Below are 44293 nucleotides of genomic sequence, written 5' to 3' on the forward strand. Positions count from 1 at the left end.
CAGGTTGCGCGGGAAGCCGTCCAGCAGGAACCCGTCGGCCGCGTCCGCCTCCTGGAGACGGTTGGTCGCCATGCCGATGGTGACCGAGTCCGGTACCAGCTGGCCCGCGTCGATGTAGTCCTGCGCCTGCCGGCCCAGCTCCGTGCCCTGGCTGATGTTCGCCCGGAACAGGTCCCCGGTGGAGACGTGCGGGATCGACAGGTTCTTCGCCAGGTATTGGGCCTGGGTGCCCTTCCCAGCGCCAGGCGGCCCGACGAGGACGATTCGCATCAGCGGAGGAACCCTTCGTAGTTGCGCTGCTGGAGCTGGCTCTCGATCTGCTTCACGGTCTCCAGGCCGACACCCACGATGATGAGGATGCTCGTGCCGCCGAACGGGAAGTTCTGGCTGCCGTTGAACAGCGCGATGGCCACCGTGGGCACGAGGGCGATCAGCCCCAGGTAGAGCGACCCGGGCCAGGTGATGCGGTTCAGGACGTAGCCCAGGTACTCAGCCGTGGGTCGGCCGGCCCGGATGCCCGGGATGAACCCACCATACTTCTTCATGTTGTCTGCAACTTCTTCGGGGTTGAACGAGATCGCCACGTAGAAGAACGCGAAGAAGACGATGAGCAGGAAGTACAGGGTGAGGTACATCGGGTGATCGCCCTTGGTCAGGTTGGTACTGATCCACTGGGCCCACCCGGCCGTCGTGTTGCCGCTGAACTGGACCACGAGAGCGGGGATGTACAGCAGCGACGAGGCGAAGATGACCGGGATGACACCGGCCTGGTTCACCTTGAGCGGGATGTACGTCGACGTACCGCCGTAGGACCGGCGGCCGATCATGCGCTTGGCGTACTGCACCGGTACCCGGCGTTGCGCCTGTTCGACGAAGACCACCAGGCAGACCATCGCCAGACCGACCAGGATCACGAGCGAGAACTCGCCCCAGCCGTCCAGGATCTTGCCGGCCTGCTTGATGCCCCACAGCGAGCCGGGGAAGCCGGCCGCGATGGAGGTGAACATCAGGATCGACATGCCGTTGCCGATGCCGCGATCGGTGATCAGCTCACCCAGCCACATGATCATCACGGTGCCGGACGTCATGGTGATGACCATGACCGCGGTCCGGAAGATCGAGGTGTCCGGCACGATCTGGTTGCCGACCTGGCAGGTGCGGAACAGCGTGCCGCTCTGCGCGGTGGCCACCAGGCCGGTGCCCTGGAGCACGGCCAGCGCCAGCGTCAGGTACCGGGTGTACTGGGTGATCTTCGCCGTGCCGGACTGGCCCTCCTTCTTGAGGGCCTCCAGGCGCGGGATCACCACCGTCAGCAGCTGGAGGATGATGCTCGCCGTGATGTACGGCATGATCCCCAGGGCGAAGATGGTCAACTGCAGCAGCGCGCCGCCGCTGAACATGTTGATCATGCCGAAGAGACCGCCGTTGCCGCCGGCCTCCTTGATGCACTGGTTGACGTTCGTGTAGTCCACCCCGGGAACCGGGATGGTCGCACCGAGCCGGAACAGTACGAGGATGCCCAGTGTGAACAGCAACTTTTTGCGCAGGTCGGGCGTTTTGAACGCGCGGGCGAATCCGGTGAGCACGCTGCCTCCTGCGCCCTCCGCGGGCGCGGAAGGTGACGGTCGTGAGGTCGACGAATACGGGTAGCTGCCGAAGGCCGGGGGCTACGCATGCGTAACCCGCCGGAATCCGGCAGTCCTCGCCACCATACCGGCGAGAAGGCCCCCCGAGGAATGACCAACCGGGGATGCCCCATGAATTGGGGCACCCCCGGTGGTCGATCAGTCGCGTCGGTGAGCGGTCAGAGCAGCTCGGTGACGCTGCCGCCGGCAGCGGCGATCTTCTCCTTGGCGGAGCCGGAGACGGCGTCGACCGTCACCTGGAGCGCCACGGAGACCTCGCCGGCGCCGAGCACCTTGACGAGTTCGTTCTTGCGCACGGCACCCTTGGCGACCAGGTCGGCCACCGTCACCTCGCCACCCGACGGGTACAGCTCGGTGAGCTTGTCCAGGTTGACGACCTGGAACTGCTTGTGGGCGGGGTTCTTGAAGCCCTTGAGCTTCGGGAGACGCATGTGGAGGGGCATCTGCCCGCCCTCGAAGCGCTCCGGAACCTGGTAACGGGCCTTGGTGCCCTTGGTACCACGACCGGCCGTCTTGCCCTTGGAGCCTTCACCACGACCGACACGGGTCTTGGCGGTCTTGGCGCCGGGGGCCGGACGGAGGTTGTGCAGCTTGAGCGGCTTCTCTTCCGCCATCTCAGTCCACCTCCTCGACCGTGACGAGGTGACGCACGGTGCGCGCCATGCCGCGGATCTCCGGGCGGTCCTCCTTGACGACGACGTCGTGCAGGCGCTTCAGCCCGAGCGAACGCAGCGTCTCACGGTGGTTCTGCTTGCTACCGATGTAGGACTTGGTCTGCGTGATCTTGAGACGGGCCATGTCAGACTCCCGCCCCAGCACGCGCCCGCAGCAGAGCCGCGGGGGCCACGTCCTCCAGCGGCAGGCCACGACGGGCCGCGATCTCCTCGGGCCGCTGAAGGCCCTGGAGCGCCGCCACCGTGGCGTGCACGATGTTGATCGGGTTCGACGAGCCGAGCGACTTGCTGAGCACGTCGTGGATGCCGGCGCACTCGAGAACGGCGCGCACCGGGCCACCGGCGATCACACCGGTACCGGGGGAGGCCGGCTTCAGCAGCACGACACCCGCGGCCTTCTCACCCTGGATGGGGTGCGGGATGGTGCCCTGGATACGGGGGACGCGGAAGAAGTGCTTCTTGGCCTCCTCAACACCCTTGGCGATGGCGGCCGGCACCTCCTTCGCCTTGCCGTAGCCGACACCGACCTGACCGTCACCGTCGCCCACCACGACCAGCGCGGTGAAGCTGAAACGACGACCACCCTTGACAACCTTGGCGACTCGGTTGATCGCGACAACGCGCTCGACGTACGCGGTCTTCTCAGCCGCGGCGCCGCCGTCGCGCCGGTCCTTCCGGTCCCGCCGCTCGCCGCCACCGGCGCCGCCACCGCGGCGCTGGGGTCCAGCCATTGGAATTACCTCTCTTCGTTGCTTCCGCTAGCTACGCTGCGACCTTTAGTCGCTCGCGACGGGCGGCTCAGAACTTGAGCCCAGCTTCGCGGGCGGCGTCCGCCAGGGCGGCGATGCGCCCGGCGTACCGGTTACCGCCACGGTCGAACACGACGGACTCGACACCCGCGGCCTTGGCACGCTCCGCGAGGAGTGCGCCAACCTGCTTGGCCTTGGCGCTCTTGTCGCCATCGACCCCGCGGATGGAGGAGTCCAACGTCGACGCGGAGGCCAGCGTGTGGCCCACGTTGTCGTCGATGACCTGTGCGGTGATGCCCCGGTTGGACCGGGTCACGACCAGACGGGGACGTTCCGCCGAACCGGACACGCGCTTGCGCACCCGGATGTGGCGGCGCTTGCGAGCGGCGCCCTTGTACGCGTCGCCCTTGGCAATCTTTACACCGTACGCCATGGCTTACTTACCACTCTTTCCGACCTTGCGGCGGATGACCTCGCCCGCGTACTTCACGCCCTTGGCCTTGTAGGGGTCGGGCTTGCGCAGCTTGCGGATGTTCGCGGCGACCTCGCCGACCTTCTGCTTGTCGATGCCCTCGACGCTGAGCTTCGTGGGCGACTCGACCTTGAAGGCGATGCCCTCGGGGGCTTCGACGGTGATCGGGTGGCTGTAGCCCAGCTGGAACTCCAGGTTGGAGCCCTTCGCCTGGACGCGGTAACCGACACCGCTGATTTCGAGAGCCTTGCTGTAACCCTGGGTCACGCCGGTGATCATGTTCGCCACCAGCGTGCGCGACAGGCCGTGCAGGGCCTTCGACTGACGCTCATCATTCGGGCGGGTCACCGCGAGGGTGCCGTCCTCGCCCTTGGCGATCTCGATGGGCGCGGCGACGGTGTGGGAGAGGGCGCCCTTGGGGCCCTTCACCTGGACCGTACGGCCATCGATGGTGACGTCCACGCCGGCGGGAACCGTGATGGGCAGCCGTCCAATACGCGACATGGCTATACCTCCGTTTCCCGAACTACCAGACGTAGGCGAGGACTTCCCCACCCACGCCCTTCTTGGCGGCCTGCTGGCCGGTGAGGAGGCCCTGAGACGTGGAGATGATCGCCACGCCCAGGCCGCCGAGCACCTTCGGCAGGTTGGTGGACTTTGCGTAGACCCGCAGACCCGGCTTGCTGATCCGCTTGATGCCGGCGATCGAGCGCTCGCGGTTCGGTCCGAACTTCAGGTCGAGGATGAGGTTCTTGCCAACCTCGGCGTCCTCGACCTTCCAGCCGGTGATGTAGCCCTCCTGCTGGAGGATCTCCGCGATGTGCGACTTGATCTTGCTGAACGGCATCACGACGTCGTCGTGGTAGGCCGAGTTCGCATTCCGCAGACGCGTGAGCATGTCTGCGATGGGGTCGGTCATGGTCATGATGGCCTGAGGCCTCTCTCGCCGCGGTTTCCTGTCTGCGCGTCCCTCTCCCCCAACTGACGTGGGGGCGGGTGGGCGCGGGGACCTTCGGCGTAGTAAGACGATTATGAGCGGCGGGCGCCCAACCCCTCTACCTTACGGTACGAGGGGGTGGGCTCCCGCCGACCACCTGCTTACCGAGAGCCCTGGATACCCGAAAGGGTATTTACCAGGAGCTCTTGGTCACGCCCGGCAGCTCACCGCGGTGGGCCATCTCACGAAGGCACACGCGGCACAGGCCGAACTTGCGGTAGACGGAGTGCGGACGGCCGCAGCGCTGGCAGCGGGTGTACGCGCGCACACCGAACTTGGGCTTGCGGGCGGCCTTCGCGATCAGGGACTTCTTCGCCACGGTCAGTTCTCCTTGAAGGGGAAGCCGAGGTGACGAAGCAGGGCGCGGCCCTCGTCGTCCGTGGTCGCCGTGGTGACCACGGTGATGTCCATGCCCCGGACCCGGTCGATCTTGTCCTGGTCGATCTCGTGGAACATGACCTGCTCCGTGAGACCGAAGGTGTAGTTGCCCCGGCCGTCGAACTGCTTGGCCGACAGGCCGCGGAAGTCGCGGATACGCGGCAGCGCGAGCGACAGCAGGCGGTCCAGGAACTCCCACATGCGGTCACCGCGCAGGGTGACGTGGGCACCGATCGGCTGGCCCTCACGCAGCTTGAACTGCGCGATGGACTTGCGGGCCTTGGTGACGGCGGGCTTCTGGCCGGTGATCGTGGCGAGGTCGCGGATGGCGCCCTCGATCAGCTTGGAGTCGCGGGCGGCGTCGCCCACACCCATGTTGACCACGATCTTGGTCAGGCCGGGGATCTGCATGACGTTCGCGTAGCTGAACTCTTCACGCAGCTTGCCGGCGATCTCCTCGCGGTAGCGAGTCTTCAGACGCGGCGTAGTGGTGGTGGCAGTCATCAGATGTCCTCACCGGTCCGCTTGGCAACGCGGATCTTGTTGCCCTCGTCGTCGAAGCGGTAGCCGACGCGGGTGACGACCTTCTTGCCGTCCTTCTCCACGACGAGCTGCACGTTGCTGACGTGCACCGAGGCCTCGGTGGTGACGATGCCGCCGGTCTTCGACCCACGAGCGGTCTGGCCGACCTTCGTGTGCTTCTTGACCCGGTTGACACCCTCGACCAGGACACGGTTGTCGGCCGGGATGGCCTGAATGACCTTGCCCTGCTTGCCCTTGTCCTTGCCGGTGATGACCTGGACCAGGTCACCCTTCTTGATCTTCATCGGTTACAGCACCTCCGGCGCGAGAGAAACGATCTTCATGAACCGCTTCTCACGCAGCTCGCGGCCGACCGGGCCGAAGATGCGGGTGCCGCGGGGGTCACCGTCGTTCTTGAGGATGACCGCGGCGTTCTCGTCGAACCGGATGTACGAGCCGTCGGGACGGCGCCGCTCCTTGACGGTGCGGACGACGACCGCCTTGACGACCTCGCCCTTCTTCACGTTGCCACCGGGGATCGCGTCCTTGACGGTGGCGACGATGACGTCACCGATTCCCGCGTAGCGGCGACCGGAGCCACCGAGAACACGGATGCAAAGGATCTCCTTGGCACCAGTGTTGTCGGCGACACGCAGTCGCGACTCCTGCTGGATCACGTCTATCTCCTGATTGTCGCGTCGGTTCCCGGTGCGGGGGCCGTGGACCAGTGGTCACGGCCCCCGCTCCGAGCCTGACGGAACGGTCCTGAGGGGCCCCCAAATATTTCTGGGGCCTCAGGGATTACTTGGCCTTTTCGAGGATCTCGACGACGCGCCACCGCTTGGTGGCGGAGGCCGGCCGGGTCTCCATGAGCAGCACGCGGTCGCCGATGCCGGCGGCGTTCTGCTCGTCGTGCGCCTTGAGCTTGTTGGTACGACGGATGACCTTGCCGTAGAGCGCGTGCTTGACGCGGTCCTCGACGGCGACGACGACGGTCTTGTCCATCTTGTCGCTGACGACCAGGCCCTCACGGACCTTGCGGAAGCCGCGCTCGCTCTTGTTCGTGTCAGTCACAGTCTTCTCGCTCATCAGGCGCTCGCCACCGTCTCGATGCCCAGCTCACGCTCACGCATGAGGGTGTAGATCCGAGCGATGTCCTTCTTGACAACCTTGAGCCGGTTGTTGTTCTCGAGCTGCCCGGTGGCCGCCTGGAAACGGAGGTTGAACAGCTCCTCCTTGGCCTCACGGAGCTTTCCGAGGAGATCCTCGCTGTTCAGCTCGCGCAGCTCTGACGCCTGGGTACCGGCCGCCATCACGACTCACCTGCCTCGCGCCGGACGATCCGGCACTTCATCGGAAGCTTGTGGGCGGCGCGGGTCAGCGCCTCCTTGGCAACCTTCTCGTTCGGGAAGGACAGCTCGAACATCACCCGACCGGGCTTGACGTTCGCGACCCACCACTCGGGAGAACCCTTACCGGAACCCATGCGGGTTTCGGCCGGCTTCTTGGTGAGCGGGCGGTCCGGGTAGATGTTGATCCACACCTTGCCGCCACGGCGGATGTGACGGGTGATGGCGATACGAGCGGACTCGATCTGCCGGTTCGTCACGTACGCCGGGGTGACGGCCTGGATGCCGTACTCGCCGAAGGCCAGCTCGTTGCCGCCCTTGGACATGCCGTCACGGTTCGGGTGGTGCTGCTTGCGGTGCTTGACCCGACGGGGGATCAGCATGAGGGTCAGGCCTCCGTTCCGGTGCTCTCGGCCGCCGGGGCGGCTTCGGCAGCGGCGGGAGCCTCGGCCTTGGCCTGGGTCTCCCCGCCCTGCTGCGGACGACGGCCACCGCGGCCGCCACGCTCGCCGCCACCACGACGCTGCGGACGGTCGCCGCCCGGGCCACCGGGGCCACGGGACGGACGGTTGCCGGCGCGGGCGGCGGCGTTGTCGGCGCGGACCTCGGCGATGTTCTTCACGTCGCCCTTGTAGATCCACACCTTGACGCCGATGCGGCCGAAGGTGGTCTTGGCCTCGAAGAAGCCGTAGTCCACGTTGGCGCGCAGCGTGTGCAGCGGGACGCGACCCTCGCGGTAGAACTCCGAGCGGGACATCTCGGCGCCGCCGAGACGGCCGCCGCACTGGATCTTGATGCCCTTGGCGCCGGCCTTCATGGTGCCCTGCATCGACTTGCGCATGGCACGGCGGAAGGACACGCGGGAGGCGAGCTGCTCGGCGACGGCCTGGGCCACCAGCTGAGCGTCGGTCTCCGGGTTCTTGACCTCGAGGATGTTCAGCTGCACCTGCTTGCCGGTGAGCTTCTCCAGGTCACCGCGGATGCGGTCGGCCTCCGCGCCGCGACGGCCGATGACGATGCCCGGCCGGGCGGTGTGGATGTCGACGCGGACGCGGTCGCGGGTGCGCTCGATCTCCACCTTGGAGATGCCGGCCCGCTCCATGCCCTGCGTCATCATCCGGCGGATGGCGACGTCTTCCTTGACGTAGTCCTTGTACAGCTTGTCGGCGTACCACCGGGACTTGAAGTCCGTGGTGATGCCGAGCCGGAACCCGTACGGGTTAACCTTCTGGCCCATTACCGGGTCCCTTCCTTGCTGGCGAGGACCACGGTGATGTGGCTGGTCCGCTTGCGGATCCGGTACGCGCGGCCCTGGGCACGCGGCCGGAACCGCTTCAGGGTCGGGCCCTCGTCGACGTAGGCCTCGCTGATGAACAGCGAGCCCGCGTCGGTGTGGTCGTAGTTGTGCGCGGCGTTGGCGATGGCGCTGTCGAGCACCTTGCCCACCGGCAAGCTCGCGGCCTGCGGGGCGAATCGCAGGACCGCCTGAGCCTCCGTGGCATTCATGCCACGGATGAGGTCCACCACTCGGCGGGCCTTCATGGGCGTGACGCGGATGTACCGCGCCTGGGCCCTGGCTTCCATGGTCGTCCCTTCGGTGTCTGTCTGGAGCTTCCCCGCACGCGCGGGGAGGCCGGCCTTCAGTTCTCGCAACTCCGTCGAATCAGCGACGCTTCGACTTGCGGTCGTCCTTGACGTGGCCGCGGAAGGTGCGGGTCGGCGAGAACTCGCCGAGCTTGTGGCCGACCATGGACTCGGTGACGAACACCGGGACGTGGATCTTGCCGTTGTGCACCGCGATCGTGTGGCCCAGCATCGCCGGGATGATCATCGAGCGCCGGGACCAGGTCTTGATGACGTTGTGGGTGCCTGCTTCGTTCTGTACGTCCACCTTCTTGATCAGGTGGTCGTCGACGAAGGGCCCCTTCTTGAGACTGCGCGGCATCTAAACCTGCTCCTAGCGCTTCTTGTTCGTCTTGCGGCGGCGGACGATGTACTTGTTGCTGGCCTTCTTCGGCGAGCGAGTACGGCCCTCCTTCTGGCCCCACGGCGAAACCGGGTGGCGACCACCGGAGGTCTTACCCTCACCACCACCGTGCGGGTGGTCGACAGGGTTCATCGCGACACCGCGGACGGTCGGGCGAACGCCCTTCCAGCGCATGCGGCCGGCCTTGCCCCAGTTGATGTTCGACTGCTCGGCGTTGCCGACCTCGCCGACGGTGGCGCGGCAGCGCGCGTCGACCATGCGGACTTCACCGGAGGGCATGCGGAGGGTCGCCATGGCGCCCTCCTTCGCCAGCAGCTGCACCGAGGTACCGGCGGAGCGCGCCATCTTCGCGCCGCCACCGGGGCGGAGCTCGATGGCGTGCACCGTGGTACCGACCGGGATGTTGCGCAGCGGCAGGTTGTTGCCGGGCTTGATGTCGGCGCCGGCGCCGTTCTCGACGCGGTCGCCCTGCACCAGCTTGGCCGGGGCCAGGATGTAGCGCTTCTCGCCGTCCGCGTAGTGCAGCAGCGCGATGCGGGCGGTGCGGTTGGGGTCGTACTCGATGTGCGCGACCTTGGCCGGCACGCCGTCCTTGTCGTGACGACGGAAGTCGATCACGCGGTAGGCGCGCTTGTGGCCACCACCCTGGTGACGGACGGTCACACGACCGGCGTTGTTACGGCCGCCCTTGCTGTGCAGGGGACGGACCAGCGACTTCTCCGGCGTGGACCGCGTGATCTCGACGAAGTCGGCGACGCTGGAGCCACGACGGCCCGGGGTCGTCGGCTTGTACTTGCGGATACCCATTTCTCAGTCCTCGGAATATTCCGGACTTCTGAACGCTCCGGTCCCCGTTAGGAGACCGGACCGCCGAAGATGTCGATGCGGTCGCCTTCGGCAAGGGTCACGATGGCGCGCTTGGTGTCCTTGCGCTTGCCGAAACCGGTGCGGGTGCGCTTGCGCTTGCCCTGCCGGTTGATCGTGTTGACCCCGGTGACCTTGACCGAGAAGACCGACTCGACGGCCTGCTTGATCTGGGTCTTGTTGGCACGCGTGTCCACGAGGAACGTGTACTTGTTCTCGTCGAGCAGTGCGTAGCTCTTCTCGGACACCACGGGCTTGAGCAGGATGTCACGGGGGTCCGTGTACGTCTTGCTGGTGGCAATCGCGGTTGCGGTGTCGCTCATCAGGCGTCGCTCCCTTCGGTCTCGGCGGCGCCGTTACCGGTGAAGCGGTCGAAGGCGTCCTTGGTGAAGACGACGTCGTCCGAGATCAGCACGTCGTACGTGTTCAGCTGACCGGCCTCCAGGATGTGCACCTGGGGCAGGTTGCGAGCCGACAGCCAGGCGGCCTCGTCGGCGCGCTCGACGACCAGCAGCACGTTCTTGCGGTCGCTGATCTTGCCGAGCAGCACCCGGGCGGCCTTCGTCGACGGGGCGGAGCCCTCGAGGACGGCGGACACGACGTGGATGCGGTTGTGACGCGCGCGGTCGGTCAGGGCGCCGCGCAGGGCGGCCTTGACCATCTTCTTCGGGGTCCGCTGCGAGTAGTCGCGCGGCTGCGGGCCGTGCACGACGCCACCGCCGGCGAACTGCGGCGCACGGGTCGAACCCTGACGGGCGCGGCCGGTGCCCTTCTGGCGGTACGGCTTCTTGCCGCCGCCTCGGACCTCGCCGCGGGTCTTGGTCTTGTGCGTGCCCTGACGGGCAGCGGCCTGCTGGGCGACGACGACCTGGTGGATCAGCGGGATGCTGACCGTGACGTCGAAGATCTCCGCGGGGAGATCGACGCTACCGGCCTTCTCGCCAGCGGGCGAAAGGATGTCAATGGTGCTCATCGGTTACCTCAGGCCCCCTTGGCCGCGGTACGGACCAGGACGAGGCCGCCGTTCGGACCAGGAACCGCGCCCTTGATGAGCAGCAGGCCCTTCTCCGCGTCAACGGCGTGGACGGTCAGGTTCTGGGTGGTCACGCGCTCGTTGCCCATGCGGCCGGCCATGCGCAGGCCCTTGAACACGCGGCCCGGGGTGGCGCAACCACCGATGGAGCCGGGCGAGCGGTGCTTGCGCTGGGTGCCGTGTCCGGCGCCGAGGCCCTTGAAGTTGTGACGCTTCATGACACCGGCGAAGCCCTTGCCCTTGCTCTTGCCGGTCACGTCGACCTTCACGCCGGCCTCGAAGGCCTCAGCGGTGATCTCCTGGCCGAGCGTGTACTCGCTGGCGTCGGAGGTCCGCAGTTCCACCAGGTGGCGGCGGGGGGTGACGTCGGCCTTGGCGAAGTGGCCCTTGAGGGGCTTGTTCACCTTGCGCGGGTCGATCTCGCCGAAGGCGATCTGGACGGCCTCGTAGCCGTCGTTGTCGCTGCTGCGGACCTGGGTGACGACGCAGGGCCCGGCCTTGACGACGGTCACCGGAACGATCCGGTTGTTCTCGTCCCAGACCTGGGTCATGCCGAGCTTCTCGCCCAGGACGCCCTTAATCTGCTTTGCCATCTCGCGCGTCACCTCAGAGCTTGATCTCGATGTCGACGCCGGCCGGCAGGTCGAGGCGCATGAGCGAGTCAACCGTCTTCGGCGTGGGGTCGAGGATGTCAATGAGGCGCTTGTGCGTGCGCATCTCGAAGTGCTCCCGCGCGTCCTTGTACTTGTGCGGGGACTTGATGACGCAGTACACGTTCTTCTCAGTGGGCAGCGGCACCGGGCCTGCGACCTGCGCACCAGTGCGGGTCACCGTCTCGACGATCTTCTTCGCCGAGCTGTCGATGACCTCGTGGTCGTAGGCCTTGAGCCGGATGCGGATCTTCTGTCCCGCCATGGCTACTCCGTAGTCCTGTCTCTCGTAACGCTCTGGGACCTGATGTCCCCATGCGACCACCGACCCACGCGGTCGGGCGTGTCGCGTTCCTTGCGAACAAATCTCCCCAGGGGGGATCACTCTCAAGGACCGGGGTGTGGAATCCACCAGGCACCTGGCGAGCCCCGCGCTGAGCTTCCCGGAAGATTCCCGTACGTCCGCCCCTGCGCCGAAGACGCATTTCATGGGACGACGAGTACTGTGGGACTCGCTTCCGGCCCTCCCGACGGGAGGCGCGCAGCATCGGCACTCAACCGAGCAACCTGGACAGTGTGCCACACGGGCTCCGCCGGTTGCGAATCGGGGCGGGGAGCATACCCCTCCGCAACCCCCTCCCAATCCACAACCCGCCCCCGGACCGCGAGTTGACCGCATCGCGGGGGACCGAACGGGACGGGTTCGTCCCCTTGTGTCCCGCGATCGGCACGCTGCGTCCGATGACCGGCGAGCTGTGTCCGGTGATCGGCGGGGGTGTTCGACGTCACGCCGGGGAGGCCGCGCCGCCGCTCGGGCCGCTCGGGCCGCTCGGGCCGCTCGGGCCGCTCGGGCCGCGGACGTTCTCACGCGGTCCCGGCGGCAGCGGGGCCGGCGGGTCGGCGGGGTGGGCGCTGAGGGATTGCAGGAGCAGGGCGACGAGCCGGCGGGAGGCGGCCGGCGCGGTGGCCGGGGACCCGGCGCCGAGCCCCCCGTTGGCCATGATCAGCAGCTTCACGTCGCCCGGCTCGAAGTCGGCGCGCAACCGGCCGGCGGCCTTGGCACGCCGGGTGAGTTCGGCGAACCCCCGCGCGTTGCGGGCGATCAGCCGGCCGTAGCCGACGTCGTCGGGGAACGCGGCCAGGAACGCCGCGGTGAATCCCCGGTCCACGGCCTGCATCGCGCAGACCTTCTCGATGACCGCGCGGAACCCGCGCCAGGGGTCGGGGTCGGTGAGCGCGGCGTCCAACGCTGCCACGCAGGCGTCGAGTTGTTCCGCGAACGCCTCGGCGATCAACGACTCCTTCGTGGGGAACCGGCGGTAGAGCGTGGCGATCCCCACCCCGGCCCGCCGAGCGATCTCGCGCATCGTCACGTCGAGCCCGCGCTCGGCGAAGGCCGCACGGGCGGCGTCGATGACGCGGTGACGGTTGTGCCGGGCGTCGGCGCGCAGCGCCTGCGGGGGCGGGGGCGGGGGCGGCGTCGGCGTCTTCTGTGTCTCCGGGGGCGTCCTCTGCGTCTTCCGTGGCTGCGGGGGCGTCTGCGGCGGCGGCATCGGCGACATCGGGGGCAGAATCTGCGTCTGCATCCTCGGCGTCTGCGGCGTCTGCGGCAGCACCGGCGGCACCGGCGTCTGCACTGGCGGCACCGGCCTCGTCTGCGTCTTCTGTGGCTGCGAGGGCGTCGGCGTCTGCGGCGGCGGCGTCTGCGGCGGCGTCATCGGCGTCGTCGGCGCCTGCGCTGGCGGCATCGCCCTCGGCGTCGGCGTCTGCATCGGCGTCGTCTGCTGCGGCGTCTGCGTCTGCACTGCCGGCACCGGCCTCGTCTGCGTCTTCTGTGGCTGCGAGGGCGTCGGCGTCTGCGGCGGCGTCATCGGCGTCGTCGGCGCCTGCGCTGGCGGCATCGCCCTCGGCGTCGGCGTCTGCATCGGCGTCGTCTGCTGCGGCGTCTGCGTCTGCACTGGCGGCATCGGCATCGGCGTCTTCGTCTGCTGCTGCTGCTGCGGCTGCGGCTGCGGCTGCGGCTGCGGCTGCGGGAGCAGGGTCGGCGCCTCGGCCGGGGGCCGCATCCGAGGCACTTTCGCGGTCATGCGTCTCACTTTAGGTCAAGTGGACGCTGCGCTCCGGTTCGCTCGTTAGCGTCGGAAGGGCCATCGGAGGGCGCGTTCGCTCACCCCGGTCGCCGTCGTCCGTCTGTCGCCCGACCGGAGAGGCATCAGCATGTTCGCCTTGCAGTACTCGCAGTTCGGCCCGCCCGGGGTGCTCGGCGTCGGGGAGGCCGAGGCGCCGCACGCCGGGCCCGGCGAGGTCCGGATCGCCGTGCGGGCGTCCGGCGTCACCCCGTCGGACGGGAAGCTGCGGGCCGGCGCGCTGGGCGACCGGGCGCTGAAGTGGCCGCACATCCCCGGGATGGACGCGGCGGGTGTGGTCGACGAGGTCGGCGCGGGCGTCACCGGCACCGCGCTCGGCGACGCCGTCTTCGGGCTCGTCGACATCGCCCGGCTGGGCGGCGCGGCGGCCGAGTTCGCGGTCCTCACGGCATGGGCGGCCAAGCCGGACGCGTTCAGCTGGGAGCAGGCCGGCGCCGCGGCGAGCGGTATCGAGACCTCGACCCGCGTGCTGGACGCGCTAAGAGTCACCGCGGGGACGACGCTGCTGATCGACGGCGCCGCCGGGGGCGTCGGCTCGGCCGCGGTGCAACTGGCGGCGGCTCGCGGCGCGACCGTCATCGGCACGGCGAGCCAGGCCAACCACGCCTTCCTCGCCGGCCTCGGCGCGACGCCCACCGTCTATGGGCCCGGCCTGGCCGAACGGGTCGCGGCGCTGGCGCCCGGCGGGGTCGACGCGGTGCTGGACGCGGCGGGCGCCGGTTCACTGCCCGACCTCGTCGCCATCGCCGGCGACGCGGACCGGGTCGTCACGATCGCCGACATGCACGCCCACGACCACGGCGTCCGCCTGTCGCACACCGCCCCCGGCAGCACCGCCACCCCTGGCTACGCCGGTCTTCCGCTGGCCGCCTCGCTCGCCGCGCAGGGCCGTTTCACCGTCCCGCTGTACGCGGTCTTCGCCCTCGTCGACGCGGCCAGGGCCCACGAGTTGAGCGCCACCGGCCACGCCCGCGGCAAGATCGTGCTGACCGTACCGTAGCCACGGCGGCGTGGCGGGGTGGGGGCGGCGGTGTCCCTCGCGGGATTCGTTGACTGGTCGTTGACAGAAACAACGGATACTCGGCGCAGCACCGACCCCGCACCGACCACGGACCACCTGCCGCCGACCCCGCCACCGCGTACGACCACCAGCCGCCAACAGCGCTGCGAGCAAAGCCCGTTGATCCATCGGCGCGGGAGCAGGCACACACCGCCACACCCGCCACCACGCCCCTGAGCAGCCAGTCGGGCGACACCCCGCACAGCCCCCAAGTCACGGCTACGCGACGCCGACCTCGCAGACCGGGCCAGAACCGCAGCGGCGCGTCGAGGCTGGAGCGGCGGTGTCCCTTCCGGGATTCGTTGACTGGTCGTTGACTAAAACAACGGTTACCCGACGGAGCACCGCCCCCGCACCGCCCCCGCACTACCCGCCACCGACCCCGCCACCGCGTACAACCGCCAGCCGCCAGCAGCCCAGCCGACAACGACCGTTGATCACTCCGCGCAAGGCCCCGGGCAGCCGATCGGTCGACGCCCCGCAGAAGCACGTGCTCCCGCCGACGTTCGACGTACAGCCGTTGACCGGCTCCCACCCGCTCCGGGCACGCCACGCCGACGGGGCCGGTCCGACCGCGGACTACCTCCGCCCCGCCGCAGCACGCGTCACGCAGCACACGTCACGCAGCACACGTCACGCAGCACGCGTCACGCAGCACACGTCACGCCACCGACCGGCGGAACGGGTCCGTCGGGTCGATCGCCTCGGCACCGAAACGTTCCTCCAGCGCCTCGTGGGAGGTGGCGCGGCGGAAGGCGATCTCGGCGCCGGTGACGGGGAGGAGCCACAGGAGGCGGGCGGTGCGGGCGGCGGGGAGGGGGCAGTGTTCGAGGGCGGGGCCGTACGGGTGGGGGGAGGGTGACGAGCAGGTGGTCGCACGACGCGCCCGGCACGAGGGGCCGGCCGAGCGGCACGCTGTGGGCCAGGTCGAGGGCGTAGGAGGCGTGGTAGTGGGCGACCCTGGCCGCCAGGTCGACGAACCGCTGGTCGCGGACGGCCGCCGTCAGCAGGAATTCCGTACCGGCACCGGCGCGCGTCCACAGCGCCCAGCAGCCGGCGGTGACGTACGTCCAGCGGCTGCCGCGCGGGCCGGGCCCGACCACCAGCACGCGCAGACCGGGAACGGCGTCGCGCCGCCCCTCCCCCAGGTCGTACTCGACCGCCTCGACCTCGTGCCCGGCGAAGAACCCCCGCACGTGCGCCTCGACGCCATCGATCACGGTACGCCGCGTCCCGTCGTCCATGCCGCGATCCTCGCAGACGCCGCGCCGGCACCCTGGGCGCCGGAACGGTTGTCCGACGAACGCCGACGCCGCTCCTCCGACCGGCCGAAGGCGGTGACGGTGGGAACAGGCGGGGGCGATGGCGTTGATCGGATGAACGTATGGGACGTCGTTGCCCGCGGACGTTCGTCGAGGGACGTTGGCCACCCGTTCGGACACTTTCGATGTCCGGCCAGCAGAAAGGTCATTCCGTCAGCAGGAAGATCCAAGGATCAGCCGAAGAAGAAGCGTGCGGCGGCTTCGGTGGGCGTGACCCCTTGCCGGCGGCCGGGGACGTCGTGGACGGCTGCTGCGCCTTCGGAACGCAACTGGTCGGCACCGGCGTCCCGCCGCATGATCGCGGCGTAGGCGCGAACGTCCGCGGCGGTGCCGTCCGGGCGGCCCCGCTCGGCGTGCTGTCGCAGGAGATCGCTGACCTCCTGGGGGAATCGCAACATAGTCACCGGGGGTGGTGAAGCGCCCGGCGAGGGCGAGGAGGCGTGCTCGGGCCCGCGGGGTGACGTTCGTCGACCCGGCGACCGCGTTTCGTCCCGCGGCGAGCCGGGCGGCGATCCGGCGGTCGCGTTCCGCGCAGACGGCCGCGTCCACGGCGTCGGAGTCCGTCAGGAAGGGCGGATCGCCGAAAAGCTCCGCACGGATCTCGTCGCTGGACACCACGGCTTCCGAATCGATCCGTCGAAGGGCGATCAGCGCCCGGACGAAGCCGGTCTTGCCCGACGCCGGCGCTCCGACGAGGACGACACGTCCTGCCGGCACCCGGATCAGCCCGCCACCGGCCGGTGCGGGAGCGTCGGTCACGGTGCGGGCTTCGTCGAGGCGAAGCATGCCTGAACGCCGGTGAGTTGAGGCCGACGCACCTGGGCGTACGTGCGACGCACCTGGGCGTACGTGCCCGGACGCCGACGTGAGTGGTGCGGCATGGACTCGGGCGGCTTCTTCGGCACAGGCCCGTCCTGGAGGGTCGCTCCCCCGACACACCGTGCTCACCGCCCTCGAAGGCCGTGGGGAGGAGGGCGAGGGGACGGCGGAGGTGGTCGCGGTGGGGGTGGACGACGCGGTCGCGGTGCAGGTGAACGCGAGCCGGACAAACGAGCACGGCTGTGGCGCCGTGGGTGCTGCTGGAGGCGGGGGCCGGACCGACCGTCACCGCAACTGCCGATGGTCGACGGCGGTAGACGTTCGACCGCGGTGGACGGCGGCCCGACACGGCCGGCCGCCTTGCTTCACACGTGCGCCCCGGGGCCGGGGGCCGGGGTGGGGAAGAAAATGGGCTCGGCCGTCGTTTGGTCGTTCATGGGTGGATTCGACATATTGAATGATCTTTTCACGCCGGGCTCTCGTCACACCGAGGACGAACGCAACCGCCTGGAGTGGACCCGCGACGAAGAGGGCGAGGGCGACCCGCACCACGGCCCGATAGACCTCAGCAGCGGGAAGGTCGTCATGCAGGCACCGCAGAAGCGCGAGCCGTAGGACGTCCTCCTCCGCCAACTGGAGCAAGGGGGTGCGGGGCCGCCGCGTGCCGGACGCGCGCCGCGCCCCCGGTCAGCTCACGCCCGTCTCCACCACCGCGGCCACCGACCGGCGCTCCAGCGCGGTGGCGATGAACCGCATCTCGACCAGCGTGCCGGTCAGGCCCGTCTCCCGCAGTTCGCCCGCCAGCGCGCGGGCCCGGACCAGCGGGAGCCCCTGTGTCTCGGCCAGCACCCGCACGACCGCGATGATGTTCGCCTCGGGACCGGCGAGACGAAGGCGGGCCGGACCGGACTCGGCGAGCAGCGCCCGCCGGATCTCCTCCGGAACCGGACCGCCGGGGTTCCGCTCGCGCCAGGCGTTCGGGCAGGTCGCACAGGTGCCCTCGCTGCTCCAGCACAGCAGGTCGCCCTCGACGTACTGACTGGCGTCGCAGATGAGCAGGCCCCCGCAGCCGTCGCAGCGTGTCGCGATCTTCACGCCCTGAGTGATCACCGAGTTCCCAACGCCGCCGGATGCCGATCGGTCGATCATCCAGCACACCGGCCTGCGGGTCGACCGGACACGGGCCAGCGCGTTCTGCGCCTTACGGCGACTTGCCGTTCCGTACGTGTTGCGGGGCGCGTGCGGCGTGCCGGCCTGCGGCGCCCGGTCTACGGCCTCCCCCTGACGCCGCGCTGCGGGCTCGCCACGTCGCCTGATCCGGGCAGGAGGTGGAGCACGGCCCTGCGTTCCGACCCGAACGACGACCTGGACGCCTTCCGGGCCACTGCCGCTCCCGCTCTCGCCCACTTCCGCGATGCGGCCCGACGCTCCCAACGGCTGCGCGTGGGCGACACCCCCGTCGGCTGCGCCGGTCCCTGGCGACCGCAGGGCGAGCGTCGTCGGCAGCAGACCCTGGCCGGGCGGCCCGCGACGGTCCGGCGCAACCGGAATCCCCGGGTACGTTACTCTGCGTACAGGATCGAGTACTGGTCAGTGGGCGGGCGGGCCGTCACGCTGGGCGGTGTGAACGCAGAAACCACACCGCCGGGGGCCTCCGCCCTGACGTTCCAGTTCGCCGCGCTGCTGTCCGCGACCCCGCGCGGCGCGCGCCTGGCACGGCTGCTCGGGACGGAACAGCTGAGGTCGTGGGGGCTGGTGTCGGACGTGGCGCCGCTGCTCATCGCCGAGTTGGCGACCAACGCGGCCGTCCACGGCCACGTCCGCGGCCAGGACTTCCGGCTCTCCCTCACGGTCGAGGTCCCCGGCGACGCCGACGGCACGGCGACGCTCCGTATCGCCGTCACCGACACCCGCCACGAAGCCGTCCCGGTGGTCCGCTCCCCCTCGCCCGACGGCCGTACGAACGGCCACGGCATGCTGCTGATCGACGCGCTCGCCGACGCGTGGGGCATCGAGCCGGGCCCGTTCCCCTGCAAGACGGTGTGGGCGGACATCGGCCTGCTGGGCCCGTGAGCACTTGACGCCGACGGCATCGGAGGCGTGGGGACGGCGGCGGCGGGGACGGCGGCCGTCTCACGTGCTCAACGCCGCGTGATCAGCAGCGCGTACCGGGCGCCCGGCGGCGCGTCGACCTCGGTGCCGAGCGGCGTCGTGCGGTCCGGCGTCAGGGTGACGCGCTGCGCCGAGCCGTCGCACGGCAGGCGGACGCGGTACACCGGCGCCTCCCCGGACGGGCCCCCTGCGGAGGAGCCGCCCCCGGACGCGGCAGCCGCCCCCTCCGCCCGGGACGCCCCCCGTCTGGAACACCTCCGCCGAGACCGTCTTCGCCGGTGCTCCCGCGCACGCCAGGCGCAGGGTCAGCGTCCGCGACGGCAGCGTTGCCGAACGGTCGGCGTGCGGGCCGCCGCCGTCGACCTGCCGCACAACGACCGTGCCGGGCGCGGCCGTTGGGAACGCCGGAAGCGCCGCGGCGGACGGGCGGGCCGACGGCGCCGGCGACGCGTCCGCGGTCGTATGCCGGGCCGGCGAACCCGTGCAGCCGGTCACCGCGACGCCGACCACCAGACCGGCGATGACCCCAACTGCCTTCACACCCAACGCCTTTCACCCCCGCCGCGCCCGTCGCCCCGGCCCCGCTCCCGGGCCCTGATCCCGCTCCCTGAGCCAACTCCCCCTGCTCCGCTCCCCGTTCCGCATCCGAACGCAGGCGATGAACGGCCGACGGTAGCCCGCCGGGCGTTGCGCCGCCCGCCAGACGTGGCCGCCAGGGCGACGGATCGGTCAGCTCGACGGGTCCGGGGAGCCGGGGCGGGTGAGGCGGGTGAGGCGGAGGATGACCTCGTCGACGATGGCCGCGGTCTCGGCGGCGGGGACGGCGCCGGTGTGGATGTGCTCGGCGATGACGAGGCGGGGCCCGAGGGCGGCGACGCGCGCGGTGACGGCGGCGGGGTCGGCCTCGCCGCGGTCGGCGGCGGCCCGCAGGACGTGCAGGATGAGCTGCTGGCGGGGCTCGACCACCCGGCGGAACACCTCGTCGTAGAGGCGGGGGTGCCGGCCGCGTTGGGTCATCAGCGGGCGCAGGGCGCGGCCGTGCGGCTGGTCGAGGGCGCGGGCGAAGCCGTTCAGCAGCGTCAGCAGGTCCTCGCGCAGCGATCCGGTGGCCGGGTCGGGGGTGGCGGCGAACCCGCAGTCGGAGTCGGTGAGGGCGTCGAGCACCAGCTCGGCGGGGGTGTTCCAGCGGCGGTAGAGGGACGCCTTGCCCGCGCCGGCCTTCTTCGCGATCTTGTCGAAGCTGAGTTCCTCGAAGCTGCTGTCGGCGAGTTCTTCGAGAGTCGTCAGGTAGATCGCCCTGGTCAGGGCGGTGCCGCGGCGGCGGGTGGCTCGCGGGGGCGGGTGGCGGTCGTCCGCGCCGGGCGCGGCTTCGTCCGAAGAGTTCACGGTTACGTGTATAGCCCCTGCGCGCCCGCGCGGCCCGCGCGGCGGCCTCGGCGCCCAGGCGTACGGTGCGTAGGGACCACGGAACCGGCGACCGGCTCACCCCCGGTGCCGACGATATGGCCGGCGGGCGCGGTGCGGCCGGTGCCGACCGGGCCGGCGGGGTGGTCGGGACCGCCATCGTCAACGCCCGGGTCTTCGACGGGCGGCGGCTGACCGGGCCGCGGACCGTCGTGGTGGACGGCGGCGTCATCAGCGGGCGGACCGACACCGCCGGCGCGCGGCTGGTCGACGCGCACGGCGCCGTACTGCTGCCCGGGGTGATCGACGCGCACGTCCACCTGTCCGGCCGCGAGACCCTTGAGCAGCGGTGCGGCGCCGGTGTGACGACCGCGCTCGACATGGCCACCTGGCCGCCCGAACTCGTCGCGTCACCGCGGGAGTTGCCAGGCCCGCCCGACATCCGCAGCCCCGGTGTACCGGCCGTCGGGCCGGGCGGCGCACACGCGGCGATCCCCGGCATGCCGCGCGACGCCCTGGTCGCCGGCCCGCGGGAGGCGAACGTCACGTCGCCGCCCGGGTGGCCGGGGGCGCCGACTACCCGAAGATCGTGCTGGAGGACGGCGGTCCGCACGCGGCCACCACCGAGCGCCTGGTCGCGGCGGCCCGCGCGCACGGCCTGATGACCGTCGTGCACGCCGCGGCCGCCGACACGTACGCCCTGGCCGTGGCGTCGGGCGCCGACGTCATCACGCACGTCCCCCTCGGCCGGCCGGACGCCTTCGGGGCCACCGTCGAAAGCGTGCGGCTGCTGCACCGGGCCGGGGTCCCGGTGCCGGCCGGCACCGACGCCAACGACGCCGGGGGCGTCCCGTTCGGCCCCCGGCACGGCGAGAGCCTCCACCACGAACTCGAACTCCTGGTCCGGGCGGGCCTGTCCACCGCCGAGGCCCTCCGGGCCGCCACCGCCCTCCCGGCCCGGCACTTCCGCCTCCCCGACCGCGGCGCCGTCGCGCCCGGCCCGCGCGCGGACCTCGCACTGGTCGACGGCGACCCGATCGCCGACATCCGCGCCACCCGCGCGATCCGACGGACCGCCGGGACTCCCCCGGCTCCGGGCGGCGCACGGTGACCGTCCGCCGCCCGTCCGCCGGGAAAAGCCCGTCCGCCGGGGAAAACCCCGTCAGGTCGCCGGGGTGATGTCCGTTATCAGCTGGGTGCGCAGGTCGCTGCGCACCGTCAGCCGCGTGACCTCCGGGTGCGGACCGGTGCTCCAGGTCAGCGTGACCGTACTGGTGACGTGGCCGGTGGCCGCGTCGCCCGCGCTGACGGTCCAGCTGGCCGGGATGTCCTGGGCGCGCAGCACGCCGTCGGCGTGCTCCTTGGCCTGCCAGGCGGTGAGCCGGGTGCGCAGCGCCTTCGTCAGGTAGGCCGTGCGCAGGTCGGTGGACAGTTGGCCGCTGTCACCGCTGATGGCGTCGATGTAGGCACCGTAGAAGTCGGCGACCCGGTCGGTGGTCGACAGCGGACTGCCGGACCGCACGGCGGCGCCCTTCACCACGGCGGCGCCCTTCACCGCGGTCGGCGTGCTCGCTCCGGCCGGTGCGACCGCGGTCCGGTGTGCGCCGGCCGACGGCGACACCGCCGCGGGGCTCGCCCCCGCCACGGCCGGCACCGCGATCGCGACGGCCACGGCCAGCGACACCGCCGCGACAGCCACCCCGAAGACCGCGCGCCGACTCTTTCTCGCGTTTCTCATCCCCCTGCTCCCCTTCCCCCGTTGAGCGGGTTTCGTCCCGCTTCCTCCTCTCAACACGCACGGCGGTGGCCCACAGTTCCACCCACCGGCAGAACCACCCGGCAGAGGGAGGCACGGCCCGTGAAGTCCGGGCGAACGGCTCGGAAAGCGCGTCGCGGAGTTGACGTCCCCGGGCTCAGCGCCAGTCGCGGTCGTCGCCGTTCCGGTCGCGGTCGTCCCGGTCGCGGTCGTCGCCGCCGTCCCGGCCCCGGTCGCGGCTGCGGGCGGCCAGTTTGCGCAGGCCGGAGACGAGGATCGTGGCGATGACGAGCGCGATGATGCCGATGACGTAGCTGCCGTGCCGGCCGGACGGTTTGACGTCGGTGCCGGGCGAGGGGGAGGTGCTCGGCGAGGCGGCCGGGGAGGTCGCGGCGGCGGCCGACGCGCCGTGGGCGGAGTCGGGCAGGTCGGCGCCGGCGAGCGGTACCCGCCAGACCTCGCTGGCGTCGCCCTCGCTGCCGACCATCAGCGCGCGGCCGTCGCGGGTGTACGTGACGGACTCGCCCTGGCGCTGCAACGGGATGTCGACCGCCCCGATCCGCTGCGGCCGGCCGCCGGTCCAGCGGTAGTCCGTCGCGCCGAAGTAGCCGCGCAGCAGCAGCCGGCTGCCGTCCGGCGAGAAGGAGCCGTCGGTCACCCACGGGACGTCCGCGATCTTGTGGAAGACGTTGGCCGCGGTCGCGGACAGCCGCGCGGGGCCCTGGTACAGCCCGCCGCCGTCCTCGTTCTTCGACGCGATGTAGACCCGGCCGGTCCTCGGGTCGACCATCAGCGACTCGGCGTTGCGCGGCCCGTCCGCGTACCGCACGGTGAAGCGGGTGACGTCGACGGTCCGGTCGGTGAGCGTCCTGGGCTCGGGGAAGCGGTAGATCCACACCTCGGGCCAGGTGCCGCCGAGGTTGTCGCCGATGTCGCCGAGGTAGATGTCGTCGTCCGGCCCGATGGAGATCGCCTCCATGTCGCGGGCCGGCACGCCGCGCAGCGTGATCCGCGCGAGCGTGCGGCCGGTGCGGCCGTCGACGGCGTAGGCGTACGGGCCGTCGCCGCTGTCGTTGTGCGTCCAGTACACGTCCGGATGGATGCGGCTGGCCGCCAGCCCGCTGGACTCGGTGATCCGCGGGTCCCGCAGGGTGAACGCCACGGAGGGACCGCTGTCGGCGCTCGCGGGAACGGCGGCCACCGCGGCCCAGGCCAGCGCGGCACCGGCCATCAACGCGGTCGTCGCGAGTCGGGCGATCCCGGTCCGGAACCGGTGCGGTCGTTGCGTACGCATGGGGCCAAGCGTGCCATCCCCTGCGGGGGGCTCGCGCGAGGGGCGGGGCGTTGACGCGGAGGCCGTGGGGGCGGGGGCGGGGCGTTGACGCGGAGGTAGCGGGGGCGGGAGGGGGGACGTGCGGCGCCGGGCGCCCCCACGGCCCCGGGCGCGCCGCCCGCCTCGCACCGTGCGCCTCCGCCCGCCTCGCACCGCCCGCCTCCGCCTGCCTCCGCCCACCTCCGGCACGTGCCGCCCGCCTCGCCGGAACCTCCCCCTCGCCCCGCCCCGCTCGCGTCGGGGATGATGCCGGGATGCGTTTCCTGTTCGTCGGCGACTCCATGACCATCGGTGCCGTCGGCGACCACACCTGGCGGTACCGGATGTGGTCGCATCTGCGGGCCACGCTGGACGGGCCGTTCGCGGTGACCGGTTCGCGGTGCGCGTTGTACGACCCGGTGGTGGACGCCGCGGTCAGCGACGGCTACGCGGACAGCGGCTTCCCGCCGGCCGCGCGGCGGCACTTCGCGGGGTGGGGCGAGGGGTGGAAGCACCTCGCGCCGCTGATCGGCGACGAGGTGCGGGCGCAGCGGGCGGACGTGCTGCTGATATCGCTCGGCCTGATCGACCTCGGCTTCTACACCAACCCCGAACAGACCGTGGAGAACGTCCGGTTGTTCGTCGCGCGGGCCCGTGCGGCCAACCCGGCCGTGCGCATGGTGATGCTGCCGGTCATCCCCAACACCCGCGCGCTGCTCGATCCCGGATTCGCCGGCCAGTGCGAGCAGTTCAACACCCTTCTGGCCAAGACGGTGGCCGAACTCGACGGCTCCGCCTCGCCGTTGCTGATGGCCTCGTCGCCGCGCGGTTACGACATCCAGCTCGACACCTACGACGGCACCCACCCGAACGCGGCCGGCGAGCACCGGATCGCGGCGGCCTTCGCGGACGCGATGTTCCAGGCGTGGGGCCTGGCGGAGCCGTACGCTGTGCCGTTCTGACACCGCGGGCACCGCACCGCACCGCACGCGACCGCGGACGCCGACCTCACCGCCGGCCGGCCACCGCACCGTGCACCCTGCCCCCACCGCAGACCCCGACCGCACCGCACCGCACGCAACCGCAGACCCCGACCACACCGCACGCGACCGCACACCGCACGCATCAACCGCACCCCCGCGACCGCACACCGCCCCACCCCATCGGAGGACCGTATGAGCACGTCGGAGGAACTGCTGCCCGGGACGCGGCGGGCGTTGCTGCACCGGTTGGCGGTGGGGCAGGCGCAGGGGCGGGCGCCGTCGCTGGTCGGCGCGGTGGTGCGGGGCGGGCGCACGGTGTGGTGCGACAGCCGCAGCATGCTGGACGCGCACCGGCCGGACGGGGACGTGCAGTACCGGATCGGGTCGATCACGAAGTCGTTCGTGGCGGTACTGGTGATGCGGCTGGTCGACGAGGGCGTGGTCGGCCTGGACGACGCGCTGGAACGCCATCTGCCGTGCACCGTCGCCGGACATGTGACGGTACGTCAACTGCTGTCGCACACCTCGGGGTTGGCGTCGGAGACCCCGGTGCCCTGGTGGGAGCGGACGCCGGGGAGCCTGCGGCCCGCGGTGGCCGACATCCTGTCCGAGTCGCCGGCCAAGCACGATCCGGGCAGCCGTTTCCACTACTCCAACCCCGGGTTCGCGCTGCTGGGCGCCCTGGTGGAACGGGTGCGGGGGGCCGGCTGGTACGAGGTGCTGCGCGCCGAGGTGCTGGCCCCGCTCGGCATGGACCGCACGACCGTGCTGCCCGAGGCGCCGCACGCCGGGGGCTTCGCCGTGCACCCGTGGGCCGACGTCATGCTGCCCGAACCCCTGGAGGACACCGGGGTGATGGGGCCGGCCGGTCAGCTGTGGTCGACGGTGGCGGACCTGGGCCGGTTCGCGGTCTTCCTGACCGGCGGGGACGAACGGGTGCTGTCCGGCGCCGCGTTGGCGGCCATGCGCACTCCGGCGACCGCGCCGGAGAACGCCGAGTGGACGTCGGGGTACGGGCTGGGTCTCCAGGTCAAGCGGGACGGCGACCGGTCGCTGTTCGGGCACGGGGGTTCGATGCCGGGCTTCGTGGCCGGGCTGTGGATCTGCGAGGCGGACGACGTGGCCGCGATCGTGCTGGCCAACGCGACGTCGGGGGTGCCGGTGAGTTCGCTGGCGGCCGAACTGATCGGCCTCGTCGCCGAGCTCGAACCCCGGATTCCGGAGCCCTGGCGGCCGTTGGAGACCGTGCCGGAGCCGGAACTGCTGGCGCTGACCGGCCCGTGGTACTGGGGTGCGGCGCCGTTCGCGTTGCGTCTGCGGGCCGAACGCGGCCTGGAACTGGTGCCGTTGGGGCTGTCGGGCCGCGCCGCGCGGTTCCGGGCGGAGCCGGACGGCACCTGGACCGGCCTCGACGGCTACTACGCCGGCGAGACGCTGTGCGTGGTGCGCGGCGCCGACGGCCTGGTCAGCCACCTCGACATCGGCAGCTTCGTGCTGACCCGCGGCCCCTACGCCCCCGGCGAGGTCGTCCCCGGCGGCGTGGACGACGCCGGCTGGCGGGTCTGAGGGACAGCGGGTCACGCCTCCGGCGAGCTCGTCCCCCGCGGCGTGGACGACACCGGCCGGCATGCCTGGGGGACCGCGACATACGCCCCGGCGAGCTCACCCCCGGTGGCGTGGACGGCGCCGGCGCCCGCGCGCCGGCCGCGCCCACCGGCCGCACCGGGGGCGGGCGGGCGGCCGACACGGCGTGCCGGCTGCCGGGGCTGCTTGCCTGGAGTCCGCTCGAAGGGCTTGGCTGGGGATCATGGAGTACACGCAGCTTGGCCGCAGTGGTCTGAAGGTCTCCCGCCTGGTCCTGGGCACGATGAACTTCGGGCCGGTCACCGACGAGTCCGACAGCCACGCCATCATGGACGCCGCGCACGCCGCCGGCCTCAACTTCTTCGACACCGCCAACGTCTACGGCTTCGGCGAGAACAAGGGCCGTACCGAGGAGATCATCGGCAGTTGGTTCGCCAAGGGCGGCGGCCGGCGCGAGAAGACCGTGCTGGCCACCAAGGTCTACGGAGACATGGGCAGTTGGCCCAACGAGGGCCGGCTGTCCGCGCTCAACATCCGGCGCGCGGCCGACGCGAGCCTGAAGCGTCTCGGTACCGACCACATCGACGTGTACCAGTTCCACCACGTCGACCGGAACACCCCCTGGGACGAGGTGTGGCAGGCGATCGACGTCCTGGTCCAGCAGGGCAAGATCCTCTACGCCGGTTCCAGCAACCACGCCGGGTGGCACATCGCGCAGGCCAACGAGACGGCCGCGCGCCGCGGTTCGCTCGGCCTGGTCTCCGAGCAGTGCCTGTACAACCTGGTGGAACGCCGCGTCGAGATGGAGATCCTGCCCGCCGCGCAGTCCTACGGCCTGGGCGTCATCCCCTGGTCGCCGCTGCACGGCGGCCTGCTCGGCGGCGCGATCCGCAAGGAGACCGAGGGCGGCGCGAGCCGGTCCGCCAAGGGCCGCAGTGCCGACGCGCTGAAGAACGCGGCGCAGCGCGAGCAGATCCAGTCCTACGAGGACGCGTGCGCCGAGCACGGCCTCGACCCCGGCGAGGTCGCGCTGGCCTGGCTCCTGACCCGTCCGGCCGTCACCGGTCCCATCGTCGGCCCCCGCACCGGCGCCCAGCTCGAAAGCGCCCTGCGCGCGGTCGAGGTGAAGCTGTCGGAGGACTTCCTGGCCACCCTCGACACGATCTTCCCGCCGGTGGGCCCGGCCCCGGAGGTCTTCGCCTGGTAACCGCCGGCGCGGCGGTGGCCCCGGCGCCCGCCCGTTCCCCGTCACCGCGACGGAGGACGGGCGGGCGTCCGGCGTCCGGGAACTGTCGGGGTGCGGTGCCAGACGTCCCGTGCCGGGGGTGCCGTATCAGGTGTCCGCCCGTGCGGGGCGGTGGCGGGCGGGTCCGCGGCGGCCGTTACGCTCGCTGCGTGGACCCGAAAACCCGTACCCGTGTGATGACCGCCGCTCTCGTGCTGCTCGTGGCCGTCGTGGTGGTCAGCGCCGCGCTGCGCTGACCCGCGGTCGGGCGCGCCGCCGTCGCGGCTCAGCGGGCCCGCCGGGCCCACCGAGCCGCCGCGAGCCCGCCGTCAGGCGCCCCCGCCGGCCGTCCGGGCGGTGTGCGCACGGATCGCGGCCTCCACGGCGGCCGGGTCGTCCGGCGTGATGAACGGATGGACGTATCCGCCGACGTCCAGCACCAGCCCGGACGTCTTCGACGGGCGCCGGGGGTCCAGGTGGAACCAGTACCGGGGGTTGGACGTGCCCCAGATCCGGCCGCGCCCGCTGAAGACGTCCATGTCGACCCGCCGCACGCCCTTGATACGCCCGTACGGGATCGCCTTCGTGCCCCACGGGAAGTAGTAGCCGCGAATCCGCAGCCCGCGCTCCCCGCACTCCACCCACCGGTCCCGGTACCCGTCGCCCGTCATGCCGAACTCCTCACCGCCGACGCCTGCCGGGCTCCTGCCCGGTCACGGCACCCGGAACCCCGAACGGCTGCCGGCGGTGGCCACCGGCCGCTCGTGCGTCACTGCGGCCCGGTCAGCTCCCACTGCCCGACCGTCTCGTACCGCGGTCCGGCGCCGCCCGGCCGGCGGGACGAGGACCGGGCGTGGGAGCGGATGAGCTGAAGGCGGTCGGCGGTCCAGGGGGCCGAGGTGACGGGGGCCAGCTCGGCGGCGAGGGAGCGCAGGTCGTCGGGGGTGGCGTCGGGGCGGGCGCGGGCCAGGGTCAGGTGCGGGCGGAACGGGCGATCCTCCAGCGCGATCCCGGCGTGCCGGGCGCCCTCGGTGACCGAGGCGGCGAGCCGGGTCAGCGCGGCGGTCTCGCCGGTCACCGCGGCCCACAGCACGGTGGCGCCGAACCGGCCGGCGCCGGCGAGCCGCAGCGTCATCGGCGGGTGCCGGCGGGCGGTGCGCGCGAGCCGTTCGGTCAGCGCGGGCAAAGTCACGCCGGGGTCGGTCGCGCCGAGGAACGCCAGCGTGACGTGCCGGCCGGACGCCTCGGTCCACCGCAGCCGTCCGGCCCGCGCGCCGGTCGTCAACGGACCGATCGCACGGGCCAGTTCGCCCAGCACGGCGGCGGGCGGGGTCACCGCGACGAACAGCCGCACCGGCGCGTTCCCTCCGTCACGCCCACCGTCGCACCTTCCGTCACGCTCTCCGCCACACCCTCCGTCGCACCTTCCGTCACGCCCTCCGTCACACCGCCGCCACCGGAGTGCGCGGGCCGGTGCCGGGGCCGTCGCCGCGGACCCGTTCGGCGGTCCCGGCCGGCACGCCGTGCGCGGGGTCCTCCTCGGGGGTGAGCGCCGCGCTGTCGTCGGGGGTCACGACGCCGTCCGCCCCGGCGGTGCCCACCGGGTCGGCGCCGGAGGTGGGCACGGCGGCGTCCTGCGGGGCCCGCCCGGTCCGCGGCACCAGGGTGAGGCGGCGGCCCGGGGTGCGCGGGGCGAACTTCAGCCGCATGCCGCCGACCCGCACCAGGATGAGCGCGATGGTCAGCGCGGCCAGCCCGGAGACCAGGCCGCCGAGGAAGAACCCGACGCGGGCGCCGTAGGTGTCGGTGATCCAGCCGACGAGCGGGCCGCCCAGCGGGGTGCCGCCGACGAAGACCATCATGAACAAGCTCATCACCCGCCCGCGCATGGCCGGGTCGGTGGCGAGCTGCACGGAGGAGTTGGCGGTGGTGTTGATCGTGATGCCGAACATGCCGACGACCACCAGCAGGCCCACGAACAGCCAGATCGACGGTGACAACGATGCCGCCATCTCCAGGGCCCCGAAGACCATCGCGGCGCCCAGCAGCATCCGCATCCGGGTGGTGACGCGGCGGGCGGCGAGCAGGGCGCCGATCAGCGAGCCGATGGCCATCGCGGTGTTGAACAGGCCGTAGGTGCTCGCCCCGGACCCGAAGACGGTGTGGGCGAACGCGGAGAGCCAGATGGGGAAGTTGAAGCCGAAGGTGCCGATGAAGCCGATCAGCACGATGGGCCAGATCAGGTCGGGGCGGCCGGCGACGTAGTGCAGGCCCTCGCGGAGCTGGCCCTTGCCGCGCGGGGCGCGTTCGACGTGGTGGAACTCGGCCGGGCGCATCATCAGCAGTCCGATGAGCGGCGCGGTGAAGGACAGGCCGTTGATCAGGAACGCCCAGCCGCTGCCGACCGCGGTGATCAGCACACCGGCGACGGCCGGGCCGACCAGCCGGGCGGTCTGGAAGTTGGCGGAGTTGAGGCTGACGGCGTTGCGGACGTCGCGGGGGCCGACCATCTCCACGACGAAGGACTGCCGGGTGGGGTTGTCCACCACGGTGACCACGCCGAGCAGGAAGGCGATCAGGTACACGTGCCAGACGTGGACGTGTCCGCTGAGGGTCAGCACGGCGAGCGCGAGGCCCAGCAGGCCCATGGCGGCCTGGGTGACCATCAGCAGCGCGCGCTTGGGGTAGCGGTCGGCGATGACGCCGCCGTACAGGCCGAACAGCAGCATGGGCAGGAACTGCAGCGCGGTGGTCACCCCGACCGCGGTCGAGGAGCCGGTGATGCTGAGCACCAGCCAGTCCTGGGCTATGCGGGACATCCAGGTGCCGGTGTTGGATATCACGCCGCCGGTGGCGAACAGCCGGTAGTTGCGCACCTTGAGCGAGCTGAAGGTCTGGCGCTTCGTGCGGCCGCCGGGGGATGCCGCGGGGGTGCCGCCGGGGGCCGGGGCACCGGTGGCCGGCGCGGTGCCGGCGCTGTCCGGGGCGCTGCCCGGGGCCGTGGCCGGCGCGGTGGCCGGAGCGCTGTCCGGTGCGGTGGCCCCGGGGCCGGCCGGCGCGGTGGTCGGCACGTCGGGCGGTGTCGGCGGGTTCGTCGGCGGGCTGGGGTTCGATCCGGGTGCGGCGTCTGCTCCGGGGGCCGAACTCAAGGGTGGTACTCCTCACTCATTCGTCACTCGCGCCCGCTGCCGGCCGCCGGGGTCCCCGGTGGCTACAGCTGGGCGAGCTTCTCCAGTACGGGAGCGGCCGCACGCAGCAGCTCCCACTCGTTCTCGTCCAGACCTTCGGTCAGTGCGGCCAGCCAGGCGTCCCGCTTGCGGCGGCTCTCGCTGAGCATGGCCTCGGCCTGTTCGGTGCGGCTGACGACGACCTGGCGCCGGTCCTCCGGGTGCGGTTCCCGGCGGACCAGGCCCTTCGCCTCCAGCATGGCCACGATGCGCGTCATCGACGGCGGCTGCACGTGCTCCTTGCGGGCCAGCTCGCCCGGGGTGGCGGAGCCGCACCGGGCCAGAGTGCCCAGGACGGACATCTCGGTCGGGCTCAGCGACTCGTCCACCCGCTGGTGGCGCAGCCGGCGTGACAGCCGCATGACGCCCGCACGGAGCGAGCTGACGGCGCTGAGGTCGGCCTCTGACTGTTCGGTCACAGTCCATTAGGTTATCTCATTACTTACGCTAAGGAAACTTCGCCCGGCCGTCGAGCCCCAGGTCAGGCGGCACTGTGTGCGAACTCACCCGAACGAGTGAGTTCGGTGCCGAACCGGTGGCACCGGGGCCCGCCGACCGGCGACCGTAGGCGCATGGCATGCGACGGATCGAAAGTGTTCAGCCTCCGGGTGGACGCGGAGCTGATGGCCCGGACGGCCTCGCACGCGGCCCGGCGCGGCATGACCGTCCAGGACTACGTGGTCCAGGTCCTGCTGCGCGACGACTTCGACGAGCGGTTCAGCGTCGCCGTCCAGGAGACGGAACGTTTCTACGCCGGGTAGCCGGGCCGTAAAGTGTGGGCATGAGGACGACCACGTGGCAGCCGCGTCACGAGACGCCGGAGCCGCTCGAAGCGAACGACGTCGCCATCACCATCGGCGGCACGATCATCTGGGCCGTGCTGTTCGTCGTCCAACTCCCCTTCTACGGCTGGTACTCCGACCACGGGCACGCCTGGTGGATCTGGTGCTGCGCGGCCGGCGCGGCGCTCGGCGTGGTGGGCATCGTCTACACACGCCGGCGCCGCGACGCGATCCGCCGCAGCCATCAGCGGGAGTCCGGCCCCGCCGCCGACCAGGGCTGACCTGCGCCGCGCCCGCTCCCCCGTAGGGTCGGGCGCATGAACGATCACGCCCGTACGGACGCGACCGGCACCGCCGTCCCGGCCGGCACACCGACCGGGCGGCACCCCGGACTGAGCGGGGCCGAGGTGGCCCGCCGGGTGGCGCGCGGCGAGGTCAACGACGTGCCGGTGCGCTCCTCGCGTTCCGTGGCGCAGATCGTGCGGGCCAACGTCCTGACCCGGTTCAACGCCATCCTCGGCGTGCTGTTCGCCGCCATCGTGGTCGTCGGACCGCTCCAGGACGGGCTGTTCGGGGTGGTCATCCTGGCCAACACCCTGATCGGCATCGTGCAGGAGCTGCGGGCCAAGCGGACCCTGGACGGGCTGGCCGTCATCGGCGAGTCACGGCCGGTGGTGCGCCGCGACGCGGTCGCCGCGCCGGTCGCCACCGGCGCGATCGTGCTGGGCGATCTGGTGGAGCTGGGCACCGGCGACAAGTGCGTGGTGGACGGCGAGGTCGCCGAGGCCGACGGGCTGGAGATCGACGAGTCGCTGCTGACCGGCGAACCGGACCCGGTGCTCAAGCGGCCCGGGGACCCGGTGATGTCCGGCAGCTTCGTGGTGGCCGGCACCGGCGCCTTCACCGCCACCAAGGTCGGCCGGCACGCCTACGCGGCCCAACTCGCCGAGGAGGCCAGCCGGTTCACCCTGGTGCACTCCGAACTGCGGTCCGGTGTCAGCCAGATCCTCAAGTACGTGACGTGGATGATGATCCCGGTCGCGGTGGGGCTGGTCATCACCCAGCTGATCGTCGAGGGCAACGACTGGCGCGAGGCGGTGCGCCGGATGATCGGCGGCATCGTGCCGATGGTGCCCGAGGGCCTGGTGCTGCTGATGTCCATCGCCTTCGCCGTCGGCGTGGTCCGGCTGGGCCGCCACCAGTGCCTGGTCCAGGAACTGCCCGCCATCGAGGGCCTGGCCCGGGTCGACACCGTCTGCCTGGACAAGACCGGCACGCTGACCGAGGGCCGGATGGACGTCACCGAGCTGCGCACCCTCCAGGGCACCGCCGAGGCCGACGCCGTCGCGGTGCTGCGGGCGCTCGGCGCGGCCGACCCGCGCCCCAACGCCAGCCTGCGCGCGGTCATCGACGCCTACCCGCCGGACGGCACCGGCCACCGGGTGCGGCAGACCGTGCCCTTCTCCTCCGCCCGCAAGTACAGCGGCGCCCGGCTCACCGGCCCGGACGGCACCGGGGACGGCGGCAGCTGGCTGCTGGGGGCGCCCGACGTGCTGCTGCCGGCCGGGCACCCGGCGCTGGCCGCCGCCGACGAACGCGGCGCGCGCGGGCTGCGGGTGCTGCTGCTGGCCCGCACCGACCGCCCGCTGGCCGACCCCGGCGCGCCCGGCACCGTCACCCCGGCCGCGCTCGTGGTGCTGGAGCAGCGGCTGCGGCCGGACGCCGGGCACACGCTGCGGTACTTCGAGCAGCAGGACGTCGCGGTCAAGGTCGTCTCCGGGGACAACGCGGCCTCGGTCGGCGCGGTCGCCGCGACGCTGTCGCTGCCGGGGGCCGAACGTCCCGTCGACGCGCGCACGTTGCCGCAGGACCCGGCGGCGCTGGCCGAAGTGGTCGAGCACGGCACGGTGTTCGGGCGGGTGACGCCGCAGCAGAAGCGGGACATGGTCGGCGCGCTGCGCTCGCGCGGGCACAACGTGGCGATGACCGGTGACGGCGTCAACGACGTACTGGCCCTGAAGGACGCCGACATCGGGGTGGCCATGGGGTCGGGCAGCGAGGCGACCCGGGCGGTGGCGCAGATCGTGCTGCTCGACAACAGCTTCGCCACGCTGCCCGCGGTGGTCGCCGAGGGCCGCCGGGTGATCGGCAACATCACCCGGGTCTCCAACCTCTTCCTCACCAAGACCGTCTACTCGGTGCTGCTGGCGCTGCTGGTGGTGATCTGGCGGGTGCCCTACCCGTTCCTGCCGCGGCATCTGACGCTGCTGTCCACGCTGACCATCGGCATTCCGGCGTTCTTCCTGGCACTGGCGCCCAACAACGAGCGCGCCCGGCCGCATTTCGTGCGGCGGGTGATGCGCTTCTCCGGCCCGCTGGGCGTCGTGGCGGGCACGGCGACCTTCGTGTCGTACCTGGTGTCGCTGCGGCTGTACTCCGGTGCGGGCTCGCGGGACGCGCAGACCAGCGCGGCGACGCTGACGCTGTTCCTGGTGTCGATGTGGGTGCTGGCCATCATCGCCCGCCCCTACACCTGGTGGCGGATCGCGCTGGTGCTGGCGATGGGCGGCTGCTTCGCGGTGGTGCTGGTGACGCCGGCCCTCCAGGTGTTCTTCGCGCTGCGGCTGGTCGGAACGGCCGGGCCCTGGACGGCGGTCGCCATCGCGGTCGCCGGTTCGGCGGGCTGCGAGGCGGCCTGGCAGTGGGTGGGCCGCCGGACGGCGTGAGGAGTGCCGCCGCGACCGGTGAAGAACGTGCACGGCCGCCCAGCCGGTTGCACCGAGAGCATATGTGACCGTTAGCGGCCAGCCATCCGGTTCGTTCTTTACCCGACCGTCGACGGGCGTTTAGTATCCCGGCCGTATCCACAGCCACCCGGGCCGCCGGGCCTTCCGTCGGCGCACCCACGAAGGATTGACATGGCCCTGACCTTGGCGCCCGCGCGTTCCCACATCTTCCACAGCTCCAGCCACACCACGTACCACCACATCACGACGTACCACCACACGACCGGCTACACGTCCTACGGCCACTCCTCCGGCGGTGGCGGCAGCCTGGTCATCGGCATCATCGTGCTGGTCGTGATCGGCGTCATCTTCTTCGCCGTCAAGGCCGCCTCCAGCCGGGGCTGACGCCGGGGGCGGCCCGGCCGGGTCAGTCGAACCAGCGGGCGGTGGCCAGTTCGCCGCCGCGGTCGAGGTCCTCCAGCAGCGCGGCGACCTCGAACCGGCGCTGCCACGCCCCGGCCGCCCACGCCAGCCCGGCCGCCACGCCCTCCAAGGTGGCCGCGTGCAGGGTGCCGTCCACCCAGCGCCAGTCGAGTTCGGCCTCGCCGTCGGGGCCTTCGACCAGCAGCTCCTCGTGCTCCAGGTACTCCAGCGGCGCGCCGGGCAGCAGGTCGCGCACCTCGGCGGGGACCTCGTGCGGCTCGCCGTGGCTGACCACCGGTGCGGCCAGCGTCCCGCTGAGCCGGCGCACCTGGAACAGGTCGGCCAGCTCGGCGGCGTGGTCCGGGCCGGCCGGCAGCAGCGGCAGGCCGGCGGCCAGCGGCATCAGGTCCGGAACGTCGGCGACCACCGCGTCGGCGGCGTCCACCACCCGGCACTCGCCGTCCACCACCGCCCGCACGTCCTCCGGCAGCGTGACGGCGTCCGGGTCGAGAAGGCTCAACCGGGCGTACAAACCGTGCAGTTGACTGGGCGTCACCTCGCGGTCGGGGTCGGCGAGCCGGCCCAGCAGTTCGGCCGCGCCACCGGGCTCGTCCAGCAGCGCCGCGACCGAGGTCCGCACGCCCAGCGCCCGCAGCACCTGCTCGTCGACGTCCTCGGTGCGCGCCTCGTCGTACAGCCCGGCCAGCAGCGGGTCACCGCCGGCCGCCCGCAGTCCCACCGGGCGGCGGCCGTCGAGCACCGGGTGGTCGCGCAGCCACCAGGCGGTGAAGGACCGCACGCTGCGGGTCGTACCGTCCGGCAGCAGCACCCGCACCGGCGAGGTGACCGCCTCCCGCAGCGGCGGGCGGGCCAGCAGCTCCAGCGCCCGCGGCCACGCGCCGTCGTCGACCAGGTCCAGGTCCCGCACGCCGACCAGTTCGGTGGCCACCGGCGGCACGTCGGTCTCGGGCAGCTGGTCGAGGACGTCCTCGCACCACACGTCGACCGCGTCCAGCAACCCCGCGTCGTCGGGTTCGGCCCAGTCGGTGTCGCGCGGCTCCAGGTCGTCCGGGTCGAGCACCACGTCGTTGCCGCGCACCAGCGCGAAGGTGGCCAGCACGCCCAGCGCGGTCAGCGGGCCCTCGCCCCAGCGGTCCGCCAACTCGTTGTCGCAGCAGGCCAGTTCACCCGGACGGATGACCTGCTCGAACTCGCTTCCCGGCAGCACCAGTTCGCTCGCCGGGGCCAGCTCGCCCTCGTCGTCCGGCAGCGCCAGCGCGCCCAGCCACGGTTCGTCGCCCGGCTCCAGGCCCGCGTCGCGGACCAACGTCAGGACCAGCTCGGCGAGTTCCTCCGGATCCAGGCCGGGCGCGTCCTCGTCCCACACCTCGCCGGCGTCCATCGAGGCGGCCACCGCGGCCCGCACCTGCGGCGTGGTGAGCACCGCGCGGGCGGTGGCGGGCAGCGCGCCCAGCTTCTCCAGCAGCGGGTGCGCCGCGTCGGCGTGCACCACCCGCAGGCCCAGCCGGTCCAGCCCCGGCGGCAGCGCGCCGTCCGCCGTGGGCAGCAGGATCTGCCGCGGTCCCACCACGGTCCGGCCGTCCGCCAGCGGCACCGGCAGGCCGGTCAGCCGGTCGGGGTCGGTGCCGGCCAGCGCGTCGTACAGCCGCCGCCACCACTCGGCCGGGCGCTCGGCCCCGGCCAGCCGGTCGATCGCGTCGTGCAGCGACAGCCGGGCCACGTCCAGCGTGCGCAGCTCGACACGGCGCTCCAGGCCGGCCGGCAGCAGGCTCGGGAAGACCTCCGCCAGCACCGTCACCGTCGCGTCGCCGGCGCCCTCCACCAGCTCGGCGCGGTCCGGCCGCAGCGCCGGCGACTCCTCGCCCCGCGCGTCGTCCTCCTGCCCCGGCTCGACCTGAGCCGGCTCGCCCTGCGCGGCTTCGTGGGCCGGCGGCAGGAACGCGATCCGCGGCAGCGCCTCCAGCAGGTGGCCGCGCAGTGCGGCGTCCAGCTCACCCTTGCCCAGCGGCCCCGGCACCAGGTCGATGATTCCGGCGGTCAACGGGCGCCATTCGGCCAGCAGTCCGGCGTAGGTCTCGGCGGCCCGCTCGGTCACGTACGCGGCCAGCGGGCCGTCCGCCACGTGCCGGCGCGTCGGGTCCAGCGGGAACGACGCGATGAGCAGCGCCGGCAGCCCCAGGCCCTCGTCGGTCGGCGTCGGTGCGTGCACCACCGGGGCGGTACGCGGCCGGGCCGGGGCGCCGGCGGCGTCCACCGGCACCGCCCAGGTCACCGACCAGCCCAGCCGGGAGCGTTCCTCCACCGGCCGGTCCGCGAGCAGCTGAGGCGCCAGCGTCCCGGAGGCGGTCCGCACCCGCCACCGGGTGGTGCCCGCCGCGCTGTCCTCGATCTCCACGCCGTCCGGCACCTGACGCTGCGTCAGCTTCCGCACACCGTCCGGCGTTTCGACGGTGACCTCGGCCAGCGCCGGCAACGCCAGCAGCAGCGCGTCGTCGATCTCGGCGAGCATCCGCGCGGTCGACCCGTGCGCCGCCTCGTCGCGCAGCGGCAGCACGACCGCCGTGTCGTAGCCGTGCGGCGCGTTGCCCTCGGCCGGCAACGGCAGGCGCAGCGACGGCAGATGGCCCGCCCGGCGCTCCAACTCCTCGGCCAGCGCCGGACTTTCCGCGGCGGCCTCCAGGGCCAGCTCACGGGCCCGGGTCAGCGACCAGCGGACCCCGCCGCTGCGGCTGAGCACCGCCGGCTCGTCGGTGACCGCCATCACCGCGGAGAAGCCGACGCCGAACCGGCCGACCGCCTCCGCGTCCCGCTTGGCCGACGCCCGCAGCGTCGACAGCGACTCCACGCCCTGCGCGTCCAGCGGCGCCCCGGTGTTCGCCGCCGTCAGCACCCCGTCCCGCAGCGTCAGCGAGAACCGCCCCGGCACCCCGGCCCGCACGGCGGCGTCCGCCGCGTTCTGCGCCAGCTCCACCACCAGCCGGTCCCGGTACCCGCCGAGCGCGAGGTCCTCCTCCGCGTTCGCGTCCTCCCGGAACCGCGCCGCCGAAGCGGCCCACGCGGCCAGCACGGCGGACCGCACCCGCCCGGTCCCGAACGGATCTCCCGCGGTGGGCGTCTGGACGTTCACGGTGACCTCCGCTGGCGTTCGCGTCATGGGACTCAGCATGTTGTACCTGGTCCCGGCGCCGAAAGCACAGGCGGTCCCACTCTCCCGGGGCGCGCGGGCCCCGCCGCCCGCCCGCCGGAGCGCCGCTGCCGCCCGCCGCGACACCCCGCCGCACCGCTGACGGCACGGCGTGGCGCGGCGTGCGCGAGGCGCCAGGGGCGTACGCGCAACCCGCGGCGTACACGGGGACCTGGGGCGTACGCGGGACCCGCGACGAGCGCGGAACCCGCGGCGTACGCGCGGGACCTACCGCAGCGGGTCCGCGCCGAGTTCGTCCAGCACCGGGGCCGCCGGCTGCGGCGGGGTGGGCATGACCGCCGCCTCGGAGTGCCCGCCGCACCCGTAGGCCAGCGAGACGACCCGCCCGTCGGCCGGGCTGAACTCGTTGGCGCAGATGCCGAACGCCTGCCGCAGGGACCCGGAGATCGGCGCGAGGAAACCGCAGGAGACGCAGTGCGCCGGAGCGGCCTGGGCCATCGGCGACTTGGTGCCGAACGACTCCTCCCAGCGGTCCGCGGCGGTGTGCAGCCCGTAGCGCGACAGCACCCGGGCGCGGCGCAGGCCGAGCTGTTCGGCCAGCGCGGCGGCGGTCACCGCGTCGGGCGCCGGCAGCACGGAGTCGTCGGGCGCGACGACGGACTCCGTAGCGGCCGCTGCGGGCAGGTCCGGCTCCGGCACCGCGACCTCGTCGTCGGGCACCGACATCCAGCCCGGTTCCAGGCGCAGGTCGTCCGCCTCGGTGGGCAGCAGGTCGCCGGGGCCCATGTCGCCCGGCCGCAGCCGTTCGCTCCAGGGCACCCACTCGGGTGCCAGGATCGCGTCCGCGTCGGGGAGCAGCACCGCCTCGTCGACGGTGACGAGCTTGGCGCGGGAGGCCCGGGCGACCGTGACCGCCCAGCGCCAGCCGCGGTAGGCGGGGTCCTCGCACGCGAAGGAGTGCGTGACGACGCGGTCACCCTCCGCGACCACGCCGAGATGGTCGCCGACGGCCCACGCACCGGCCGTCTCCTCGGCCGCTGTGCGGGCGAGGTCGACCGCCTCGGCGCACAGACGGTCCGCTGTCCGGCTTCGCATCGCAGCACTCACAAGAATCGATTCTCTCCTACGCCGTCGCACGGGTGCGCCGACCGGAACGCTTGGCGGGCGGGGACGGAGCGGACCAGCGGACCGCGTACGACGTCACCGACCGGCCGTCCTCGGACGCGCATGGCCTTCGTTCCCCATTCTGCGGGAACAGCCGGGCGCGTGGGGCGAGAAACGTGCTGTCTAAGGCGCGGAACGCACGCTACCCGTCCGCGGTCCGTGCGGGAAGTCGGGGGTGGTGGGACGAAGGGCACGGGGCGTGTCCGAATCGTGACGTCGGGCGGTCCGGCCCCGGCGCGTCCCAAGGGGTGGGCTTCCGGGCGACGCGCCGGGGTAGGAGGGCGAAATGGGTGCCGCCGTGCCACTGATGGGGGGAGGATGCCAATCGTGGATGCTGTCCGGATTTCGGGGGCAGCCGGGCCGGTGCGGCGGGCCGGGCGGTCGGTGGCGCGCGGGATGAGCCGGAGCGGGCGCGGAATGCGGTCGCTGGTCCGGCGGCTGTCGCACGCGCAGGGCGCCGGTGAGACCGGGCTGGCGAAGCTGCTGGAGTTGCAGGCGATCAGCTCGGCCGGCGACATGATGATCACCATCGCGCTGGCCAGCACGGTCTTCTTCTCGGTGCCGACCGGCGAGGCCCGCAACCGGGTGGCGCTGTACCTGCTGATCACCATGGCGCCGTTCGCGTTGCTGGCGCCGGTGATCGGCCCGCTGCTGGACCGTGTCCCGCACGGGCGGCGGGCGGCGATGGCCGGGTCGATGATGGCCCGCGCGGTGCTGGCCTGGTCGATGTCGACGGTGGTGTCGAGCAACAGCCTGGAGCTGTACCCGGCGGCGCTGGGCGTGCTGGTGGCGTCGAAGGCCAACGGGGTGGTGCGCAGCGCGGTGGTGCCGCGGCTGCTGCCGCCGCGGATCTCCCTGGTCAAGGCGAACTCGCGGATGACGCTGTCCGGGTTGCTGGCGACCGCGCTGGCCGCGCCGGTGGGCGGCCTGCTGCATCTGATCGGACCGCAGTGGCCGCTGTACGGGGCGTTCGTCATCTTCGGCCTGGGCGCGCTGGCGTGTTTCTCGCTGCCGCACACGGTGGATTCGGCCCGGGGCGAGCGCAAGGCGGTACTGCACGCGGACGACGGCCCCGCGGACCGGACGGGCCGGGCGCGCAGGCGGCCGGGGCTGCGGACGGTGGGCTCGTCGGTGCTGTTCGCGTTGCAGGCCAACTGCGGGCTGCGCGGGATCTCCGGGCTGCTGACGTTCTTCCTGGCGTTCACCCTGCGCGAGCACCCGGTGGGCGGGCTGAGCGCGGCGGCGTCGCTGGGCCTGGTGGCGGTGGCGGCCGGCGGCGGGAACGCCTTCGGCAACGTGCTGGGCGCGTGGCTGCGCAGCCGGGCCCCCGAGGTGATCATCACCACGGTGCAGTTCGTGGTGCTGGGCACGCTGGTGGTGACCGCGCTGGGCTACGGGGTGGTGGCGGTGGCCGTCGCGGCGGCGGTGACCGGGCTGACGCAGGCGATGGGCAAGCTGTCGCTGGACGCGCTGATCCAGCGTGACGTGCCGGAGGCGGTGCGCACGTCGGCGTTCGCCCGCTCCGAGACGGTGCTCCAGCTGGCGTGGGTGGTCGGCGGCGGCATCGGAATCGTGCTGCCGCTGTACGGGGTGTGGGGGCTGTCGGTGGGCGCGGGGGTGATCGCGGTGGGCGTCACGCTGACGGCCCGTGGGCTGCTGGCCGCGGCCCGGCACGGCTCCATGGGCCCGCGCGCGGTGTGACCGCGGTGGGGGCGTGCGGCGGCGGGGTTCGGGGGCCGCGGCGGGGGAACGCGCGTCGCCGCCTGCGCCGGGTTCGTACGGAGCGGTTGGCGGGCCGGGGCGGACGCGCGGCTCGCCCCCTACCCGCGCGTGGCGCGGGAGCGTGGGCCAGGTAGCCTGCGGTTCATGACCATTCGCCGCTCTGCCGCCGCCGTGGGTGCGGTCGCGCTTGGGCTCTTCGCCCTCTCCGCCTGCACGAAGCCGACGCCGCTGGCGACCGTGACGGTCGGAGAGAAGTCCGTCCACTCGCAGGCCGCCTGCTACAACGACGGCAAGGCGTTGGCCAAGGCCGACCTCCAGAAGTGCCTGACCGCCGACGGCGGCCAGGAGCTGACCATCGGAGCGGCGGAAAACCTGCACATCGGCGTCGAGCCGGCCATCGCGAACAAGGGATGGTTCCTGGTGGTCAACCAGCAGGAGACGCCGGTGATCAAGGACACCTACCGGACCTTCAACGGCTCGTCGCTGTTCCAGGACAGCCAGACCGGCCAGACCAGCACCAAGCCCGCGGTGGTCAACGTGGTGGAGACCGCCGACGGCACGCAGAACACCGTGGTGGGCGTGTGGCAGTTCAAGCTGGACCCGAAGTCCTGACCACCGGCGCGGTGCGTACCGCCCGGCTGCTCGTGGTGACCGCGGTCACCGCCGAGCGGGACGCCGTCGCGCGCGGGCTGACCGCGCGGGTGGCGGACGGCGGGGACGCCAACGCGGGCCTTCAGCACCCGCTGCCCGGCGGGCTGACCGCGCTGCGGCTGCCGCTGGGCGACGGCGGCACCGCGGACCTGCTGGCGGCCGGGGTCGGCCCGGCGGCGGCCGCCGCGGGCACGGCGGTGGCGCTGACCGCCGCCGCGGTGGCCGGTGAGCCGTACCGGCTGGTGGTCTCGGCGGGCATCGGCGGCGGTTTCGCGCCCGGTGCCCCGGTCGGGTCGCTGGTGGTGGCCGACGCGATCGTCGCCGCGGACCTGGGCGCGCAGACGCCCGAAGGATTCGTCCCCGTCACGGAGTTGGGCTTCGGCGTGGTCCGGCACACTCCGCCCGCCGAACTCGTCGCCGGCGCCGCCCGGTTGACCGCGGCCGCCACGGGTGCGGTGCTGACGGTCTCCACCGTGACCGGGACCGCGGACCGCGCCCGCGAGCTGACGGACCGTCACCCGGACGCCCTGGTCGAGGCGATGGAGGGCTTCGGGGTGGCCGAGGCCGCCGCCGCGCACGGGGTGCCGGTCCTCGAACTGCGCGCCGTCTCCAACCCCGTCGGCCCGCGTGACCGCGCCGCCTGGCGCATCGGTGAGGCGCTGACCGCGCTGTCGGAGGCCTTCCGCTCGCTCGTCCCCCTCCTGGAGTCCTCATGACCGACGCGCTGCGGATGGCGTACTCGCCCTGCCCCAACGACACGTTCACCTTCCACGCGTGGGCGCACGGCGAACTGCCCGGCGCCCCGGCGCTGGACGTGACCTTCGCCGACATCGATGTGACCAACGGCATGGCGGAACGCGGCGACGGCGACGTGCTGAAGGTGTCGTACGCGGTGCTGCCGTGGGTGCTGCGGGAGTACGCGCTGCTGCCGTGCGGCGGCGCGCTGGGCCGCGGCTGCGGTCCGCTGGTGCTGACCCGCGACGACCGCCCGGCGGCCGGCCTGGCGGGTGCCACGGTCGCGGTGCCGAGTGAACGCTCCACCGCCTACCTGCTGTTCAGGCTGTGGGCGGCCGCCGAGGTGCCGGGCGGGGTCGGCAGGATCGTGGTGCTGCCGTTCCACGAGATCATGCCGGCGGTGCGCGACGGGCGGGTGGACGCCGGCCTGGTGATCCACGAGGCCCGGTTCACCTACCGCGGCTACGACCTGACGTGCCTGGCCGACATGGGCGAGCACTGGGAGCGTGCCACCGGGCTGCCGATCCCGCTGGGCGCGATCATCGCCAAGCGCTCGCTCGGCGAGCAGACGCTGCGTCAACTCGCCGAATCCGCACGGCAGTCGGTGCGCGCGGCGTGGAAGGACCCGGCCGCTTCGCGCAACTACGTCCTGGCGCACGCGCAGGAGATGGACGAGTCGGTGGCCGACCAGCACATCGGGCTGTACGTCAACGAGTTCACCGAGGACCTGGGCGAGGCCGGCTACGCCGCGGTGCGCGGCCTGCTGGACCGCGCGGCGGCCGAGGGGCTGGTACCGCCCCTCGACCCGGACGCGCTGGACTTCCCGGCCGATTCCGCCCGGGCGGCCACCTCCGCCTGAGCGGCGCCCGCCGCCCGGGCGGGGTCTCCGCCCGAGCGACCGCCGCCGTCTGGACGGCATCGCCGTCCGGGTGGCCGGTCCGGGAAGCGCCGTGCGCCGCGTTCACGCTCCACCGGCGGAGCCGGACCGTACGCCGCGGAACGCGGGCGGGGTCAGACGTCGAGCTGGTCGGCGACCGCGCGCAGCACGCCGGCGATCTTGTGGCCGTGCGTCCTCTCCGGGTAGCGGCCGCGTTGCAGGGAGCGGGCGACCTCCTCCAGCAGGGTGGTCAAGTCCTGGACGATGGGCAGGAGTTCGTCCGGCTTGCGGCGCTGGGCGGCGGCCACCGACGGGGTCGGTTCGAGCACGCTCACCGTCAGCGCCTGGTCGCCGCGCTGTCCGGCCACCACGCCGAACTCGACCCGCTGACCCGGTTTGAGCACCTCCACGCCGGCCGGCAGCACGGACGAGTGCACGAAGACGTCACCGCCGTCGTCGCGGGACAGGAAGCCGAAGCCCTTCTCGGTGTTGAACCACTTGACCTTGCCGGTAGGCACGTCCGACCTCGTCCTCGTCGCTGAGAGAAGCCCCGCAGGGCACCGCACCGGACGCGGACCGGACGCCGGCCACCGGCCCGGACAGCAGTGCGGCGGGTCACAGGTGACCCGCCCGCCTCCAGGCTGGTGGCCGGCGTCCGGCCGGCACGACGCGCAGGCCACCGTCCGCGGCGCCCGGAACGGGATCTACCCTGTTGGGGTGACCAACGAAACCCGGATGCCCGGCGACCTGCTCGTACGGATCGGCGCGATCGTCTTCATCGTCGGCGCGGTCGCGACGCTCGCCACGATGACCCCGCTGTTCATCGGCACGACTCCGCTGCCGACCCCCGCCTACTTCGTGTGCATGCTGATGGGCCTCGGCTTCGCGCTGGCCCTCGGCGGCCTGCTGCGGTCGGCCCTCGCCCAGAAGCGCCGCTCGCGCGAGCCGTCGGCGGTCTGACCGCGCCCGCCCCGCGGACCGGCCGCCGGTGCGCCGGCGGCGGTCAGCCCACCGACGCGGTGTGCGCGGCCAGCCAGCCGGGGAAGGCGGTCAGGTCCGGCAGCACCACGTCGGCGCCCGCCTCGCGCAGTTCGTCCGCGTCGCACGGGCCGGTGGCGACCGCGACCGACAGGGCGCCGGCCACCCGCGCGCCCCGCACGTCGCCGACGTGGTCGCCGACGTAGACCGACACGCCGTGCTCACGCAGCGCGGTGCCCTTCGCCTCCGCCCACAGCCCGCCGACCAGCAGGTCCGGCGTCAGGCCCAGGTGGTCCAGGTGCAGCCGGGCGTTGCGCTCGAACTTGGCGGTGACCACCACCGTGCGCCCGCCGGCCCGGCGGACCGCCTCCAGCGCGTCGTGCGCGCCGGCGATGGCCGGGGTGGTGGCGATGCCGTGGTCCACGTAGAGCGCCCGGTACCGGTCGGCCATCGGCTCGATCCGCTCGGCCGCGAACCAGTTGGCCAGCTCGTCCTCCAGCGGCGGCCCGAGCCGGGTGACGACGAGGTCGGTGTCGATGTACGTGGCGGACTCCGCCGAGAGCCGGTCGTAGACCGCCTTGATCCCCGGCCGGGAGTCGATCAGCGTCATGTCGAGGTCGAAGCCGACCGTCAGCGGTTGCGTGGCCATGGCAGCCATTCTTACCGCCGCCGGGTGACGCGCTCCTGCCGGGTCGGTGCCGCGACGACCGCGCGGGGGTGAACGGCGGGGGTGGGGGTGCTGCGCGACGGGGGGCGCTGCGCGACGGGGGCGGGGACGGCGCCGGGGCGGACGGGTG

Annotated in this window: 56 protein-coding genes and 1 pseudogene (1 of these 57 only partly in view); 17 read left to right on the plus strand and 40 right to left on the minus strand. The window is 72.5% G+C overall.

The features are described 5' to 3' along the window. The 24 genes from POF43_RS20860 to POF43_RS20975 form a co-directional block, all read right to left on the minus strand. Positions 1–270 carry the beginning of an adenylate kinase gene (locus POF43_RS20860; protein WP_271315006.1) on the minus strand. The gene continues 390 nt to the left of window position 1, outside the view, so 270 of the gene's 660 nt are visible here — the first part of the coding sequence; it begins with the start codon at positions 268–270; its stop codon lies beyond the left edge, outside the window. Then, entirely contained in the window at positions 270–1586 is a 1317-nt protein-coding gene (secY, locus tag POF43_RS20865; RefSeq protein WP_271315007.1) for a preprotein translocase subunit SecY, read from the minus strand. The genes POF43_RS20860 and secY overlap by 1 nt, the downstream gene beginning before the upstream one ends. Positions 1587–1804: 218 nt before the next feature. Beyond that, positions 1805–2260: a 50S ribosomal protein L15 gene (gene rplO, locus POF43_RS20870; RefSeq protein ID WP_271315008.1), complete on the minus strand. Its 456-nt coding sequence runs from the start codon at positions 2258–2260 to the stop codon at positions 1805–1807. A 1-nt stretch (position 2261) separates the two neighbouring features. Continuing rightward, on the minus strand, positions 2262–2444 hold the full coding sequence (gene rpmD, locus POF43_RS20875) for a 50S ribosomal protein L30 (RefSeq protein ID WP_271315009.1): 183 nt from the start codon (positions 2442–2444) through the stop codon (positions 2262–2264). A 1-nt stretch (position 2445) separates the two neighbouring features. After that, on the minus strand, positions 2446–3051 hold the full coding sequence (rpsE, locus tag POF43_RS20880) for a 30S ribosomal protein S5 (RefSeq protein ID WP_269853727.1): 606 nt from the start codon (positions 3049–3051) through the stop codon (positions 2446–2448). A gap of 67 nt (positions 3052–3118) precedes the next feature. Continuing rightward, positions 3119–3502 carry a 50S ribosomal protein L18 gene (gene rplR, locus POF43_RS20885; RefSeq protein ID WP_271315010.1) on the minus strand — a complete coding sequence of 128 codons (384 nt, stop codon included), beginning with the start codon at positions 3500–3502 and terminating at the stop codon, positions 3119–3121. Between the two features lie 3 nt (positions 3503–3505). After that, a complete protein-coding gene (rplF, locus tag POF43_RS20890) occupies positions 3506–4045 on the minus strand; it encodes a 50S ribosomal protein L6 (protein WP_271315011.1) in 540 nt (179 codons plus the stop codon). Between the two features lie 22 nt (positions 4046–4067). Further along, the gene (gene rpsH, locus POF43_RS20895) at positions 4068–4466 is read right to left on the minus strand and encodes a 30S ribosomal protein S8 (protein WP_109451317.1); all 399 of its coding nucleotides are present in this window, start codon (positions 4464–4466) and stop codon (positions 4068–4070) included. Between the two features lie 205 nt (positions 4467–4671). Then, positions 4672–4857, minus strand: coding sequence for a type Z 30S ribosomal protein S14 (locus POF43_RS20900; protein WP_030368403.1), 186 nt, complete (start codon positions 4855–4857; stop codon positions 4672–4674). Positions 4858–4859: 2 nt separating this feature from the next. Beyond that, positions 4860–5420: a 50S ribosomal protein L5 gene (gene rplE, locus POF43_RS20905; RefSeq protein WP_271316027.1), complete on the minus strand. Its 561-nt coding sequence runs from the start codon at positions 5418–5420 to the stop codon at positions 4860–4862. Beyond that, on the minus strand, positions 5420–5743 hold the full coding sequence (gene rplX, locus POF43_RS20910) for a 50S ribosomal protein L24 (RefSeq protein ID WP_271316026.1): 324 nt from the start codon (positions 5741–5743) through the stop codon (positions 5420–5422). The genes rplE and rplX overlap by 1 nt, the downstream gene beginning before the upstream one ends. Positions 5744–5746: 3 nt before the next feature. Further along, positions 5747–6115 (minus strand): 50S ribosomal protein L14, encoded by a 369-nt coding sequence (gene rplN, locus POF43_RS20915; protein ID WP_271316025.1) that lies wholly within the window; start codon positions 6113–6115, stop codon positions 5747–5749. A 124-nt stretch (positions 6116–6239) separates the two neighbouring features. Next, positions 6240–6527, minus strand: a complete 288-nt coding sequence (gene rpsQ / locus POF43_RS20920) for a 30S ribosomal protein S17 (protein WP_271316024.1) — start codon at positions 6525–6527, stop codon at positions 6240–6242. Continuing rightward, positions 6527–6751: a 50S ribosomal protein L29 gene (gene rpmC, locus POF43_RS20925; protein ID WP_271316023.1), complete on the minus strand. Its 225-nt coding sequence runs from the start codon at positions 6749–6751 to the stop codon at positions 6527–6529. The genes rpsQ and rpmC overlap by 1 nt, the downstream gene beginning before the upstream one ends. After that, positions 6751–7170, minus strand: a complete 420-nt coding sequence (rplP, locus tag POF43_RS20930; RefSeq protein ID WP_271316022.1) for a 50S ribosomal protein L16 — start codon at positions 7168–7170, stop codon at positions 6751–6753. Before rplP ends, rpmC begins: the two co-directional genes overlap by 1 nt. A gap of 5 nt (positions 7171–7175) precedes the next feature. Continuing rightward, positions 7176–8024, minus strand: a complete 849-nt coding sequence (gene rpsC / locus POF43_RS20935; RefSeq protein WP_271316021.1) for a 30S ribosomal protein S3 — start codon at positions 8022–8024, stop codon at positions 7176–7178. Continuing rightward, positions 8024–8371: a 50S ribosomal protein L22 gene (rplV, locus tag POF43_RS20940; protein WP_271316020.1), complete on the minus strand. Its 348-nt coding sequence runs from the start codon at positions 8369–8371 to the stop codon at positions 8024–8026. Before rplV ends, rpsC begins: the two co-directional genes overlap by 1 nt. 79 nt (positions 8372–8450) lie before the next feature. Further along, positions 8451–8732 (minus strand): 30S ribosomal protein S19, encoded by a 282-nt coding sequence (gene rpsS / locus POF43_RS20945; protein ID WP_271316019.1) that lies wholly within the window; start codon positions 8730–8732, stop codon positions 8451–8453. A gap of 12 nt (positions 8733–8744) precedes the next feature. Next, complete coding sequence (gene rplB / locus POF43_RS20950; protein WP_271316018.1) at positions 8745–9581, minus strand: 50S ribosomal protein L2; 837 nt, start codon at positions 9579–9581, stop codon at positions 8745–8747. A gap of 47 nt (positions 9582–9628) precedes the next feature. After that, positions 9629–9961: a 50S ribosomal protein L23 gene (rplW, locus tag POF43_RS20955; protein WP_271316017.1), complete on the minus strand. Its 333-nt coding sequence runs from the start codon at positions 9959–9961 to the stop codon at positions 9629–9631. Then, positions 9961–10611, minus strand: coding sequence for a 50S ribosomal protein L4 (rplD, locus tag POF43_RS20960; protein ID WP_271316016.1), 651 nt, complete (start codon positions 10609–10611; stop codon positions 9961–9963). Before rplD ends, rplW begins: the two co-directional genes overlap by 1 nt. 8 nt (positions 10612–10619) lie before the next feature. Beyond that, entirely contained in the window at positions 10620–11264 is a 645-nt protein-coding gene (rplC, locus tag POF43_RS20965; protein WP_271316015.1) for a 50S ribosomal protein L3, read from the minus strand. Between the two features lie 13 nt (positions 11265–11277). After that, positions 11278–11586, minus strand: coding sequence for a 30S ribosomal protein S10 (gene rpsJ / locus POF43_RS20970; protein WP_073492397.1), 309 nt, complete (start codon positions 11584–11586; stop codon positions 11278–11280). A gap of 520 nt (positions 11587–12106) precedes the next feature. Further along, positions 12107–12883, minus strand: a complete 777-nt coding sequence (locus POF43_RS20975; RefSeq protein ID WP_372516089.1) for a TetR/AcrR family transcriptional regulator — start codon at positions 12881–12883, stop codon at positions 12107–12109. 655 nt (positions 12884–13538) lie between these two features. On the opposite strand from POF43_RS20975, the gene POF43_RS20980 reads away from it, so the two are divergent. Then, positions 13539–14468 (plus strand): NADP-dependent oxidoreductase, encoded by a 930-nt coding sequence (locus tag POF43_RS20980; RefSeq protein ID WP_271325795.1) that lies wholly within the window; start codon positions 13539–13541, stop codon positions 14466–14468. Between the two features lie 707 nt (positions 14469–15175). Here the strand turns inward: POF43_RS20980 and POF43_RS35165 are convergent. The 3 genes and pseudogenes from POF43_RS35165 to POF43_RS20995 form a co-directional block, all read right to left on the minus strand. Continuing rightward, positions 15176–15772 carry a hypothetical protein gene (locus POF43_RS35165; RefSeq protein WP_372516087.1) on the minus strand — a complete coding sequence of 199 codons (597 nt, stop codon included), beginning with the start codon at positions 15770–15772 and terminating at the stop codon, positions 15176–15178. 251 nt (positions 15773–16023) lie between these two features. Next, on the minus strand, positions 16024–16254 hold the full coding sequence (locus POF43_RS20990) for a hypothetical protein (RefSeq protein WP_271325394.1): 231 nt from the start codon (positions 16252–16254) through the stop codon (positions 16024–16026). A gap of 43 nt (positions 16255–16297) precedes the next feature. Then, positions 16298–16636: pseudogene (locus POF43_RS20995) on the minus strand (AAA family ATPase); the annotation flags it as partial. 486 nt (positions 16637–17122) lie between these two features. Between POF43_RS20995 and POF43_RS21000 the strand changes: the two are divergent. Then, positions 17123–17284: a DUF6191 domain-containing protein gene (locus POF43_RS21000; protein WP_308217265.1), complete on the plus strand. Its 162-nt coding sequence runs from the start codon at positions 17123–17125 to the stop codon at positions 17282–17284. Between the two features lie 72 nt (positions 17285–17356). On the opposite strand, the gene POF43_RS21005 is transcribed toward POF43_RS21000, so the two are convergent. Further along, complete coding sequence (locus POF43_RS21005; protein ID WP_271318431.1) at positions 17357–17764, minus strand: hypothetical protein; 408 nt, start codon at positions 17762–17764, stop codon at positions 17357–17359. A 528-nt stretch (positions 17765–18292) separates the two neighbouring features. Here POF43_RS21005 and POF43_RS21010 point away from each other — a divergent pair. Next, a complete protein-coding gene (locus tag POF43_RS21010) occupies positions 18293–18742 on the plus strand; it encodes an ATP-binding protein (protein WP_271325393.1) in 450 nt (149 codons plus the stop codon). Between the two features lie 68 nt (positions 18743–18810). Here POF43_RS21010 and POF43_RS21015 read toward each other — a convergent pair whose 3' ends face one another. Then, positions 18811–18945: a hypothetical protein gene (locus tag POF43_RS21015; RefSeq protein ID WP_282704695.1), complete on the minus strand. Its 135-nt coding sequence runs from the start codon at positions 18943–18945 to the stop codon at positions 18811–18813. Between the two features lie 565 nt (positions 18946–19510). After that, on the minus strand, positions 19511–20167 hold the full coding sequence (locus POF43_RS21020) for a TetR/AcrR family transcriptional regulator (RefSeq protein ID WP_271325302.1): 657 nt from the start codon (positions 20165–20167) through the stop codon (positions 19511–19513). A gap of 65 nt (positions 20168–20232) precedes the next feature. Here POF43_RS21020 and POF43_RS34935 point away from each other — a divergent pair, with 65 nt between their 5' ends. Beyond that, a complete protein-coding gene (locus POF43_RS34935; RefSeq protein ID WP_308217751.1) occupies positions 20233–20847 on the plus strand; it encodes a hypothetical protein in 615 nt (204 codons plus the stop codon). After that, positions 20775–21296 (plus strand): amidohydrolase family protein, encoded by a 522-nt coding sequence (locus POF43_RS34940; RefSeq protein ID WP_308217752.1) that lies wholly within the window; start codon positions 20775–20777, stop codon positions 21294–21296. Before POF43_RS34935 ends, POF43_RS34940 begins: the two co-directional genes overlap by 73 nt. 51 nt (positions 21297–21347) lie before the next feature. Here the strand turns inward: POF43_RS34940 and POF43_RS21030 are convergent, their stop codons facing one another. Next, complete coding sequence (locus tag POF43_RS21030; RefSeq protein WP_271325303.1) at positions 21348–21923, minus strand: hypothetical protein; 576 nt, start codon at positions 21921–21923, stop codon at positions 21348–21350. A 175-nt stretch (positions 21924–22098) separates the two neighbouring features. Next, positions 22099–23235: a hypothetical protein gene (locus POF43_RS21035; RefSeq protein ID WP_372516088.1), complete on the minus strand. Its 1137-nt coding sequence runs from the start codon at positions 23233–23235 to the stop codon at positions 22099–22101. Positions 23236–23528: 293 nt separating this feature from the next. Between POF43_RS21035 and POF43_RS21040 the strand changes: the two genes are divergently transcribed. From POF43_RS21040 to POF43_RS21050, 3 genes are all read left to right on the plus strand, one after another. Further along, a complete protein-coding gene (locus POF43_RS21040; RefSeq protein WP_271323011.1) occupies positions 23529–24215 on the plus strand; it encodes a GDSL-type esterase/lipase family protein in 687 nt (228 codons plus the stop codon). Between the two features lie 213 nt (positions 24216–24428). Then, entirely contained in the window at positions 24429–25802 is a 1374-nt protein-coding gene (locus tag POF43_RS21045; RefSeq protein WP_271323012.1) for a serine hydrolase domain-containing protein, read from the plus strand. A 241-nt stretch (positions 25803–26043) separates the two neighbouring features. Beyond that, positions 26044–27027, plus strand: a complete 984-nt coding sequence (locus POF43_RS21050) for an aldo/keto reductase (protein WP_271314174.1) — start codon at positions 26044–26046, stop codon at positions 27025–27027. Positions 27028–27374: 347 nt separating this feature from the next. Here POF43_RS21050 and POF43_RS21055 read toward each other — a convergent pair whose 3' ends face one another. The 4 genes from POF43_RS21055 to POF43_RS21070 all read right to left on the minus strand — a co-directional run bounded on the left by POF43_RS21055 (position 27375) and on the right by POF43_RS21070 (position 30634). After that, on the minus strand, positions 27375–27716 hold the full coding sequence (locus POF43_RS21055; RefSeq protein WP_271314175.1) for a PH domain-containing protein: 342 nt from the start codon (positions 27714–27716) through the stop codon (positions 27375–27377). A 98-nt stretch (positions 27717–27814) separates the two neighbouring features. Continuing rightward, positions 27815–28399 carry an RNA 2',3'-cyclic phosphodiesterase gene (gene thpR, locus POF43_RS21060; RefSeq protein ID WP_271323013.1) on the minus strand — a complete coding sequence of 195 codons (585 nt, stop codon included), beginning with the start codon at positions 28397–28399 and terminating at the stop codon, positions 27815–27817. A gap of 88 nt (positions 28400–28487) precedes the next feature. Beyond that, positions 28488–30194, minus strand: a complete 1707-nt coding sequence (locus POF43_RS21065; RefSeq protein ID WP_303659573.1) for an MFS transporter — start codon at positions 30192–30194, stop codon at positions 28488–28490. A 62-nt stretch (positions 30195–30256) separates the two neighbouring features. Beyond that, positions 30257–30634 (minus strand): MarR family winged helix-turn-helix transcriptional regulator, encoded by a 378-nt coding sequence (locus tag POF43_RS21070; protein WP_271314185.1) that lies wholly within the window; start codon positions 30632–30634, stop codon positions 30257–30259. A gap of 210 nt (positions 30635–30844) precedes the next feature. Between POF43_RS21070 and POF43_RS21075 the strand changes: the two genes are divergently transcribed. The 4 genes from POF43_RS21075 to POF43_RS21090 all read left to right on the plus strand — a co-directional run bounded on the left by POF43_RS21075 (position 30845) and on the right by POF43_RS21090 (position 34185). Beyond that, entirely contained in the window at positions 30845–31033 is a 189-nt protein-coding gene (locus POF43_RS21075; RefSeq protein WP_271314178.1) for a ribbon-helix-helix protein, CopG family, read from the plus strand. A gap of 20 nt (positions 31034–31053) precedes the next feature. After that, entirely contained in the window at positions 31054–31335 is a 282-nt protein-coding gene (locus tag POF43_RS21080) for a DUF2530 domain-containing protein (RefSeq protein ID WP_271314179.1), read from the plus strand. A gap of 36 nt (positions 31336–31371) precedes the next feature. Further along, a complete protein-coding gene (locus POF43_RS21085) occupies positions 31372–33780 on the plus strand; it encodes an HAD-IC family P-type ATPase (protein ID WP_271323015.1) in 2409 nt (802 codons plus the stop codon). A 192-nt stretch (positions 33781–33972) separates the two neighbouring features. Continuing rightward, complete coding sequence (locus POF43_RS21090; RefSeq protein WP_271314181.1) at positions 33973–34185, plus strand: hypothetical protein; 213 nt, start codon at positions 33973–33975, stop codon at positions 34183–34185. A 22-nt stretch (positions 34186–34207) separates the two neighbouring features. Here the strand turns inward: POF43_RS21090 and POF43_RS21095 are convergent, their stop codons facing one another. Both POF43_RS21095 and POF43_RS21100 read right to left on the minus strand, forming a co-directional pair. Further along, positions 34208–37378 (minus strand): sacsin N-terminal ATP-binding-like domain-containing protein, encoded by a 3171-nt coding sequence (locus POF43_RS21095; RefSeq protein ID WP_271323016.1) that lies wholly within the window; start codon positions 37376–37378, stop codon positions 34208–34210. 258 nt (positions 37379–37636) lie between these two features. Next, positions 37637–38464: a DUF3027 domain-containing protein gene (locus POF43_RS21100; RefSeq protein WP_271323017.1), complete on the minus strand. Its 828-nt coding sequence runs from the start codon at positions 38462–38464 to the stop codon at positions 37637–37639. Between the two features lie 387 nt (positions 38465–38851). Here POF43_RS21100 and POF43_RS21105 point away from each other — a divergent pair, with 387 nt between their 5' ends. The 4 genes from POF43_RS21105 (at position 38852) to POF43_RS21120 (ending at position 42500) form a co-directional block, all read left to right on the plus strand. Continuing rightward, entirely contained in the window at positions 38852–40234 is a 1383-nt protein-coding gene (locus tag POF43_RS21105; protein ID WP_282698614.1) for an MFS transporter, read from the plus strand. A gap of 165 nt (positions 40235–40399) precedes the next feature. Next, positions 40400–40867: a hypothetical protein gene (locus tag POF43_RS21110; RefSeq protein ID WP_271317779.1), complete on the plus strand. Its 468-nt coding sequence runs from the start codon at positions 40400–40402 to the stop codon at positions 40865–40867. Beyond that, positions 40837–41622 (plus strand): futalosine hydrolase, encoded by a 786-nt coding sequence (locus tag POF43_RS21115; protein ID WP_271317778.1) that lies wholly within the window; start codon positions 40837–40839, stop codon positions 41620–41622. Before POF43_RS21110 ends, POF43_RS21115 begins: the two co-directional genes overlap by 31 nt. Continuing rightward, a complete protein-coding gene (locus tag POF43_RS21120) occupies positions 41619–42500 on the plus strand; it encodes a 1,4-dihydroxy-6-naphtoate synthase (protein ID WP_271325291.1) in 882 nt (293 codons plus the stop codon). The genes POF43_RS21115 and POF43_RS21120 overlap by 4 nt, the downstream gene beginning before the upstream one ends. Positions 42501–42652: 152 nt before the next feature. Here the strand turns inward: POF43_RS21120 and POF43_RS21125 are convergent, their stop codons facing one another. Then, positions 42653–43036 (minus strand): cold-shock protein, encoded by a 384-nt coding sequence (locus POF43_RS21125; RefSeq protein ID WP_271317776.1) that lies wholly within the window; start codon positions 43034–43036, stop codon positions 42653–42655. Positions 43037–43235: 199 nt separating this feature from the next. On the opposite strand from POF43_RS21125, the gene POF43_RS21130 reads away from it, so the two are divergent. Continuing rightward, the gene (locus POF43_RS21130) at positions 43236–43478 is read left to right on the plus strand and encodes a hypothetical protein (protein WP_271317775.1); all 243 of its coding nucleotides are present in this window, start codon (positions 43236–43238) and stop codon (positions 43476–43478) included. A gap of 43 nt (positions 43479–43521) precedes the next feature. Here the strand turns inward: POF43_RS21130 and POF43_RS21135 are convergent, their stop codons facing one another. Next, positions 43522–44145, minus strand: coding sequence for an HAD family hydrolase (locus POF43_RS21135; RefSeq protein WP_271325292.1), 624 nt, complete (start codon positions 44143–44145; stop codon positions 43522–43524). Positions 44146–44293 lie beyond the last annotated feature (148 nt).

Source organism: Streptantibioticus silvisoli (assembly GCF_027947535.2).
Taxonomy (GTDB): Bacteria; Actinomycetota; Actinomycetes; order Streptomycetales; family Streptomycetaceae; genus Streptantibioticus_C; species Streptantibioticus_C silvisoli.

What these genes read in the sequence shown, in the direction of transcription:
- rplF (WP_271315011.1), bottom strand. Translation starts at nt 4,045, where the DNA reads ATGTCGCGTATTGGACGGCTGCCCATCACGGTTCCCGCCGGCGTGGAC.
- rpsQ (WP_271316024.1), bottom strand. Translation starts at nt 6,527, where the DNA reads ATGAGCGAGAAGACTGTGACTGACACGAACAAGAGCGAGCGCGGCTTC.
- POF43_RS21080 (WP_271314179.1), top strand. Translation starts at nt 31,054, where the DNA reads ATGAGGACGACCACGTGGCAGCCGCGTCACGAGACGCCGGAGCCGCTC.
- rplD (WP_271316016.1), bottom strand. Translation starts at nt 10,611, where the DNA reads ATGAGCACCATTGACATCCTTTCGCCCGCTGGCGAGAAGGCCGGTAGC.
- rplO (WP_271315008.1), bottom strand. Translation starts at nt 2,260, where the DNA reads ATGGCGGAAGAGAAGCCGCTCAAGCTGCACAACCTCCGTCCGGCCCCC.
- POF43_RS21075 (WP_271314178.1), top strand. Translation starts at nt 30,845, where the DNA reads ATGGCATGCGACGGATCGAAAGTGTTCAGCCTCCGGGTGGACGCGGAG.
- rplB (WP_271316018.1), bottom strand. Translation starts at nt 9,581, where the DNA reads ATGGGTATCCGCAAGTACAAGCCGACGACCCCGGGCCGTCGTGGCTCC.
- rpmC (WP_271316023.1), bottom strand. Translation starts at nt 6,751, where the DNA reads ATGGCGGCCGGTACCCAGGCGTCAGAGCTGCGCGAGCTGAACAGCGAG.
- POF43_RS21035 (WP_372516088.1), bottom strand. Translation starts at nt 23,235, where the DNA reads ATGCGTACGCAACGACCGCACCGGTTCCGGACCGGGATCGCCCGACTC.
- POF43_RS20975 (WP_372516089.1), bottom strand. Translation starts at nt 12,883, where the DNA reads ATGTCGCCGATGCCGCCGCCGCAGACGCCCCCGCAGCCACGGAAGACG.
- POF43_RS21095 (WP_271323016.1), bottom strand. Translation starts at nt 37,378, where the DNA reads ATGACGCGAACGCCAGCGGAGGTCACCGTGAACGTCCAGACGCCCACC.
- POF43_RS21050 (WP_271314174.1), top strand. Translation starts at nt 26,044, where the DNA reads ATGGAGTACACGCAGCTTGGCCGCAGTGGTCTGAAGGTCTCCCGCCTG.
- POF43_RS21120 (WP_271325291.1), top strand. Translation starts at nt 41,619, where the DNA reads ATGACCGACGCGCTGCGGATGGCGTACTCGCCCTGCCCCAACGACACG.
- rpsS (WP_271316019.1), bottom strand. Translation starts at nt 8,732, where the DNA reads ATGCCGCGCAGTCTCAAGAAGGGGCCCTTCGTCGACGACCACCTGATC.
- POF43_RS21110 (WP_271317779.1), top strand. Translation starts at nt 40,400, where the DNA reads ATGACCATTCGCCGCTCTGCCGCCGCCGTGGGTGCGGTCGCGCTTGGG.
- rplV (WP_271316020.1), bottom strand. Translation starts at nt 8,371, where the DNA reads ATGGAAGCCAGGGCCCAGGCGCGGTACATCCGCGTCACGCCCATGAAG.
- rplR (WP_271315010.1), bottom strand. Translation starts at nt 3,502, where the DNA reads ATGGCGTACGGTGTAAAGATTGCCAAGGGCGACGCGTACAAGGGCGCC.
- POF43_RS21055 (WP_271314175.1), bottom strand. Translation starts at nt 27,716, where the DNA reads ATGACGGGCGACGGGTACCGGGACCGGTGGGTGGAGTGCGGGGAGCGC.
- rpmD (WP_271315009.1), bottom strand. Translation starts at nt 2,444, where the DNA reads ATGGCCCGTCTCAAGATCACGCAGACCAAGTCCTACATCGGTAGCAAG.
- rpsJ (WP_073492397.1), bottom strand. Translation starts at nt 11,586, where the DNA reads ATGGCGGGACAGAAGATCCGCATCCGGCTCAAGGCCTACGACCACGAG.
- POF43_RS21045 (WP_271323012.1), top strand. Translation starts at nt 24,429, where the DNA reads ATGAGCACGTCGGAGGAACTGCTGCCCGGGACGCGGCGGGCGTTGCTG.
- rplP (WP_271316022.1), bottom strand. Translation starts at nt 7,170, where the DNA reads ATGCTGATCCCCCGTCGGGTCAAGCACCGCAAGCAGCACCACCCGAAC.
- rplE (WP_271316027.1), bottom strand. Translation starts at nt 5,420, where the DNA reads ATGACTGCCACCACCACTACGCCGCGTCTGAAGACTCGCTACCGCGAG.
- POF43_RS21085 (WP_271323015.1), top strand. Translation starts at nt 31,372, where the DNA reads ATGAACGATCACGCCCGTACGGACGCGACCGGCACCGCCGTCCCGGCC.
- rplX (WP_271316026.1), bottom strand. Translation starts at nt 5,743, where the DNA reads ATGAAGATCAAGAAGGGTGACCTGGTCCAGGTCATCACCGGCAAGGAC.
- POF43_RS35165 (WP_372516087.1), bottom strand. Translation starts at nt 15,772, where the DNA reads ATGGACGACGGGACGCGGCGTACCGTGATCGATGGCGTCGAGGCGCAC.
- rpsC (WP_271316021.1), bottom strand. Translation starts at nt 8,024, where the DNA reads ATGGGCCAGAAGGTTAACCCGTACGGGTTCCGGCTCGGCATCACCACG.
- POF43_RS20980 (WP_271325795.1), top strand. Translation starts at nt 13,539, where the DNA reads ATGTTCGCCTTGCAGTACTCGCAGTTCGGCCCGCCCGGGGTGCTCGGC.
- POF43_RS21040 (WP_271323011.1), top strand. Translation starts at nt 23,529, where the DNA reads ATGCGTTTCCTGTTCGTCGGCGACTCCATGACCATCGGTGCCGTCGGC.
- rpsH (WP_109451317.1), bottom strand. Translation starts at nt 4,466, where the DNA reads ATGACCATGACCGACCCCATCGCAGACATGCTCACGCGTCTGCGGAAT.
- rpsE (WP_269853727.1), bottom strand. Translation starts at nt 3,051, where the DNA reads ATGGCTGGACCCCAGCGCCGCGGTGGCGGCGCCGGTGGCGGCGAGCGG.
- POF43_RS21090 (WP_271314181.1), top strand. Translation starts at nt 33,973, where the DNA reads ATGGCCCTGACCTTGGCGCCCGCGCGTTCCCACATCTTCCACAGCTCC.
- POF43_RS21030 (WP_271325303.1), bottom strand. Translation starts at nt 21,923, where the DNA reads ATGAGAAACGCGAGAAAGAGTCGGCGCGCGGTCTTCGGGGTGGCTGTC.
- POF43_RS21070 (WP_271314185.1), bottom strand. Translation starts at nt 30,634, where the DNA reads ATGCGGCTGTCACGCCGGCTGCGCCACCAGCGGGTGGACGAGTCGCTG.
- POF43_RS21105 (WP_282698614.1), top strand. Translation starts at nt 38,852, where the DNA reads ATGCCAATCGTGGATGCTGTCCGGATTTCGGGGGCAGCCGGGCCGGTG.
- rplC (WP_271316015.1), bottom strand. Translation starts at nt 11,264, where the DNA reads ATGGCAAAGCAGATTAAGGGCGTCCTGGGCGAGAAGCTCGGCATGACC.
- POF43_RS21135 (WP_271325292.1), bottom strand. Translation starts at nt 44,145, where the DNA reads ATGGCCACGCAACCGCTGACGGTCGGCTTCGACCTCGACATGACGCTG.
- POF43_RS21100 (WP_271323017.1), bottom strand. Translation starts at nt 38,464, where the DNA reads ATGCGAAGCCGGACAGCGGACCGTCTGTGCGCCGAGGCGGTCGACCTC.
- rplW (WP_271316017.1), bottom strand. Translation starts at nt 9,961, where the DNA reads ATGAGCGACACCGCAACCGCGATTGCCACCAGCAAGACGTACACGGAC.